This window comes from Paenarthrobacter sp. TRD_SC_7 (assembly GCF_056156245.1).
This window is the reverse complement of the sequence record NZ_CM149587.1, coordinates 3,981,969-4,037,325: the sequence shown is the minus strand read 5'-3', so window position 1 is coordinate 4,037,325 and position 55,357 is coordinate 3,981,969. Positions and strand designations below refer to the sequence as shown.

56 protein-coding genes and 1 pseudogene (2 of these 57 only partly in view) are annotated in these 55,357 nt (G+C 61.0%); 27 read left to right on the top strand and 30 right to left on the bottom strand.

Annotated elements, in window-relative coordinates; all coding sequences use genetic code 11:
• Positions 1-394, top strand: partial view of a hypothetical protein gene (locus tag AC0J5Z_RS19245; RefSeq protein ID WP_475035587.1) — the 3' portion only. 299 nt of this gene lie to the left of the window's left edge; 394 of the gene's 693 nt are visible here — the last part of the coding sequence; its start codon lies beyond the left edge, outside the window; it ends in the stop codon at positions 392-394.
• Here AC0J5Z_RS19245 and AC0J5Z_RS19240 read toward each other — a convergent pair.
• The 3 genes from AC0J5Z_RS19240 to AC0J5Z_RS19230 form a co-directional block, all read right to left on the bottom strand.
• Complete coding sequence (locus AC0J5Z_RS19240) at positions 391-843, bottom strand: DUF488 domain-containing protein (RefSeq protein WP_475035585.1); 453 nt, start codon at positions 841-843, stop codon at positions 391-393. The genes AC0J5Z_RS19245 and AC0J5Z_RS19240 overlap by 4 nt on opposite strands.
• A 96-nt stretch (positions 844-939) precedes the next feature.
• Complete coding sequence (locus tag AC0J5Z_RS19235) at positions 940-1,683, bottom strand: hypothetical protein (RefSeq protein ID WP_475035583.1); 744 nt, start codon at positions 1,681-1,683, stop codon at positions 940-942.
• Between the two features lie 838 nt (positions 1,684-2,521).
• Positions 2,522-2,824, bottom strand: coding sequence for a hypothetical protein (locus tag AC0J5Z_RS19230; protein ID WP_475035581.1), 303 nt, complete (start codon positions 2,822-2,824; stop codon positions 2,522-2,524).
• A gap of 521 nt (positions 2,825-3,345) precedes the next feature.
• Here AC0J5Z_RS19230 and AC0J5Z_RS19225 point away from each other — a divergent pair.
• The 4 genes from AC0J5Z_RS19225 (at position 3,346) to AC0J5Z_RS19210 (ending at position 7,795) form a co-directional block, all read left to right on the top strand.
• A complete protein-coding gene (locus tag AC0J5Z_RS19225; RefSeq protein WP_475035579.1) occupies positions 3,346-3,630 on the top strand; it encodes a DUF1905 domain-containing protein in 285 nt (94 codons plus the stop codon).
• Between the two features lie 576 nt (positions 3,631-4,206).
• On the top strand, positions 4,207-5,577 hold the full coding sequence (locus AC0J5Z_RS19220; RefSeq protein ID WP_475035577.1) for a uracil-xanthine permease family protein: 1,371 nt from the start codon (positions 4,207-4,209) through the stop codon (positions 5,575-5,577).
• Positions 5,574-7,004 carry an amidohydrolase family protein gene (locus AC0J5Z_RS19215; protein WP_475035574.1) on the top strand — a complete coding sequence of 477 codons (1,431 nt, stop codon included), beginning with the start codon at positions 5,574-5,576 and terminating at the stop codon, positions 7,002-7,004. Before AC0J5Z_RS19220 ends, AC0J5Z_RS19215 begins: the two co-directional genes overlap by 4 nt.
• Positions 7,005-7,084: 80 nt before the next feature.
• Entirely contained in the window at positions 7,085-7,795 is a 711-nt protein-coding gene (locus AC0J5Z_RS19210) for a sulfite exporter TauE/SafE family protein (RefSeq protein WP_475035570.1), read from the top strand.
• On the opposite strand, the gene AC0J5Z_RS19205 is transcribed toward AC0J5Z_RS19210, so the two are convergent.
• From AC0J5Z_RS19205 to AC0J5Z_RS19170, 8 genes and pseudogenes are all read right to left on the bottom strand, one after another.
• Complete coding sequence (locus tag AC0J5Z_RS19205) at positions 7,766-8,599, bottom strand: substrate-binding domain-containing protein (RefSeq protein ID WP_475039789.1); 834 nt, start codon at positions 8,597-8,599, stop codon at positions 7,766-7,768. The genes AC0J5Z_RS19210 and AC0J5Z_RS19205 overlap by 30 nt on opposite strands.
• Before the next feature lie 69 nt (positions 8,600-8,668).
• A pseudogene (locus AC0J5Z_RS19200) lies at positions 8,669-8,914 on the bottom strand (LacI family DNA-binding transcriptional regulator); the annotation flags it as partial.
• Positions 8,915-9,020: 106 nt separating this feature from the next.
• A complete protein-coding gene (locus tag AC0J5Z_RS19195; protein WP_475035568.1) occupies positions 9,021-10,382 on the bottom strand; it encodes an MFS transporter in 1,362 nt (453 codons plus the stop codon).
• 69 nt (positions 10,383-10,451) lie between these two features.
• Positions 10,452-10,832, bottom strand: a complete 381-nt coding sequence (locus AC0J5Z_RS19190) for a RidA family protein (RefSeq protein WP_475035566.1) — start codon at positions 10,830-10,832, stop codon at positions 10,452-10,454.
• On the bottom strand, positions 10,829-11,569 hold the full coding sequence (locus AC0J5Z_RS19185; RefSeq protein ID WP_475035562.1) for a hypothetical protein: 741 nt from the start codon (positions 11,567-11,569) through the stop codon (positions 10,829-10,831). Before AC0J5Z_RS19185 ends, AC0J5Z_RS19190 begins: the two co-directional genes overlap by 4 nt.
• Positions 11,562-12,554, bottom strand: coding sequence for a membrane dipeptidase (locus AC0J5Z_RS19180; protein ID WP_475035560.1), 993 nt, complete (start codon positions 12,552-12,554; stop codon positions 11,562-11,564). Before AC0J5Z_RS19180 ends, AC0J5Z_RS19185 begins: the two co-directional genes overlap by 8 nt.
• A complete protein-coding gene (locus AC0J5Z_RS19175) occupies positions 12,551-14,269 on the bottom strand; it encodes a hypothetical protein (protein WP_475035558.1) in 1,719 nt (572 codons plus the stop codon). Before AC0J5Z_RS19175 ends, AC0J5Z_RS19180 begins: the two co-directional genes overlap by 4 nt.
• Positions 14,270-14,271: 2 nt before the next feature.
• A complete protein-coding gene (locus AC0J5Z_RS19170) occupies positions 14,272-15,741 on the bottom strand; it encodes an aldehyde dehydrogenase family protein (RefSeq protein ID WP_475035555.1) in 1,470 nt (489 codons plus the stop codon).
• A gap of 126 nt (positions 15,742-15,867) precedes the next feature.
• On the opposite strand from AC0J5Z_RS19170, the gene AC0J5Z_RS19165 reads away from it, so the two are divergent.
• Complete coding sequence (locus AC0J5Z_RS19165; protein ID WP_475035550.1) at positions 15,868-16,767, top strand: LysR family transcriptional regulator; 900 nt, start codon at positions 15,868-15,870, stop codon at positions 16,765-16,767.
• A 79-nt stretch (positions 16,768-16,846) separates the two neighbouring features.
• Here AC0J5Z_RS19165 and AC0J5Z_RS19160 read toward each other — a convergent pair whose 3' ends face one another.
• Positions 16,847-17,449 (bottom strand): TetR/AcrR family transcriptional regulator, encoded by a 603-nt coding sequence (locus AC0J5Z_RS19160; protein ID WP_475035548.1) that lies wholly within the window; start codon positions 17,447-17,449, stop codon positions 16,847-16,849.
• A 90-nt stretch (positions 17,450-17,539) separates the two neighbouring features.
• Between AC0J5Z_RS19160 and AC0J5Z_RS19155 the strand changes: the two genes are divergently transcribed.
• Both AC0J5Z_RS19155 and AC0J5Z_RS19150 read left to right on the top strand, forming a co-directional pair.
• Positions 17,540-18,994 (top strand): APC family permease, encoded by a 1,455-nt coding sequence (locus tag AC0J5Z_RS19155; RefSeq protein ID WP_475035546.1) that lies wholly within the window; start codon positions 17,540-17,542, stop codon positions 18,992-18,994.
• The gene (locus AC0J5Z_RS19150) at positions 18,987-20,681 is read left to right on the top strand and encodes an amidohydrolase (RefSeq protein ID WP_475035544.1); all 1,695 of its coding nucleotides are present in this window, start codon (positions 18,987-18,989) and stop codon (positions 20,679-20,681) included. Before AC0J5Z_RS19155 ends, AC0J5Z_RS19150 begins: the two co-directional genes overlap by 8 nt.
• 60 nt (positions 20,682-20,741) lie before the next feature.
• Here the strand turns inward: AC0J5Z_RS19150 and AC0J5Z_RS19145 are convergent, their stop codons facing one another.
• The 6 genes from AC0J5Z_RS19145 to AC0J5Z_RS19120 all read right to left on the bottom strand — a co-directional run bounded on the left by AC0J5Z_RS19145 (position 20,742) and on the right by AC0J5Z_RS19120 (position 27,313).
• Positions 20,742-21,356, bottom strand: a complete 615-nt coding sequence (locus tag AC0J5Z_RS19145) for a DedA family protein (protein WP_475035540.1) — start codon at positions 21,354-21,356, stop codon at positions 20,742-20,744.
• A 190-nt stretch (positions 21,357-21,546) separates the two neighbouring features.
• The gene (locus tag AC0J5Z_RS19140; protein ID WP_475035538.1) at positions 21,547-22,626 is read right to left on the bottom strand and encodes a LacI family DNA-binding transcriptional regulator; all 1,080 of its coding nucleotides are present in this window, start codon (positions 22,624-22,626) and stop codon (positions 21,547-21,549) included.
• A gap of 38 nt (positions 22,627-22,664) precedes the next feature.
• The gene (locus AC0J5Z_RS19135) at positions 22,665-23,567 is read right to left on the bottom strand and encodes a carbohydrate ABC transporter permease (RefSeq protein ID WP_475035536.1); all 903 of its coding nucleotides are present in this window, start codon (positions 23,565-23,567) and stop codon (positions 22,665-22,667) included.
• Positions 23,567-24,445, bottom strand: coding sequence for a carbohydrate ABC transporter permease (locus AC0J5Z_RS19130; protein ID WP_475035534.1), 879 nt, complete (start codon positions 24,443-24,445; stop codon positions 23,567-23,569). Before AC0J5Z_RS19130 ends, AC0J5Z_RS19135 begins: the two co-directional genes overlap by 1 nt.
• A 46-nt stretch (positions 24,446-24,491) precedes the next feature.
• On the bottom strand, positions 24,492-25,829 hold the full coding sequence (locus AC0J5Z_RS19125) for an ABC transporter substrate-binding protein (RefSeq protein WP_475035532.1): 1,338 nt from the start codon (positions 25,827-25,829) through the stop codon (positions 24,492-24,494).
• Positions 25,830-25,876: 47 nt separating this feature from the next.
• Positions 25,877-27,313: a glycoside hydrolase gene (locus tag AC0J5Z_RS19120; protein ID WP_475035527.1), complete on the bottom strand. Its 1,437-nt coding sequence runs from the start codon at positions 27,311-27,313 to the stop codon at positions 25,877-25,879.
• 229 nt (positions 27,314-27,542) lie between these two features.
• Here AC0J5Z_RS19120 and AC0J5Z_RS19115 point away from each other — a divergent pair, with 229 nt between their 5' ends.
• The 3 genes from AC0J5Z_RS19115 to AC0J5Z_RS19105 all read left to right on the top strand — a co-directional run bounded on the left by AC0J5Z_RS19115 (position 27,543) and on the right by AC0J5Z_RS19105 (position 31,867).
• The gene (locus AC0J5Z_RS19115; RefSeq protein WP_475035525.1) at positions 27,543-29,102 is read left to right on the top strand and encodes a glycoside hydrolase family 32 protein; all 1,560 of its coding nucleotides are present in this window, start codon (positions 27,543-27,545) and stop codon (positions 29,100-29,102) included.
• Between the two features lie 370 nt (positions 29,103-29,472).
• The gene (locus AC0J5Z_RS19110; RefSeq protein WP_475035523.1) at positions 29,473-30,075 is read left to right on the top strand and encodes a dihydrofolate reductase family protein; all 603 of its coding nucleotides are present in this window, start codon (positions 29,473-29,475) and stop codon (positions 30,073-30,075) included.
• A 127-nt stretch (positions 30,076-30,202) separates the two neighbouring features.
• Entirely contained in the window at positions 30,203-31,867 is a 1,665-nt protein-coding gene (locus AC0J5Z_RS19105; protein ID WP_475035519.1) for a RecQ family ATP-dependent DNA helicase, read from the top strand.
• Between the two features lie 20 nt (positions 31,868-31,887).
• Here the strand turns inward: AC0J5Z_RS19105 and AC0J5Z_RS19100 are convergent, their stop codons facing one another.
• Positions 31,888-32,811 carry an NAD(P)H-hydrate dehydratase gene (locus tag AC0J5Z_RS19100; RefSeq protein ID WP_475039787.1) on the bottom strand — a complete coding sequence of 308 codons (924 nt, stop codon included), beginning with the start codon at positions 32,809-32,811 and terminating at the stop codon, positions 31,888-31,890.
• Positions 32,789-33,574, bottom strand: coding sequence for a histidine phosphatase family protein (locus AC0J5Z_RS19095; RefSeq protein WP_475035517.1), 786 nt, complete (start codon positions 33,572-33,574; stop codon positions 32,789-32,791). Before AC0J5Z_RS19095 ends, AC0J5Z_RS19100 begins: the two co-directional genes overlap by 23 nt.
• Positions 33,575-33,698: 124 nt before the next feature.
• On the opposite strand from AC0J5Z_RS19095, the gene AC0J5Z_RS19090 reads away from it, so the two are divergent.
• A complete protein-coding gene (locus tag AC0J5Z_RS19090; RefSeq protein WP_475035515.1) occupies positions 33,699-35,000 on the top strand; it encodes an NAD(P)/FAD-dependent oxidoreductase in 1,302 nt (433 codons plus the stop codon).
• Here the strand turns inward: AC0J5Z_RS19090 and AC0J5Z_RS19085 are convergent.
• Entirely contained in the window at positions 34,972-35,724 is a 753-nt protein-coding gene (locus AC0J5Z_RS19085) for a 3-keto-5-aminohexanoate cleavage protein (RefSeq protein WP_475039785.1), read from the bottom strand. The genes AC0J5Z_RS19090 and AC0J5Z_RS19085 overlap by 29 nt on opposite strands.
• Positions 35,725-35,826: 102 nt before the next feature.
• On the opposite strand from AC0J5Z_RS19085, the gene AC0J5Z_RS19080 reads away from it, so the two are divergent.
• Positions 35,827-36,288: a GatB/YqeY domain-containing protein gene (locus AC0J5Z_RS19080; protein ID WP_475035513.1), complete on the top strand. Its 462-nt coding sequence runs from the start codon at positions 35,827-35,829 to the stop codon at positions 36,286-36,288.
• A gap of 29 nt (positions 36,289-36,317) precedes the next feature.
• Here the strand turns inward: AC0J5Z_RS19080 and AC0J5Z_RS19075 are convergent, their stop codons facing one another.
• From AC0J5Z_RS19075 to AC0J5Z_RS19065, 3 genes are all read right to left on the bottom strand, one after another.
• Entirely contained in the window at positions 36,318-37,049 is a 732-nt protein-coding gene (locus tag AC0J5Z_RS19075) for a DUF72 domain-containing protein (protein ID WP_475035510.1), read from the bottom strand.
• Between the two features lie 40 nt (positions 37,050-37,089).
• Positions 37,090-37,308: a hypothetical protein gene (locus AC0J5Z_RS19070; RefSeq protein ID WP_475035508.1), complete on the bottom strand. Its 219-nt coding sequence runs from the start codon at positions 37,306-37,308 to the stop codon at positions 37,090-37,092.
• 116 nt (positions 37,309-37,424) lie between these two features.
• Positions 37,425-37,883, bottom strand: a complete 459-nt coding sequence (locus AC0J5Z_RS19065) for a MarR family winged helix-turn-helix transcriptional regulator (protein ID WP_475035505.1) — start codon at positions 37,881-37,883, stop codon at positions 37,425-37,427.
• A gap of 139 nt (positions 37,884-38,022) precedes the next feature.
• Here AC0J5Z_RS19065 and AC0J5Z_RS19060 point away from each other — a divergent pair, with 139 nt between their 5' ends.
• The 7 genes from AC0J5Z_RS19060 (at position 38,023) to AC0J5Z_RS19030 (ending at position 45,184) form a co-directional block, all read left to right on the top strand.
• Positions 38,023-38,991, top strand: a complete 969-nt coding sequence (locus AC0J5Z_RS19060; protein WP_475035502.1) for an SDR family NAD(P)-dependent oxidoreductase — start codon at positions 38,023-38,025, stop codon at positions 38,989-38,991.
• A 2-nt stretch (positions 38,992-38,993) separates the two neighbouring features.
• Positions 38,994-39,884 carry an amidohydrolase family protein gene (locus AC0J5Z_RS19055; RefSeq protein ID WP_475035499.1) on the top strand — a complete coding sequence of 297 codons (891 nt, stop codon included), beginning with the start codon at positions 38,994-38,996 and terminating at the stop codon, positions 39,882-39,884.
• Between the two features lies 1 nt (position 39,885).
• Entirely contained in the window at positions 39,886-41,109 is a 1,224-nt protein-coding gene (locus tag AC0J5Z_RS19050) for an acyl-CoA dehydrogenase family protein (protein ID WP_475035497.1), read from the top strand.
• 38 nt (positions 41,110-41,147) lie between these two features.
• A complete protein-coding gene (locus AC0J5Z_RS19045) occupies positions 41,148-41,603 on the top strand; it encodes a MaoC family dehydratase (RefSeq protein ID WP_475035495.1) in 456 nt (151 codons plus the stop codon).
• Positions 41,604-41,639: 36 nt separating this feature from the next.
• A complete protein-coding gene (locus AC0J5Z_RS19040) occupies positions 41,640-42,965 on the top strand; it encodes an MFS transporter (RefSeq protein WP_475035493.1) in 1,326 nt (441 codons plus the stop codon).
• Positions 42,966-42,977: 12 nt separating this feature from the next.
• On the top strand, positions 42,978-44,567 hold the full coding sequence (gene menE, locus AC0J5Z_RS19035; protein WP_475035491.1) for an o-succinylbenzoate--CoA ligase: 1,590 nt from the start codon (positions 42,978-42,980) through the stop codon (positions 44,565-44,567).
• Between the two features lie 119 nt (positions 44,568-44,686).
• A complete protein-coding gene (locus AC0J5Z_RS19030) occupies positions 44,687-45,184 on the top strand; it encodes a DUF805 domain-containing protein (RefSeq protein ID WP_475035488.1) in 498 nt (165 codons plus the stop codon).
• A gap of 167 nt (positions 45,185-45,351) precedes the next feature.
• On the opposite strand, the gene AC0J5Z_RS19025 is transcribed toward AC0J5Z_RS19030, so the two are convergent.
• Complete coding sequence (locus AC0J5Z_RS19025; RefSeq protein WP_475035484.1) at positions 45,352-46,050, bottom strand: lysostaphin resistance A-like protein; 699 nt, start codon at positions 46,048-46,050, stop codon at positions 45,352-45,354.
• 142 nt (positions 46,051-46,192) lie between these two features.
• Between AC0J5Z_RS19025 and AC0J5Z_RS19020 the strand changes: the two genes are divergently transcribed.
• The 3 genes from AC0J5Z_RS19020 to AC0J5Z_RS19010 all read left to right on the top strand — a co-directional run bounded on the left by AC0J5Z_RS19020 (position 46,193) and on the right by AC0J5Z_RS19010 (position 47,598).
• Positions 46,193-46,408 (top strand): hypothetical protein, encoded by a 216-nt coding sequence (locus AC0J5Z_RS19020; protein WP_475035482.1) that lies wholly within the window; start codon positions 46,193-46,195, stop codon positions 46,406-46,408.
• A gap of 125 nt (positions 46,409-46,533) precedes the next feature.
• Complete coding sequence (locus AC0J5Z_RS19015) at positions 46,534-46,836, top strand: DUF4193 domain-containing protein (RefSeq protein ID WP_475035478.1); 303 nt, start codon at positions 46,534-46,536, stop codon at positions 46,834-46,836.
• Positions 46,837-47,052: 216 nt separating this feature from the next.
• Entirely contained in the window at positions 47,053-47,598 is a 546-nt protein-coding gene (locus tag AC0J5Z_RS19010; protein WP_475035474.1) for an AMIN-like domain-containing (lipo)protein, read from the top strand.
• 119 nt (positions 47,599-47,717) lie between these two features.
• Here AC0J5Z_RS19010 and AC0J5Z_RS19005 read toward each other — a convergent pair whose 3' ends face one another.
• The 3 genes from AC0J5Z_RS19005 to AC0J5Z_RS18995 are packed head-to-tail and all read right to left on the bottom strand — an operon-like array spanning position 47,718 to position 50,434.
• Positions 47,718-49,256 carry an APC family permease gene (locus AC0J5Z_RS19005; protein WP_475035472.1) on the bottom strand — a complete coding sequence of 513 codons (1,539 nt, stop codon included), beginning with the start codon at positions 49,254-49,256 and terminating at the stop codon, positions 47,718-47,720.
• A 12-nt stretch (positions 49,257-49,268) separates the two neighbouring features.
• On the bottom strand, positions 49,269-50,279 hold the full coding sequence (locus AC0J5Z_RS19000; RefSeq protein WP_475035468.1) for an agmatine deiminase family protein: 1,011 nt from the start codon (positions 50,277-50,279) through the stop codon (positions 49,269-49,271).
• 11 nt (positions 50,280-50,290) lie between these two features.
• The gene (locus tag AC0J5Z_RS18995) at positions 50,291-50,434 is read right to left on the bottom strand and encodes a hypothetical protein (RefSeq protein ID WP_475035464.1); all 144 of its coding nucleotides are present in this window, start codon (positions 50,432-50,434) and stop codon (positions 50,291-50,293) included.
• 385 nt (positions 50,435-50,819) lie between these two features.
• Between AC0J5Z_RS18995 and AC0J5Z_RS18990 the strand changes: the two genes are divergently transcribed.
• Positions 50,820-52,082, top strand: a complete 1,263-nt coding sequence (locus AC0J5Z_RS18990) for an HNH endonuclease (protein WP_475039783.1) — start codon at positions 50,820-50,822, stop codon at positions 52,080-52,082.
• Positions 52,083-52,181: 99 nt separating this feature from the next.
• On the opposite strand, the gene map is transcribed toward AC0J5Z_RS18990, so the two are convergent.
• Complete coding sequence (gene map / locus AC0J5Z_RS18985) at positions 52,182-52,961, bottom strand: type I methionyl aminopeptidase (protein WP_475035462.1); 780 nt, start codon at positions 52,959-52,961, stop codon at positions 52,182-52,184.
• 66 nt (positions 52,962-53,027) lie between these two features.
• On the opposite strand from map, the gene AC0J5Z_RS18980 reads away from it, so the two are divergent.
• Positions 53,028-53,330, top strand: coding sequence for a helix-turn-helix domain-containing protein (locus AC0J5Z_RS18980; protein WP_475035459.1), 303 nt, complete (start codon positions 53,028-53,030; stop codon positions 53,328-53,330).
• A 2-nt stretch (positions 53,331-53,332) separates the two neighbouring features.
• Here AC0J5Z_RS18980 and AC0J5Z_RS18975 read toward each other — a convergent pair whose 3' ends face one another.
• Positions 53,333-53,914, bottom strand: coding sequence for a helix-turn-helix domain-containing protein (locus AC0J5Z_RS18975; RefSeq protein ID WP_475035457.1), 582 nt, complete (start codon positions 53,912-53,914; stop codon positions 53,333-53,335).
• A gap of 103 nt (positions 53,915-54,017) precedes the next feature.
• On the opposite strand from AC0J5Z_RS18975, the gene AC0J5Z_RS18970 reads away from it, so the two are divergent.
• Both AC0J5Z_RS18970 and AC0J5Z_RS18965 read left to right on the top strand, forming a co-directional pair.
• Positions 54,018-55,031 (top strand): NAD(P)/FAD-dependent oxidoreductase, encoded by a 1,014-nt coding sequence (locus AC0J5Z_RS18970; protein WP_475035455.1) that lies wholly within the window; start codon positions 54,018-54,020, stop codon positions 55,029-55,031.
• A 158-nt stretch (positions 55,032-55,189) separates the two neighbouring features.
• Positions 55,190-55,357: the 5' portion of a hypothetical protein gene (locus tag AC0J5Z_RS18965; RefSeq protein ID WP_475035453.1), read on the top strand. The gene runs 48 nt beyond the window's last position; 168 of the gene's 216 nt are visible here — the first part of the coding sequence; it begins with the start codon at positions 55,190-55,192; the stop codon falls past the right edge of the window.

Genomic DNA, 55,357 nt, shown 5'->3' with positions numbered 1-55,357 from the left:
CGCCGATGTCGACAAGCTCGAACTAACCCGTTTCGGGGGATGGACCCCGGAACAGCAGGCCAAGATGGAATCCCACTTGAACCAGGACACGCTGTTTGGACCCAAGACTGACAAATCGATCCTGTCCCCGCCACGGTTCGAGGGTCACTATCGGTATCGTTGCGCTGGCAGGGTCTGCAAAGGGCACCGGCAAGGCCTGCTGGATTGGGAGTTCACAGAACTTCAGCGCCGCCACGTGGGGGACACTGATGAGGCTGCAAAAGATGCCATCAGGAAGAGGTTTTTGGATCAGCTGTGTGCACCGGCCCGTGGCCCAGTGTTCTTTCTGGGCAATCAGCTGAAACGGCCCCAGGCTTTTGGGGTCTTGGGAGTCTACGCAGCCAACGCCCGTTAGCTGTTCACCAAGGCTTCCAGGCGTTGCTTCACATGGGACAAGACGAATTTCCGGTGGCAGCTCAACTCGCTGGCTTCAAAGCACAGCACGGCTACGCGCTGCTCCGAGGCAAGCGTAGCTAGTTCCTCAATCTTTTCAAGGGCGATGTCACCCTCGATCAGGGACTCATACCGCTCGCCCGCTATCTTGGCCGCCTCCGTACCGGGTGCCCAGAAACCTTCGCGATTGTCTTTGGGATTCCCCAACGCGGGCATGTGTCGGTAGTCGATTCCAGCTCCGGCCAGCGCCTCGGTTAAAGCCTTCTTCGAGAAGCCCTTCTTGCGTGAGATCGGGTTCAAGCGAACGTCGACGACTGCCCCAATTTTCCAGGCCGTCAGTTCTTCCAGGAAGGACGTAATGTCTTTGCCCTCGTACCCGACACCGATGACGCCGCTTGTTTCAGTCCACATGGTTTCATTCTTGCACGGAGGCAAAATCGGCCCGGCACAGGCACCTGCCCACTCCTGCTCTGCCAGGAGTCCATAGACTGGCCAAGGCCCCAAGGTTCATCGGCTGTCGAGTTTGGCGAGTCGTTCGCCGATGCGGCTTCCGTCCCGGCGGGCCTTCGGGCAGCGGTCCATCCATCTTTGGAGGACAGCGATTTCTTCCTTTCTCTGACCGAGCTTCCGGTGAACGATGGCGGCCTGCTCCGTGTACCAGGGCGCGGGTTCCCGGCCGCCGGCGTCGCCTTCAGCGGCCTGGATAGCCTTGTAGCAAAGGATGAGAGCCTCTTCATTGCGGCCCTCGCGTTTGAGCTGTTTGATCGGTTCAACCAGTTCGAGGTAGTGGACCCCGTCGACCATGCCCCGTTTGAATTGGGCGGCGCGTTCGCCGCCGCCCTCCAACGCTTCCTGGACCATGGCGCTAGCGTCAGCGTGGGCTTGATTCTTCCGGTCATGCGCTGTGAGCGCTGGCGGGTTCTCCGCTGAGTACGCCCACTCCGGCTCACCGTCGCCGAGCCACACGTAGGCCTTCGCTAAAAGCTTCTGATCGCGCTCGATGTGCAGTTGGTACCGGGCGGGGAGGCTGACACCTTCCGCCAGGGGCAGTTCTTGCGCCGCAGAGGACGGGAGGGATCCGACCTTTTCGCCATCCACCAGCACGGAGACCGCCGTCGGGTTGGCCGGGTTTTCGGGTACCCGCTGGAGCTGGGCCGTGGTCTCGTAATAGCCGCGGGTGCCGAGACCTTCACGGTCAGTCAAAGCCGCAACGGCATCACGTGAGAATGTCGTGGTGCCGGCTACTTCCACGCATGGATTGAATGTCAGCGTTATCCGGAGAGCGGGTGGTGCCGGCGTTGCTGGGGTCTTGACCCCAGACGCGGGAGGAGCGGCGCTTCCGTTTGTTAGCTTCCGGATCCATTTGCCAAGCCCCACTGATTCCCCCTGAACGAGTTTTTGTCGGCAACTGTGCCAGCGTCGATGCTACCAACCCTAACGGGAGTCATTTCTGCGGTGCATCGATGGGTTCGCGAAAAGCGAGCTAGTGCTTAAGGCCGTCAGTTTCCGGCAAACATGATTTTCAGCAGTGGTTTTATGAAGCTGATTAAACAGGCTCGAACAGTGTCCCAAACGAGAAATGGCTCCCGATTTGGGAGCCATGTGATAACCGTCGTCTCTGGAGGGGGAGGTTCGTTCCTCAGGTTATCACATGCATTAAAATGCTGGTCTCTCACACTCGACCGCCATAAGCGGCCAATTCGTCCGGGAATCGACCGCCGGTCGAGTAGCCGGCCGGCCCTGCATCCCAGTGCTGGCGCTGTTTTTGGGTCGCAAATGACCCCCACTCGACCAAAACGACCACGGAGGGGACATGCCTCTATAGGGAGATTGCTTTCTTTCTAGAGAGTGCTGATAAGGTGGCAAATGGACTTCTACAAGTGCAATTGCCCCTTTGCAAATCTGCGCTAAACCATAATTCTCTTTTATCGTAATGGGGCTGATCTACGGATGAAGCATGGACGGCTTGATCTTCCCAGTGGACGAGCTGCGAGCCTAGTTCGCTGCCTTTCTTGAGGCCATAGGCGAGGAGGTTGCCTGGCCGGAGGACTAAAGATCCTTCAGTGAGGCGGCTGCCTGACTTAACGGGCTATCGAACCTTGAAGGATGAAGGTCGGCTGATCCTCTGTCGTACCGCCACTATCAGAGGGCGTGCCGCCACGGTCCCTGCCTTCAAATAACCAAGAACCTTTCTGATGCTGCTGCCGAATTGTTCTTTGCTACGCCAGTTTTGCGTCAGTTCCCATGCTGTTCGGGTGAAGTGCACAGCTAGCACGACAATGACAAGCGAGATCACCAGGCCAGCCACTGAGGCGGCCACGATCATCACCCCCGTGATGTGCACCAGAAGGACGGTGGAAATCACCACAGTGGGTGCGTCAAGAAGTTCCATATTCATTTCTCGTTGTGCGGATTGGTGGGCTGGTCTTGCTCAGGTCCTGAAGGCGGAAGCCTTGCGACCAGGCAGGCGGCTGGCGGGCCTGATCGGGGTCGTACCGGAGGCAGCCCGACAGCGCCGCCTGGTCGGTACAGCCGGTTGTGAAGTTCACTCCAGCGATGCCCCGGACGGCCAAGCCAACGACAGCAGGCACGGCAAATGCCCGCCAGTGTTCGGCCCGGTGTCGTTTATGGCACCACTCTTTCCGGGTCGTTCCCCCCACAACACCATGCCTCTCTGGTTTCAGTTTCGTCTAAGCCTAGCGATGGGCCGCGCAGGCGTTCGTTAGCAACGCGTCACGGACTTGCCTCAATCGCGGGGGAGGGATCTTCGGCGATGCACTGCCCCAATAGGCGGCAGCTGTGAGGCGGACGTGTAAGTGGAACGACCCACCTGCAAAGCCAAGACAAAGTGGTCCCGGTTGTGTTTGGCTTTTGTTGCAGACTTCGGCTCAGTGACAAGGACGAGAAGAGAAGATGGCAGAACCACGACCTCTGGACATCACCTTCGTTGCCCGGCTCGGCAAAGTACGACCAGGTGACACTTGGACCTGTGTTCAGCTACCCGATTCAGCGAAGATCTTTGGAACCCGTGGCTTGGTCAAAGTGGCCGGCACCGTTGACGGGCACCCCTTCACCGGGGCCTTCATGGCACTGGGAGACGGTACGCACAAACTCCCGGTGGCCGCTCCGGTCCGCAAAGCCATCGGGAAGGACGACGGTGACGCCGTTGAAGTTCACCTCACTCAGCGCCTGAACTGACAAGGTCATCCCGCCTCAGGCCACTTCAGACGGCTCGAATGTGCCCGACCGGCGTCACCGAACGCTCACGCGCCTTTGTGCATAGAGATTCCTACTTCGGCGGAGTTCGATGCCGCGGGTGCGTCAGTAGCGCGAAGCCGCGAGCTTGCGGTGCGCCGAGGCGCGGCCTGTGGCTTCCGGACCAAATGTGACTCACAGCCTTACGGCGGGACGTAGTGCTGCCGCAGATGCGCGGTGCTGTCAGCTGTTCCAACCGTAAACTCCGAGGTCAGGAGGCCAGTCGGTCCGCATATCGCGTTTGGCCGATCGCACCGGACCGGCTTTTCCACTCCATGAATGCCGTGGCGGTTATCTGGAGCTGAACACTGCCATTGACACGCCGCCGACGCCTCGTAGATACTCATCCCAAATCGATTTGGGGTCTGGTCACAACATCAGTCCCAAGCAGGTAAAGAAGTAGTTTCCATAGGCGCAGCAGACCAACGTCGGTTGTACGGCCCTACCGGGCCGTCGCTGCACCAACCTGACTTTCAGGCCCTTCAGATGACAGACCATCTTCGAGAGAAGTTATGCATCATGGAACGTACAAAGCTTCACCCCGTGGACGAAGTTCCACCCCTTCGACGCCTTATTCCCTTGGGACTGCAACACGTGATGGTCATGGTTGCGACTCCACTTTCAGCAGTCTTCCTCGTCAGCCAGACCCTCCGACTATCCGACTCACTCACTACCAATTTGCTCAGCGCCACGTTCATACTCTCGGGCCTGGGGACGCTCCTGCAGTCGTTCGGCCCGTGGAAGATGGGCGCGAAACTGCCGTTCGTCATGCTCCCGGGCGGCGCTCCAATCATCATGTTCCTCATGATTGCCCAAGAGCACGGCCTACAGATGGCTACCGGCGCGGTGATCCTCACCGGCGTGTTCTACTTCGTGGTTCTTCCGCTGTTTACGAGACTGCTCAGATTCTTCCCAACGGTCGTAATCGGAACAATGATCGTCGTCATTGGGATCAACCTGGTGAAGCACTCCGCTTTGCTCATAACGGGTCAACCCAACACGGCTGGCTTCGGGCGCTTCGACCACCTCACGCTGGGTGTCGCCACGATCCTCCTCATCGTGCTCTTCTATCGTTTCCTTCCGCGGTCTTGGCGGCCGGTAGCTGTTCTGCTGGGCATGGTGGGAGCCACCGCCATTGCCGCGCCGATGGGCCTGGTGAACTTCAGTGGCATCGCCGAGGGCAACGTCATCGCTCTTCCCCAGTTCCTGCCTTTCGGACCTCCCGAGTTCGACCTTCTGGCCTCGCTCCCGCTGCTGATTTTCAGTATCGCCTCAATGGCAGAGGCGACCGGCCAGACAGTCCTCAACGGTGAGGTTGTTGGCAAGGAAATCGTCGCCAAACGCGATGCGCCGAAAACTATCCGCGGTGATGCGATCATGTCGCTCCTGGGAGGCCTGTTCGGGACCTCGCTGATCGTCACCAGCGGCGAGAACATCGGCATCGTCAAAGCAACAGGAGTCCGTACCCGATTCGTCACAGTCACGGCCGGGTTCATCCTTATCCTTATCGGAATCCTCGCGCCCGTTGGACGACTGATGGCGGCAATACCTACGGCTGTCGTTGGCGGCACGGCGGTCATCGTCTTCTCAATCATTCTGGCCATGGGCATCCAGATGCTACGGCGCGTGGACTTCCAAGACCATCGAAACACCATGATCGCCGCGGTCGCCCTCTGCGCCGGCCTCATGCCCACCCTCGTACCAGGCATGTACGACCAACTACCGCCCAATGCCCGCATTCTGCTGGGCAGCGGTGTCGCAATGACAGCTTTCGTCGGCGTCGTGATGAACATTCTCTTCCTGCACCTGGGAAAAAGCTCCGGCCCGGGGGCAAACACGGCAGACGAAGAATCCCCAGCACCTGAAAACCAAGTGAAAGAGTCCCTGTGAACACTCCAATATCCATCAAGCATTTGAACTCCGACGAGATGCTGCTCCTGCCGGAACTGCTTCTGCTCCCCACCGGTCCCGTGCGGGACCATGCGGTGGTTATCGCCGATGGTGTTTTCCGCGAGGTGGGCCCGGCTTCCAAGCTCGTGGCAGAGAATCCGGCACTTTCACCGGTCCGCTTGAATCACCACCTCCTCATGCCAGGCTTCGTAGATACCCATCACCACCTGACCCAAAGCTTCGGCAAATCGATGATCTGCGGCGAGCCGTCCGAGATTTTCCGCCGGCTGTGGGTCCCGTTGGAGCAGCACCTCGACGACGAATCAATCTACGTGGCCTCGAAGCTGGCCGCCTTGGAGTCACTTCGAGGCGGGTTTACCACAGTCTGTGACGCGGGAACACGAGCAAGCGTTGATGTAGGAACGGTCGCAGCTGCAACCCAGGACGTCGGCCTTCGTACCGTGCTGGGTTACATCTGCAACGACGTTGCTCCCGACGGTTCCGCGTTGGATTACGCAACGGTCATGCATGGTGCGGAGCGCCATCTCAGCCGTTGGGACGCTGGGTCCCTTGTCCACCCGTCATTGGCTGTGTCCATCCCTGAAGCAGCAAGCGAATCTGTCCTTCGCGATACTTCACTTCTCGCCCATGAAGCTGGGGCCGTTTACCAGGTTCACTTGAACGAACACCTGGCCTCGGTCGAGCGCTCCATCGAACGCTGGGGGCTCAGACCACTGGAATACATGGATTCGGTCGGCGCTCTCGGCCCGCAAACGCTGGCCGCCCATGCCACTCTCCTGACACCGTATGAACTCCGGCTACTCGAAGAAACAGACTGTGCTGTTAGCTACAACCCGGTCGCAAGCGCATGGAAAGGAAACGCCGTAGCACCAGCCTTGTACTTTGCAGAGAGGGCCATTCGCTTCGGGATCGGCACGGACGGCACCAGAAGCGACGGCTTCCGATTGCTCGACATCGCCGAACTGGCCCAACGCCTGGCATTTGGAATCCAAACCGGCGACTCCTCCTGCGGCGGCGGCTGGACATGGCTGCATCACGCGACCCAAGGAGGAGCTGAAGCCGCGGGTCTTGGGGCGATCACTGGAGAGATCGCGGTGGGTAAATCCGCTGATTTCCTCGTACTGGATTGGTCCGTCCCGGAAATGCAGCCATCGTGGGATCCCAGCTGGGAGCTCGTCCGGTATGCCAACCGCGATCAGATCATGGCGGTCGTCGTGGCCGGCAAGCTAAGGCTCTGGGAAGGATGGCCCGTGGATTGGGACGCCCAAGCCTTCATGGTTGAAGCTCAAGAGGTTGCCTATCGTGTCATGGCAAAAGCACCCGTCCGGCGCCTGCATCCAACTGCCACCGAACATCAACTCTTGCGTCAGCGCTCCAAAACCGGCACCCCCTCTCTAGTGGGCTAATGCCCTCCGTGGCGCCGAGGGGAGTCTCTTCGGCGCCACGACCTTGGCTTTGCCGCAAGAAAACCAACAGAAGGAAACAAGTGAGCACCCAAATATTCATCCTGGTGGCGATAACCGTAGCCGTGGCATCCCTGGTGCAGGGAAGCACGGGGATGGGATTCGCCCTGATCGTGGCCCCTGTCGTCGGGCTTTTTGAACCTCAGCTGTTGCCGGTGCTGTTGCTGGTTCTCATGTTGCCCCTGAACGCCTACGTTGTCTGGCGGGAACGCCACGCACTCGATTTACGTGGAGCAGGCTGGATCACCATCGGCCGGATAGCCGGAACAGCCGGTGGATTCTGGGTACTCGTCGCGGTTCCCCCTTCGGGCTTGAGCCTGCTCATCGGAATCTCGACAATTCTTGCCGCGCTCGTTTCCCTGATCATTCCATCCTTTAAAGCCGGACGAGGGGCTTTGCTGGCGGTAGGAACGGTCACAGGCATCACCGAAACAGCAACTGGTATCGGGGGACCCCCCTTGGTCCTGGCCTACCAGCACCGGCCAGCGGCGGTGCTCCGCTCAACAGTGGCGTTCTGTTTTCTCGTCGGGGAGATTATGTCCCTGGCTTTGCTCGGGGCAACCGGCAACGTCCATTTCGAGCAGTTCCAGATGGCGTTGTTCCTTCTGCCGGCACTGGCCATCGGTGCCGTTGCCAGCGCAGCGATTCATCACCGTCTCGGAGGCAAGCGCATGAGGACCATCGTGCTCACCTTCGCCCTCGTCTCAGGAGTCGCTGTGCTGTTCCAGGGGTGACCGGTCAACCATGACGGACGATGCCCGCGGGATCAGTTCAGGTTCCGGGCCGAGGACGACGTGCCGGGAGTGGTTCCCGGAGCGGTGCTCAAGGAGCAGATCAACGGCGAGGTCAGCGGCATCGGCCAAGTGAAGGTTGACCGCTGTCAGCGGGGGCACACACGTCTGGGCCCGGAGCCCGTTATAGCGGGTGACCACCCTGACATCCGCGGGGATTCTCTTGCCGCTTTCGTGGAGGCCACGGACGACGCCGACGGCGAAGGCATCCACCAATGCACAGATACCGTCAACCTCAGGATGTGACTCCAGGAGGGCGAGGCCAGCGCGATACCCGCCGGCCTCGCCCTCCTCTTCGTCCAATCGAATGACGAGCGGCTCAAGCTGGTGTTCCGAGGTGAAGTCCTCGTAGGCCCGGGAGACATCAATATACGAGTGCCTCTGTTGGGAGCCAATTATCAGGGCAATGCAACGGGAACCCTGCTCAAACAGGTGCTCTAGCAGAAGGTTCCCTGTTCGGTAGGACTGCATGTCGATGTACGGGATCTGAGTCTCCGCCTCCGGCTGTCGGCCCAGGCTCACCACTGGAACACCGAGTGCACGCAGCCGACTGGTCGCCGGGTCATTTTCCTCAGGTTCAACGACCACCGCGCCGTCAATATCGAACTGATCCAATTCCGGCCGTTGTTGCAGCGGCGGTACGAGAATCATGGCGAAACCATTCAACAGGGCCGTTTCCGCCGCAGAGGCTGCCACCTCCATGAAGAAGCCAAGTTTTGAAGGTCCCGCAGCAACCGAAGCGGGCATCGAAGCCACGAGGCCAAGGGTCTGGGCACTACCTGTCCGGAGGCGCTGGGCCCGGACATTGGGCCGATAACCCAATTCCTCGGCCGCCAAGTGCACCCTCGCTTTGGTGCCGGGGTCAACGTATCCCCGATTGTTTAGCGCGTGTGAAACCGTCGTCCTTGATACGGCTGCCACACGTGCGACGTCACTAATCGTGGGACGTTTCTCCGAACCCAATCTCTTTCCTCCCCGCCTGCTGGTGCTCGAAGAGTACCACGCACCCTTTGCCCGTCTTCTGGGCAAAAGATGCGAGCCGAAATGCGTCGTTTGGGTCACCTAAACAGCCATTGCAGCACGGCCCCGGCCCCAAGAACCAGAAAGCAGCCGTCCTCGGTGGACAGCTGCTTCCTGCTGGTTCAGATGTGATTAAGGAAATTTGTTATCAGGACCGAAGGGCTGCCGCTTCTTCGAGGTTCTGCCCTTTGGTTTCCGGTGCCATGAAGAAACTGACGGCCGCTCCTACAAGGGCGATTCCTGCCGCGATCCACATGGTTCCTGAAAGTCCGAGGTGGGTCAGAGCCAAGGGGGTCGCGAACGTGCCGATGGCCGCACCGATTCGACTCGTGCCGGTGCAGAGACCAACAGCCGTTGCCCTGACTTTGGTCGGGAACAGCTCGTTGGGATAAATCCACTCCAGGATCGAAGGGCCGCCGTTGAAGATGGCGTAGAAGGCGAAGGCCAGGGCAATCAGGGCCAAGGGTGCGTCGGGGAAGACGGCGAGGAAAACCAAGCCCACACCGGAAAGGATGAAGCCCCAGATCAGCACAGGACGCCGACCGAGTTTGTCGACCACAAGAAGGGCAACGACGTTGCCTACAAGGAAGAACAAGTTGATCAGTCCGTAGCCGATGTTTGCTTCGTCGCCTGACTGGAGATTGAACAACGCCAGGATCTGGGGCCCGAAGGCGTAGATCGAGAACAATGTGACGATGGTGCAAGTCCAGAAGACAGAGATGAAGATGACACGGTTCAGGTACCCGCCGGTCAAGACCAGTTTGAACGCTTTCGCAGTGCTGAGTTTGGCGGCATTCGGGTCGTGGGCTGTAATGCCCTCCAAGGTGGCGCTCTCGCCAATCGTCTTCTTCAGGATGTCCAGCGCTTCCTGGTGCCGGCCCTTGCCAACCAGCCAGTGAGGAGATTCAGGGATGGTGGCTCGGGCGACGAGGATCAACACTGCTGGTACCGCAGAGGAGAGCAGCATCCAGCGCCAACCGTCCTCAAACGACAGCAACCAGTAACCGACGAAGGCTGCCACTGTGGCACCGACGAACCACATGGCGTTGAGGCCTCCGAGTAACCGGGCCCGCCAGTTCTTGGGAACAAACTCGGCGACCAATGCTGTGGCGATGGGGTAGTCAGCGCCCACAGCGATGCCGATGAGCAGCCTGAGCACGAACAGCTGCCAGGGTTCCTGGACGAAGAATTGGGCAATGGAGAACACGATGATGGCGATGAGGTCGATCGTGTACATGAGCTTTCGCCCGATTTTGTCGGTCAGGTTGCCAAAGATCAGGCCGCCGAGAAAGACCCCGACCAAGGCAGAGGCGCCAATGAGGCCGTTCCACCAGTCGTTCATCTGCCACGCCGGAATGACTTGGACCAAGGCGATGCCAATGATGGCCAGGATGTAGCCGTCCAGGAACGGACCGCCTGAACTGAACAGGGTGAGGCGTTTGTGAAAGGAATTCAGCGGTGCCGAATCAATGGTCATTTGAGACGCGGGGGCTGGTGCTTGGGAGAGCATGGGTGGTTCCGATCTGAGGAGGAGGGAAAACGACGTTGGTAACCCAACAGATCCGTGACCGTGGTCCGGTTAGGCTGTTACGGCTGCGACGGCATCGATCTCGATGCGCTTGTCGCCTCTGAACCGGGCAACTTCAACGGTGGTCCGGGGAGGCAAGGGGTGGCCGCTAAGCCGGGTGAGGTAGGCGGCGTTGTAGTCATCAAATTCGTCCAAGTTGGCGAGGAAGACTGTAAGTTTCAGAAGTTGGGACAGGTCTGATCCCGCCTGTTCGAGCGCGTGCTCGAGGTTGTCGAAGGCTTGAACAACCTGACCGGCGATGTCTTCAGGGACTGTCCCGTCCCCACGGGCCGGTATCTGGCCGCAAAGGTAGACAATTCCGGCAGCGGCGGCGGAGGCGGAATAGGGCCTCGGTTTACCGTCGGTGAACTGGGTGCGGGTGATCTCGCTCATGCGTCCTGCACCAAGAACTTCCGCGACAGCTGATACATGGTTTGCCAGTCCTTCTCTCGCATTCTTAGCGCCCAGGAGCGAACGTGCTCTGTCTGCTGGTCAGTGCATAAAGAGTCGGGGAGGGACACCACCACGGTTTGCTTGCCGGTTGCTGGCTCGGGTATGAGGGCAACTGTGGCTGCGGGGATTGCCTGGGGTGTTCTTGTCACCGTCCCGTCCTGCACACTCAGGTAGTGAGGGCGGGAGCTGTCAGTGGTGTTCATTGCTGGGCCGGTGACTGCGATGACCAGCCGTCGTTGCGTTGTTGCCGTACGACGTATCAGCAGGTCGATCCATAGGAGCTCAGGAATGATCGAGTCATTTGCTCGGACCAGTCTCGTCCCGCTTTCGGCGCCGCAATCGGCGAGATCCAAGAGCTGCAGGGCAGTTCGCAGCGGAGGTTGCCCTGGGCAGTGGAGCGTGAACGCAGTGTCGCCTGTTTGGGCGGAGTCCTTGAATAGAGTCGGCCGTTCCGGCGTTTTCCAGTCTGCCTTCAGCAGTTCGTTGAGTAGTGCGAGTCCTGCATGTGTCTCTGATTCGGCACGGAGAACCGCCAGAGCTCCTTCCTGCGCTTCAGAGGGATCGGCGCCGGCCGAGCACAGGGCGCGGAAAGCCGCTTCAGTGATTTCCCGAGGCTGGACGGAGATCACTGGGGGTGTGTGCTGATCTTCCGGAGCTGCTCTGGTGAGGTCAAGCATGGGCGTGTTCCTTCGTGGTGTTCATGACTTCGCTAAAAAGCCGGCTCCAGTTGCCGCCCATCACGGCGGTGATGGTTTGATCAGTGAGGCCCGCGGTGGCAAGACCGTTGGTGAGCTGGGGGAAATCCAGGGGTCCATTGAACCAGGCGGGCCAAGTCGGCCAGGTGGGTGCATCGTGAGGGTCAGTGGGTTGCCAGCGGCCGTTGCGAAGCCAGCCGACAAACTCTTGGTTCCAGCCGCGGGTGCAGTCGCTGCCGATACCGATACTGCTTGGACCGTACTGGTCAATCATGCGGGCAACCATTGCGCAGAAACTCTCAATCGTGACGTGTTCACCGCCGCTGACAGTTGGGTAGAGACAGCAACCGATGACTCCGCCCCGGTCCACCAAAGGCTGAATGACTTCGTGGGGCTTGTTCCGGGGGGTGTCGTAGAACCAGAGAGGGTTCGAATGCGTGATGGCGACCGGCGCCGTTGAGGCCTCAATGGCGTCCAGACTGGTTCGGTATCCAACATGGGAGAGGTCGATGAGCATGCCGACACGGTTCATCTCTTCGACAATGACCCTCCCGTACCGGGTCAGCCCGGCGTCGTCGGTTTCGAAGCATCCGCTGCCAATGAGGTTCTGGTTGTTGTAGGTCAGCTGAGCTATCCGGATCCCAAGGCGATGGAAAATTTCAACGTACCGGTAGTCGTCTTCGAAGGGGCTGGCATTCTGGAATCCCAAGAATACGGCCACCTTGTTGTGCTGCTTCGCGAGCTCGATGTCGGCACCGACGGTGGCCAGGAAGACCAGATCCGGGTTGCGGTTGACGAGGTCCAGCCATTCGCCGACTGATCGGAGAGTATCCGCAGCATTTTCCCAGACAGCGCACGTGGCGTTGACAGCACTGACACCACCAGTGCGCAGTTCTTCCAGGACGGACCGGCTCCAGTTGCTGATCTGCAATCCGTCCACAACGGTTATCTGGTCGTGAAGGCTCATGACTCTGCCTTGTTCGGCGCGGTGGGGAATAGCCAGTCGTCCTGGTTATGGCCTTGGTTGATGTCGGCGGCACGCGGTGCGCCGCTGAAGAGCGTCACGCGAAGCCAGTCAGTGGACTGAGGGCTGAAGTTGTTCATACCGTAAGTGGCCAATTGAAAGCGTTGGGTACTCAGGGGCAGGAACTCCGCATCTATGAGGTTGTCCTGCAGTTCCCCGTACCGGTAGGGCCGCGTTTCTTGCACACGGGCTGCGGCGAACCGGTGTTCGGGGTGGGCCAGAAGGAATTCGGCGAGCTGTGACCTGGCAGGAAAGCGGTGGAGGTCTTTGGCGAGAGCCTGGATGCGGCGGGCTATGTCGGTGCTGTGCTCGGGCCTATCCGAGGGTTGACCGGCCCGTGGAGCGCGTCGGGGTTCTTCATTGGCCGCCGAGGAGAACCAGAAATAGTGCTCCCTTTCAGGGTTCGTGAAATCGAAGTCTTGGGTCCAGGCGTAGTTTGATTCCAGGATTTCCCGAAGCTCCCAGCAGCGCATGGCGGCATCGAACGGCGCTGCACGATCGACTCGCAGCAGTTCTTCTGCCGTGTCATCAAAGCCGTCCTGGAGTTCGATCACGATGGAGGCAAAAATTCCTCGGATCTCGGGGCTTAGGTCCGCTGCCAACTCATGAAGATCCTGGAGGACCGCAACTGGCTCGGACTCCGACTGCATGTAATGGTGAAGGTGCTCGTCCAAGTGTTTGAGCTGCTGGCGGATGGTTACTGCAGGCAGGAAGGGGGCGGTGTGGAGACCGTCCTTTTCGGCGAGGTGGCGATCGGCGTCAGCGAGAAGACCGGCGACGCGCGCGAGGTGGGGATGATGAGGTGCGTAGAGCAATTCAAGCCCCGTGGCGAGAGGGATTTCCCGCAACCGGCACCATGCGTCCAAGTAACCGGGATGGTTGATCACAAACGGGACCATCCCTAACCCGGTGGCGTTGCCGAGGCCAAGGTAGCGGCCCCACTCGGCGTCCAATCGAACCGGGGTTGTGCCCGACGCTGCGGCTTTAGCTTGGGCAACGTGCTCGACCATGTCCATGCTGAGTTCGCGAAGCAGCCAGGCGGCAAGCATCTGCGATCGGTACGGCACGCCCAGCGGGTGGTCGGCGGGAATGGCGGAGAACTCCTTGAGCCCGAACTTTCCATTGCCATAGAACGCCGTGCTGCGGATCAGGTACGGGCTGGGACCAATGGTCTCTACCTCGGGCTGCGCTCCGCGGGACAAGCAGTTGCTGACGTAGTCGAAGAAGCGGGCGCTGCGGTTCGCCCGCGTCAGGATGATCGTGTTCGGGTCGACGCGGCCTCTCTCCTGAACGGGAACGTTGAGTCGCAACTGCTCTTCGCGTTCCGGGGTGAGTTCTCCTTCAACGAGGGCGGCGGTAACGTCCCACGCGTCGGCGATGACCCGGTCTGTGCGTTCGCTCTCCTGCAGGGTTCGGCAAAACGCAACAAAGCTCAGCTGCCGTCCTTCGGCGTCCACCGTATAGACGGCGGTACCCCTGGCATCTGCATCGAAATCGAGACGGCTGGTGGTCACGGTCCACCTGCGTGATGCTGCGCGGCGGAGCAGGGCTCGGGCGAAACTGTGCCTGGTGGCCCACGCACCGTTCATGTCAGCGCTGGAGAGCACAAGCTCCGGAGGTCGGAGTTCCAGAGATGTTCGTTCGTCTTGCAGTGTCATTGTCATGCCTTCTCGGGTGCGAGGCGAAGGTACGCGGTTTTTTCATGAGTGAAGAACGCAGCTGCCGCGGCACTGTTCTGTTCTCTGGGTCCGGCAAAGGTGGAGTCCTTCATTCCGCCGAAGGGAGCGTGAAGTTCCGAACCTGTTGAAGGTGCATTCACCTTGACCAGCCCGGCGTCCAAGTAAGTGACGCAGCGTCGTACGGCCCGCTCGTCACTGGTGAAGACAGAGGCTGTGAGGCCGAAGGCAGTGTCGTTGGCCAAAGCGATGGCTTCGTCCAGAGAGTCTGCCCGGAGAACGGTAACGACAGGCCCGAAGACTTCTTCGCGACAGATCGTCATGGAGGCGGGCCCCTTCAAGATCGTTGGCTGAACGTAATGCCCTCCGGTGCCGGTGGCGGTGCTGGCACCGGGGGCAGGGGATTGGGCCAGAATTTCTCCGCCTTCGGCCATGGCCTGTTTGATGGCTGAGGTGATTTCGTCCTTGGCAGAAGCGGAGACAACCGGGCCGATCTGCACTGATGGGTCGGTTCCTGGCCCCACAACCAGCGAGGCAACGAGTTGCTGGACTCTTTCGAGGAACGCTTCGTGTCCGTCGCCGACCAGGATGATCCGCCGGGTGGCGGTGCACTTTTGGCCCGAAGAACCCATAGCCGCGGTGACAGCGCTGGTAGCAGCGAGTTCCACGTCCGCATCGGGCAGGACGAGAGTGGCGTTGTGTCCGCCGAGTTCCATCTGGAGCTTCGCTCCCCGTCCGCAGACAATCCCGCGAATATGCCGGCCCACGGGAACGGAACCGGTAAAGGTCACGCCCGCGATGGATGGATGGGAAACGAGTTCGGATCCCAGCGTGCCTGGGCCGAGAAGTAGATTGGCGACGCCGGCCGGCACGCCTGCTGTTGCCAGGATGTCCACGAGGAATGCTGATACTCCGGGGGTATGGCTAGCAGACTTCCACACCACGGTGTTGCCGTGCAGAAGTGCTGGTGCGATCTTCCATGCCGGGATCTGGAGCGGAAAGTTCCATGGAGTAATGACTCCCACGATGCCCAGCGGACGGCGTACAGTGAGGATCCGCTCGTCAGGATGACTGGACGGATACTCTGTGCCGACCGGGTTCCGGGCCGAACTCCCGTGGTAATCGAAAGTATCTGCGGAGGCCTCAACTTCCATCCTCGACTCGGCAAGGGTCTTGCCATGTTCGGCCGTCATGAGGCGGGCTATTTCATCTGATCGTTCACGGATCAAAGTTGCGGCGGCGGACAGTATCCGGCCTCGCGCGAGGATTCCAAGTCCGTCCCAAGCCAGCGCGGCCGAAGAGGCGGCGTCAACGGCACGTGCCAGGTCTTCGGAGCCTGCCTGGTGGTAGGTGGTGACGGTCTCATGGGGAGCCGCTGGATTGTGACGAGATGTGGTTTCACCGTTTCCCTCGATCCAGTTTCCGTTGATGAAGCTGGTGGCTGGCTTTGTCATGACGGGCATTCTCTAACCTCTGTGTTCGGTGTTCTGTGACTGTCCTCACGATCAACGGTAGACCTGACAAGCGGGACACTGAAGTATCTATTCAGTGCCAATCGATATTCGTTTAGTCTTGTTCTCATGAACCTTCGCCGCCTTGAGCTGTTTGTCGCAGTAGCCGAAGAGCTGCACTTCAACCGTGCAGCTGAGAGGCTGCATATGGCGCAGCCGCCTCTGAGCCAGCAGATCCGCAAGCTGGAGGAGGAGTGCAAGACCACACTGTTCGAGCGGAATTCCCGCAATGTCCAACTCACTGCTGACGGCCGGCTTCTCCTGAAGCATGCCAGGAAGCTCTTAGGTCAATACGCCGTGATGACCGCTGCCCTACAGCAGTCGAGGGAAGGTGAGATTGGCCGGCTGCGCCTCGGGTTTGTTTCGTCCGCGGCCATTGCTGCCCTGCCACCTGTTGTTCGGGAACTTCGGTCAAAATGGCCGGGTATCGAGCTTGAACTCCGCGAGGAAACCACCGACGCCCAGATCGATCTCATAGGCGCTGGTTCGCTGGATGCTGGAATTGCCAGGGAAGTCCGAGCCGTGCCGGGGCTAAGCTCAGCACTCCTTCAGAATGAGCGGCTCATCGTGGCAGTGTCGGCTGATCATCCATTGGCAGCGCGGCCGTCTGTCCGGCTCGGAGAACTGCAGGGACAGAAATTCATTGCATTCCCCCGCACCCGCATTTCGCGTCTGTTCGACCATATCTCCTCTCTTCTCCGGGCCGCGGACGTGGACTTCGACCTCGCCCAGGAAGCGGTGCAGTTCCCCACCATTCTTGGCCTCGTCGCTGCCCATCTGGGGATTGCGGTGGTTCCGGAATCGCTGCGGGCCTTTGCAATACCCGGGTTGTCTTACCTGGACATTGAAGACGCCAATGCCATTTCCCGGGTCAGTCTCATCTACGGCAATGAGATGGCCGAGTCACCGCTTGTCAGCAAAGTGAGGGAGGCCTGCGTGAAGACAATGGGGGAGCCCAAAAAGGGCTGACGCGAAACCATGGCTCAAGGCCCAAGAAAGCGCATCCTCGGTTATAGCTGTTCTATCCAACCCGGCGACGTTGGCACTTTCAGGGCGTTGTCGGGCAACCTATCTGCTCGGCAAAAGCGAGCATGGCCTCGCGGGCCAAGTCGACGGTGACGAGCCTGTTGCCTGCCACAATGTGCAGGCTGTAGGCGTCCTCGAGGGCCACCATGTTCATAGTCGCCTGATCGAGATCGGTGGAAATACTGAAGACGCCGGACGCATTGCCTTCCTCAAAGATCGCACGATAGGTGGCAGTCTGTCGCAAGTACATCTGCTGGACCAAGGTGTCGTGAAGGTCCGACTGTCCGGCCATGAAATCGAACTCGTAGAGCAGTCGCATGAGTGCGTCGTCGGGTCCGCTGGGCAGGCCGGCGGCAATCGCTGCCCGCAGTTTGTCAGCGGGTGATTCGAGTTCTGCCACCACGCTGTCGCGGTGGTCGCAGAACCGCTCCGTTCCCGCGCGATGCGCCTCCACCAGGAGGGCGTCAAGGTCGTCGAAGTAGTAGAGCAACGCCCCTCTGGTCAGCCCGGCCCTTTTTGCCACATCGGTCAGGGACAGCGAGCGCAGGCCTTGTGTGGAGGCCTCCTTGAGTGCCGCTTCGACAAGTTCGGAGCGGCGCTGTTCCTGAGTGTTGGGTCTTGCCATGCTCTTGACACTATCCGATGTGAGCTGCCACACTCCAATAGTTATTTGACGCTGACGTCAAAAAACTAATTCCAACCTGAATGGACTCCCATGGAACAGCCCATTACTTCCGTTCCGGCGCAATCCCCAAGCTCCCCAAGCGCCGGGACCGGACGAAACTATGACGCCTCCTTGTCCCGTAGCCTGGGCCTTGGAGGAAACATCCTCATCACTCTGTCTTCGATCTCCCCGGCTTCCAGCGTCTTCATCCTCGGCGGCGCCGCACTAACGGCGTTCGGTACGGGGGTGGTGTGGGGATTTCTGATTGCCGGTGTTGTCAGTATTCTCGTGGCCTTTTGCTATGCGGAACTCGCGTCCGCCTACCCTGTGGCAGGTGGCGACTACTCCTTGGTTTCCAGGGCATTGGGGCCGGCGTTTGGTGTCGTCACCTTTTTCATCAGCTTGGTCTCCCTCCCCTTGATTGTGGCGGTCTTCGCGCTGGGTGTTGCCGATTATCTGGGAGTGGCGATTGCAGGGCTGTCACCACAGCAGACTGCGCTGGCGGTGGTAGTTCTCACCACCGTCACCGCCTGCTTCAATATCAGGGCGAACGCCTGGCTGACCGGTGTCTTCCTGTTCATCGAGATGGCCGCACTTGTCCTCCTTGCAGTCTTGGGCCTGATCCACATCGAGCGACCAGTGGAGTCTCTCTTCACTGCCCAAGCCTTGGACCCGGCCACCGGTTCATTGGCCCCGCTGGCGATCTCCGGGCTCATGATCGCCGTGACACAGGGCATCTTCTCCTTCAACGGTTACGGGGGAGCGGTCTACTTTGCCGAGGAAACGAAGAATCCCACCAAAACGTTGGCCCGTGCAGTGATTTGGAGTGCGGCTGTGACTATCGCCGCAGAAATCATCCCGCTGGGAGCAATCCTTCTGGGGGCTTCATCGCAAGAGGAGCTGTTTGGCTCGGCGCTGCCTGTCGAGGCCTTCTTGAGCGAGCGTGCAGGGGAAGCGCTGACCATGCTGGTGCTGTTGTCCGTGGCGTTTGCGATCGTCAACGCGATCATCGCCATCACCCTCCAAGCGGGGCGCCTGCTGTACGCAGCGGCACGTGATCAGGCGCTGCCCGGTAGCCTCTCCCGCGGCCTGCGTCGGGTCAGCAGCAAAGGCCATGTGCCCGTTGCCGCCACGGCCGTCATGGGCCTGTTCGCATTTCTGGCGTGCTTCTTCCCGATCGATATCCTCCTCACTGCCACGGGTTCCACACTCACTTTTAGCTATCTCTTCATTGCGCTGGCCGCCATCAACCACCGCCGGACCAACCCCAACCGGGCCGGCTACAGGATGCCATGGTGGCCGTTGCCTCCCGCCTTGTGCATCGCTGCCCTTTGCTTGGTCTTCATTGTGGCCATTCTGGATCCGGCGCAATGGCTGAGCCTGGGCATCTCGTTGCTGTTCGTGGCCGCCGGTTTCGCTTACTACTTCCTGTACCTCCGGCCGCGGAGCGGCACCCACCTGCTGTTGCTTGACGCTGTTGTTGACGAGGAGAACCACATTGCTTGACTTGCTGCTCCACAACGGAACTGTCCGCACTTTTGACGGCGCCGGCTGGGCCCAGGCCGTCGGTATTACCGGCGGATTCATCACCTATGTCGGAACAGACAGCGACGCGCCGGCGGCCCGCCGTCGGATCGACCTGGGCGGAAGGTTGCTGACGCCCGGCATCATCGACAGTCATAACCACCTGCTTCTTGGATTCGATCCGGACGCCGTCAGCCTCGAGGGGGCCCACTCCTTGGGGGAAGTCCGCCAGCGCATCGCCGATCATGCCAGGGAGCGGCCGGACTTGGACTGGGTGTGCGCCGAAAACGCCGTGTATTCCGTGGTGGAAGGTCGGAGGCCCAACGCTACGGACCTGCAGGGCCTGACTGACCGCCCGGTGTTCATCACCACGTACGACCAACACTCAGTGTGGCTCAACGACGCCGCCCTGCGAGTGCTCGGAATCGATGGTGGCACATCCATCCCATGGGGCCGTCCGGAAACCGGTGCCGATGGCAAGCCGACTGGCTGGGTCACGGACTTCTATACGAGCGCCATGACAACTGCGGGACTGCGAGGACTCCAACGCGACGTCCCCATGTATTCTTCGGACCGCCGCTACCGGCGCATCACCTCAAGTTTGGCGATGGCTGCGGCGAGTGGCATCACCACAGTGATCGAGCCCCAAGTGCCTTTGGCGGAACTTGACCTGATGTACCGGGCGCGACGGGAGGGGAAGATGCACTCTCGGGTGATCACAGCCCTCTTCCATCCCGTTGGTTCCGATTCGGGTTTCCGTAAGGATCTTCGCGAGGCAGTTCATAGTGCGCCAGTGGACGACATGCTCCGGCTTGGGCCGGTCAAGCTGTACGCCGATGATGTGATCGAACCACACACAGCTGCCATGCTTGCCGACTATGCCAACAGGCCGGGCCACCGGGGGTCACCGAGCATACCGCCCAATGAGTTCACGGCGATGCTCGGCGAGTTGGACCGGATGGGCTTCCAGACGCATACGCATGCTACCGGCGACATGGGTGTGCGAATGGCACTTGACGCGATTGAGCACGCCCAGCGCCATAACCGCACCACCGATCGCAGGCACGGGATTGTGCACGTGGAGTGTTTGGACGACGCCGACCTGCCCAGGTTCGCCCAGCTGGGCGTTGTTCCGGCTATGCAGCCGCGGCACTGCTCACCCGACCTGGTTTCGGGAACGTGGATGGACAACGTAGGCGAGGAACGCTGGAACCGGGCCTGGCGGTTCAAATCCCTTGCCGATTCGGGTGCCCGGTTGGCCTTCTCCAGCGACTGGCAAGTGGGCGAGATGGATCCCCTTGTGGGCTTCTACTCGGCCCTGACGAGGGCGGGGCTCGACGGCGGCTCGGCTTGGACACCTGATGAGCGGCTTGACCTGGATACAACCCTCCGGGCCTATACGCAAGGTGGCGCGTGGGCTTGGCATGCAGAAGAGGAGCTGGGGGTCATCCGCTTAGGCGCGAGGGCCGACGTCGTGGTCTGGTCGGCCAACCTGTATGCGCTGGAAGCCTCGGAACTTCTCGGTGAGCGGGCTGACTTGACGATTGTCAATGGTGGAGTGGTCCACGACGCCCGCCGAGAGTACGGCGAGGAACCTCCAGTGCCGGCCGCTGCGGCGTATGCGAACCATGGCATCCCTTCCTCGGCGCACTCAACGTGCTCCCATTGAGGGGCAGGGCGCTTGCCGCATCATGCAGGATACGGGTGTTGGGGCGACCGTGGGATCAGGTCAGCGAGTACTTTCCTTACGCTTTTTGACCCTTCGGATGATGAGCCACACTATGAGGGCGGCAATCCCTGCGTACACGGCGTAATTGAGGAATCGTGAGTACTGGTCCACCAAGTGATATTGCTTTCCGAGCAGTGCGCCCGCTCCAATGAGCAGGGCGTTCCATACGCCGGTCCCGGCCACGGTAAAGACGCTGAACGTCATCAGGTTCATGCGTTCGGCACCAGCCGGGAGGGAGATAAGGCTGCGCACGCCGGGTAGCAGCCTGCCAAAGAATATTGCTGATTTACCGTGGCGCTCGAACCAATCAGCGGCCTTCTCGAAGTCTTCCCGATCAACCAAAGGCAGTTTCGAAAGTAGCTTGATGGACCGTTCCAACCCCACCTTGTACCCCAGCCAATAGAGGAGCATTGCGCCGGCATATGCCCCGAGGGTGCTGGTGACGAACACCAGGATCAGGTTCATGCTTCCCTGCTGGGTAAGGAATCCAGCCAGTGGGAGGATCACCTCGCTGGGTATGGGCGGGAATACAGTCTCCAGAAGCGTCAGCAAGCCCACGCCCCATTCACCGAGGGCTTCGATTACCTGCGCGGCGATACCGACAATCCCGCTCAATTCATCGGCTGCAGCAGTCGCCTTAAGAAAACTGATCAGGTCGATCTCCTTTCTTAAGCGACTCTCCTATTGAGGCCTGAAGCGCATGCTGCCGGTTCCAAAGGGAAGCCCAGTGATGGGGGACCACTGGGCTTCCACCTCAACGCTATTCCTATCCATGCCCTCGGGCAACAAGCAATGTCAAGAGGTTTTAGGCAGGTGAGTGAACGGCCACGGAGTCGCGCTCAACTGCCGGACAAGCGATCTTCACAGCGGACTCGAGAGGCGCGGCATCAATGCCCAACAACATCCGAACACCCGCAGCGCCTAGTTCATAGTGGGGCAGTGACACCGTGGAAAGTGGCGGCCGGAGGTGGGCGGCGATGACTTCCTGGTTGTCGAAACCCACCACGGCAATGTCCTCCGGAATGGAGAGGCCGTTTTCCCGCAGGCCATCGTAAAGTCCCATGGCCATACGGTCGTTGTAGCAGTACACCGCACTGACTCCAAGCTTGAGCAGATCCTCAGTGGCACCGTAGCCGCCTTCCTGATCCGGGTACGCTTCGAGCACCAGATCGGGATCAAAGGAAATTCCGACGGCTTCAAGTGCCTCCTTGTAGCCCTGGAGTCGGCCATCTTTGGCGGGTGCAGGGGTGGTGGTGTTGATAAACGCGATTCGCCGGTGGCCGCAGCGGAGCAGGATCTCAGTGGCCGACTGTCCACCTTGCGCCTCATCCGGTACTACGGCCCGCGCGGTCCCGGCGTCGGGGGAAAAACAGTTGACCAGGACAAAATCCGCCTCGCGAAGGGTATTCGGGATGTCGGTGGGGCGGTGGAACCACGTTGAGTAGAGGATGCCGCGGACTTTGTATTCCAGCATCATGGCGATGGCATCTCTTTCGAGGTCCTGGTTGCCTTCGGTGTTGGCTATCAGCAGTGCGTAACCATGTTTCCAGGCTTCATCCTGGGCACCATGGATGATCTGGCCCGCGAAGGGCGTGGTGGCTACGCCGTCGGCCACCAACCCGATGAACTTCGAGGTTCCGCTGACCAGTGTTTTGGCCATGGCATTCGGTCGGTATCCCAGTTGAGCGATCGCCTCAGTTACCCGTTGACGCGTCTCATCCGCAATGCGCGCGTTCTTCTTTTTGTTAATGACCAGGGAAACAGTGGCAGTGGAGACACCCGCTAGTTCAGCGACTTCGCGGAGGGTCACCGGATGCGCGCGGCCCGCTCTGGCATGAACGATGGGGGCGGCCGCGTTGCCTGAATTTTTCTCCTGCGAAATCATCTGTCCTCCTTCTGGAGTATATCCGTCTGCCATGGCGGTCATCCCTTCGTCGCCCCGCTTTCAAGGCCTTGGATCATGGCCTTGTTCAGGACCAGGAAGACCAAGAGCAGGGGAGTAATGGTCACGCAGACCGCCGCAAAGGTAGCCGTCCAATCCACCTTGCCCATGGCCCCGATGTAGTTCTGCAGGCCCAGCGGAATCGTCTTCAAGTCCTCGGAGAGGACAAAAGTGTTGGCGAAGATGAAGTCGTTCCAAATGAAGATGCTGTTCACCAGTACAACAGTGACCACGGTGTTCAGTGACAGAGGCAGGGTGATCAAACCGAAAATCCTGTACGGGCCGGCACCATCCAGGGACGCGGCCTCGTAAGTTTCCCGCGGAATGTACTCGAAGAAGGAGGAGAACAGGTAAATGGACATGGGCAAGGCAAAGCCGGCCAAGGGGATGATCATCGACTGATAGGTGTCCAACAGGTTCACTGCGGAGTAGTCAATGAACAGTGGGACCAAAGCGATTTGAACGGGAACAATGATCCCCACCAGGAACAAACCGCGGACGAACCGGCTCAGGCGGAAGCCGAGAACCTGAATGGCGTAGGCAGCCATCATGCCGAACAACACAATGAGGATGTTGGCGCCCATGGTGACAATGAAACTGTTCAGGATGTTCCGGCCGAGGTCGCCGGTTTCGAAGGCCCTCGCATAGTTTTCCCACGTCAAAGAGCTGGGAAGAGCGAAGGGATCGCCGGTTGCGAAGTCGTGTTCCGTCCGCAGGCTGGTGACGAACAGCCAGGCGAGCGGGTACACCTGAACGATCACGATGAGCATAATGAGGACCCGCGAGAGTGTCCGGTACAGGCTCGGCTTACGCCGCCGTCGTTTAGGAACCGGCGACGACGGAACTGTCGCACGCGGGGTAGAAGGGGCTGTCTGGGTGATCATTAGTCTGCCTTCCGCTTAAGCATGAACAAGATGAGGCCGACGGCGACGAGGCACTCGATCACGATGAAGACGGAGATTGTGCTTGCGTAGCCGAAGTCCGTGCTGGTGAAGGCCGTCTTGTACATGTAGGTGGTGAGCAGCTCGGAGGACTGCCCGGGGCCACCGTTGGTCATGAGGTACGGGATATCGAAACCGCGCAGGCCGTAGGTGGTGGCCATGATGGTGGTGGTAATCCACACAGGACGTATGAACGGAAACCGGATCTTGGTGAAGAGGGTCCACTTCGAGGCCCCGTCCAAGACCGCTGCTTCTTCCAGTTCCTTGGGCACGGCGATCAGGGCAGCGTAAATGATGAGCATGTAAAGTCCGGTGAACCGCCAGCCCTCGGGGGCTGATACGGCTGCCAGTACGGTGTTTACATCGGAGAGCCAAGCCCGCTCAAAGGAACCCAAACCTACCCAATGCAGCAGTTGGTTCAACAAGCCAACGGGGTCAATGGAGTAGATGCGGATGAAGAGGAATGCGATCGCTACGGTGGAGATCACAGCTGGCAGCAAGTAAAGGGTTTTGATGAGTTCCCGGCCCCGGCGAAGTGACGTGAGCAGGCTGGCTACGACCAGTGCTCCGCCGAGCTGCAGCACCAGGCAGATGGCCAGGTAGAGGAGTGCATTGAAGAAGGACCTCCAGAAAATGTCGTCCGCGGTGAGCATCCGGACGTAATTGGCGAGCCCTACGAACTCCATCTCGCTGATGCCGTTCCAGGAGAAGAAGCTCAGGAACAACGACTGAAGAATCGGGAAGAGTACGGCCGCGCAGTAGAGGAGCAGCGGTGGAAGCAGGAAAACCAGGACCGAGGTCCTTGACCTGTTGGGTAGCATGGTGGGCCTTTCGGGCGGGGGCCGGGGGAGCCCCCGCCGCTTCGGTTTACTTGAAGAACTTGGGGGCGTTCTGCTTGATGGCGTCGTCCATGGTCTTGGTGAACTGTTCAGGCGTGATGTTGCCCTGGACCAGGAGGACGAGTTCCTGTTGCAGCCGGCCGTTGGTGGTGGGGTCCAGCTGGGTATCCCACGGCATTGCTTGCTTGTCCCCAAGGGTGTTGGCCGTTTCGAGCGCCTTCTTGTACAGCGGAGTCGCGTTCGCCGGGATGGCCGTTTGTACGTTGGTGGTGGGGGAGAGGGCCCCGGTGGCAGCATATTCAGCCGGGTACTTCTCCAGGGCGAACTTCAGGAAGTCGCTCACCAACGGGTCATAGGTCTTCGAGTTCACTGCCATGCCAATACCGGAGGGTGATACGAACTCGTTTGCAGCGGTCACCGAACTTTCAGTGGTGGGCAAGGTGATGAAATCGATGTCGTCGCGGACCTCAGGGTTGAGCTTGTCCGTGGCGAGGCTCGGAAGTTCCCAGGTGCCGATGTTGTACATGGCGGCCTGTCCAGAGGTGAATTGATTCTGCGCATCCGAATATCCCTGGGCGGAGAAGCCCTCTTGGAAGCACTTGGCCTTGCCAAGGTCAGCCATCCACTTCACGGTCTTCTGGCCGGCGGCATCCGAGAAGGACGCCTCGCCCTTCTTCAGCTTCTGGACGAAATCGGGTCCCGCTTCACGGAACGGCTGGTACGCGACGTAGCGTTCCAGCGGCCACTGGTCCTGCCCGTCGATTGCGATCGGTGTGATCCCGGCATTCCGCAGGGCAGTGCACATGGCGGGAATGTCATCGAGGGACTTCGGCACGGAAACGCCGGCCTTCTCCATCAAGGCCTTGTTGTACCAGATGAATTCGAGTTCGAACTGGAACGGAATCATGTACAGGGAGCCGTCGTCGAAGCGTTGGTAGTCCAGTGCACCGGGCCGGTAGTCGTCGTAGACGTCCAGTGATTTCAGGAGCTTCTCTGCGTCAACCATTTTGCCTTGCTTGGCCAGTTCCTGGGCGAAGGGGGTGGCATCGGTATCGAACAATTCCGGTAGCTTGTTGGCCGCGGCCAGGGTTTCAAGCTTTTGAATGTACGAGGGCCGGTCCGGGGTGGTGATGAGGTTCAGTGCGAAGCCTGGGTGTTCCTTGGCGTAGTCGTCCGCGAGCTTCTTCATGATGTTGATGACAGCTCCGTCGGCGGGCCTGGAGAGCAACCAGGATATTTCGCGGGGCTTGATCTCGCCGGTGGGGCTGACGTTGGAGGGGTCACTGGCGGCTCCTCCGCCGCCGCAGGCTGTCAAAGCCAGGGCAGCGGCGGCTGCGACGGCAGCGGCACGGAATAGTTTCTTCATGGCGGCAATCTCCCTTGATTGAACAGAGGTTGGGGATGGGGCGGTATTCAGTTGTCGGTGCGCTGACGTATCTCAAGTTCGGTGACGGTGGCGGTTCCTTCGCCGGCGAAGACTCCGATCCTCCCTGCCGTCAGGTCGTAGATCCTGGTGCTGAGCGCAACCTGACGGTCGACGACGGCGACGCAAATGTCGCCGTCGACGATGACCTCAAGGGTGTGCTCGCCAGGGGTGAGGTCGCAGGGCCGCTCGAGCTCGATGTCGAAGGGGACGTCGCCCGAGACATGCCACTGTGCGTCCCCGGTGATGGTGCGCGGCCAGCGGTCGAAGACAAGTCGCCCGCGTTTGGGTTCCAATCGCAGAACGTAGGACTGGTCGCCGTCGTCGCTTGAACGCAGCAGCAGCCCGCACTCGGTGGTGTTGGCGGCGATGTCAATGACAGCTTTGGCGTAAAACTGTCGGGGCATTTCCTCGTCGGAGACCATAGCGGTGTAACCGTCCGGTACGTGGAGCAGAGCCGGTAAGGAACCCGCAAGGGACAGGGGGACGTCGTCCCAGAAGCTCTCCACGAGTTCATCTGCGAACGAAAAACCCAGTGTCCCGTCGGGGTTTTGGAGGGCTTCCAGCACGGACATTGTTCCGGCCCACTGCCATGGACCCTGATCTGCGTTGCCTTCCTTACTGGCAATCCATCCGAAGAAAAAGCGCCGTCCTTCCCGCTCTGCGGTTTTTGACGCGTAGAAGGCACGGCCGTCGATGCTGTCCAGCGCGGGCACGGTCCAAGGCCCGTCGGGGCTTTTGGATATGCGGTACCGGGTGGTGAACGATTCCGAGAATTCGGAGTACACCATGTACCACCAGTCTCCCCAAGAGAAGACGTCCGGGCATTCGTGCGTGATGTACCGGCGCGGATCCCAGAACGGTTCAGTGTGCTGCCAGGTCATCAGGTCCGTGGACACACACTGCGCGATGACGCCGCGGCGCCGTTCCGGCCCTGTTGAGTGCCTTGCCGCGAGAAGCATCCGCCACTGGTTCTTGCTGTCATCCCAAAACACAAAGGGATCACGCCAATCACCGGACTCGTAGCCGTCCGGAGCGCCGAAGGTGAGCTCGGGGTGTTTTTGCCAGGTTTCCATACCGTCAGTGCTCGTGGCGTGCATGACCAATTGAAGGGGCGCGCCGTCCGGGCCGAGATTGCGGGGGTTCTGGCCGGTGTAGAACAGGTGGTGGACGCCGGACCCGTCCGTGATGATGCTGCCCGTGTAGGCGTTGAAGTCCAGGTCGGTTTCGCTGCCGTGGTGCAACGAAACGCCATGGTCCTCAAACTGGGTGAGGTCTTTTGTGGTGACCAGATTCCATGAGGTGCCTGGTTTCGGGTCTGAACGGTCTTCGTGAAGGTAGAAGAGCCAGAACTCCCCGTCCTTCTCGAAGGGGATGAGGTCCCCAACCCATCCATCGGTGGGCTGGAAAAAAACTGAGCGTTTCATCGGCGCTGATGTCCATTCTGCTAAAGCGTTTGATCACTCGAAAAGCTAGCGTGTATTTCCAAGCTGTTCAAGCGTTTTAGCAAAATTCATCTCCAATAATTTTGATACGGCTAAAACGCTTGACCACCATCGCTCGATGCCGCTAGGGTCCTGCATAGCTTCGGCTTCCCCCACCGCATGAATGACCCTTTGGCGCGCTGTCGCGCCGAACCTTGAGAGGAACGAATCAATGACGTACGACATCTCTCGCCGCATTGCACTGCAGGGCGCAGGCGCTGGCGCCATCGCGCTGTTCTTGAGCAACGCCGCCCCCGCGGCCGCAGACGCCCCGGCGTCACTTCGAGCCGTTTACCACATGACTCCACTTTCGGGCTGGCTGTGTGATCCGCAGCGTCCTGTCCACACCAACGGCGCATATCAGCTCTACTACCTGCACTCCGGCCAGAACAACGGCCCGGGTGGATGGGACCACGCAACTACAGGTGACGGCGTGACCTTCACCCACCACGGCGTGGTGATGCCCTTGCGGCCCGACTTCCCGGTGTGGTCGGGGGCGGCAGTGGTGGACACTGCCAATACCGCTGGTTTCGGCGCCGGCGCGGTAGTCGCACTCGCCACGCAACCAACTGGAGGCATCCGAAAGTTCCAGGAGCAGTACCTCTACTGGTCAACCGACGGAGGAAATACGTTCACCGCGCTGCCGGACCCGGTGATCGTGAACACTGACGGGCGAACTGCCACCACCCAAGCCGAGATTGAGAACGCAGAGTGGTTCCGCGACCCGAAGATCCACTGGGACGCAATACGCAATGAGTGGGTGTGCGTGATCGGACGGGCGCGGTACGCGGCGTTCTACACCTCAGCAAACCTGCGGGACTGGACCTGGAAATCCAACTTCGACTACCCGAACCACGCCCTGGGCGGTATCGAATGTCCGGATCTGTTTGAGATGACCGCCGACGACGGCACTCGGCATTGGGTGTTCGGCGCCAGCATGGATGCCTACAGCGTCGATCTGCCGATGACCTTTGCCTATTGGACGGGCTCCTGGAACGGCACTGCGTTCATTGCCAATAACCTCACGCCGCAGTGGCTCGATTGGGGATGGGATTGGTACGCCGCCGTCACGTGGCCCTCCGTCGAGGATCCCGAAAAGAAGCGCCTGGCCATCGCTTGGATGAACAACTGGAAGTACGCCGCCCGTGACGTACCCACAGATGCCTCCGACGGCTACAACGGGCAGAACTCAATCACGCGGGAACTGCGCCTGGAACGCCAATCGGGCGGCTGGTACAGCTTGCTCAGTGCCCCGGTCGCCGCTCTCCAGGGCTATGCCACCGCCATCACGGCACTTCCTGACCGCACGGTCAACGGCAGCGTCCTACTGCCATGGAGTGGTCGTGCGTATGAGCTTGAGCTCGACATTTCATGGAGCCTGGCCACGAACGTTGGCGTGTCAGTAGGCCGCTCCACGGACGGCTCCCGTCATACGAATATCGGCAAGTACGGCGACGAGTTGTACGTCGACCGCGCGCCGTCAGACCAAGGTGGGTACTCGCTTGTGCCATACACTCGAGCTGCGGCGCCTATCGACGCCAACGCGCGGTCAGTCCACCTGCGCATCTTCGTGGACACGCAGAGCGTTGAGGTGTTCGTGAACTCAGGGCACACGGTGCTGTCGCAGCAGGTTCACTTCGCGGACGGCGACACCGGGCTCTCGCTCTACGCCGACGGCGGCCCCGCGAACTTCACCGGAATCACCATCCGGGAGTTTGGCAGTCCTCTTTAGCCGGCGGGCCTGGGCTAGGCGCCATTTGGCCGTGCATGGGCGTGGTGTCCCGAACGGACCTTCAGTGAGGATGGCCGAAACCGATGGACGGCGCGTGGCTCACGTCTAGGGTGGCGGGGATGGCGTGCTCTGGGCTTGTGCTCCTCTTCGGCGCGCGACGAGGGGAGCAGGGCCAAGGGCAGGATGGTGGCTCCGAGCCAGACAACCACGCCGATAAGCACTAAGAGGATGGCTGAAGTGGGCTCCATGGAACAAGCATAGGCACAACTGCCACCATTTATAAGTAGCCTGATTACCCTCCCGGTTGGGCAGCATCCTTGACAAGCCGGGCGTTGCCGCGACACTGAATTCCATGTACAGGAACAGCCGCGTGTCAGCCCAGTTTTCCATGTCCCTCGATGGATTTATCGCCCGTGAGGATGACGGGATCGGCCCTTTGTTCGACTGGTATGAGGCCGGATCCGTTGAAACCTGGATGCCCGGCCACCCTGTGCCGTTTCATCTCAGTGAAGCTGATGCCGCCTATTGGAAGTCGCTTCCGCGGGAGGGCGCGTTCATCTCCGGGCGGCGTATCTTCGACATGACAAAGGGGTGGGGTGGTCACCCGCCCAATGAGTCACCAACCGTTGTTCTGACGCATCGCGAGCCCCCGGCGGACTGGCCACCGGTCCGGCGGGATGGCAAGCCCGCGCCATTCGAATTCTTAGGGGACTTGGAAACGGCCCTGGAGCGTGCCGCGGACCTCGCGGCGGGTAAGGAAATCGGAATTGGCGGCGCGGACGTGGTGCAGCAGTGCTTGCGCCGCGGTGTCGTCGACGAACTCCGTGTTGACCTGGTGCCTGTACTGCTCGGAAGTGGTATTCGCTGGTTCGGACACCTTGACGCGGACATCAGGCTCGGCGATCCCGCGATTGTTCCGGGAACCCGCGTCACCCACCTTATCTATCAGGTACGTTCCCCGGCTTCGCGCTGACGTCACGAATGCGAGGTTATCCACAACCGGGCGAACAGCGTACGACGGCGGGCCCCCGCCCGCGCTAGGCTGGTCACCTCGGCTGATGCAAGTGGCCGCAGGAACCACAACGCGGAGCCACTCCTTAATGTCCGATGACCTTGCTTTGACCGCCCTGGCGGCCTCTTCCTTTTCCTTGCCCGAGCTGCGCGACGGCCAACTCGCCGGCATGACCGCGCCGGTAGAGGGGCGTGATGTCCTGGCTGTCATGCCCACTGGCTACGGAAAGTCTGCTATCTATCAAGTCGCAGCGCTGCACCTTTACAACCAAACGGGCCGGCCCGCCGTCGTCGTTTCTCCCCTCATTGCCTTACAGGAAGACCAGCTGGACGGGCTGACTGAGGACTTGGGTGACGGAGCCGCCGTCGGCATCAATTCTTCCCGCAGCGACTCAGAGGTGGAGGCGGCCTGGCAGGCGGCCGAGTCCGGCAAGGCGGTCTTCCTGTTCCTTGCCCCCGAGCAATTGGCCAAGCAGGAGACCATGGAGCGGATCGCCAAGCTGGACATCACCATGTTCGTCGTGGACGAGGCACATTGCGTGTCCTCCTGGGGCCATGACTTCCGCCCGGATTACCTCGAACTGGGCAACGTCCGCGAACGCTTGGGTAAGCCGCCGGTCATAGCCCTCACCGCAACGGCCTCCCCACCAGTGCGTGACGAAATCGTGAGGCGGTTGGGCATGACGGAACCACTGGTCCTGGTCCGTGGCTTCGACCGCCCCAACATCAGCCTCGACGTTGTCCGGCACCAAGAGGAGAAAGGCAAGCGGCAAGCCGTAGCGGAACAAGTCGTAGCGCTTGCCAATGCGGAGGGCCTGGGGCTGCTGTATGCCGCTACCCGCAAGGACACCGAGAAATACGCGGCCAAGCTGACGGATCACGGCCTCCGTGCCGAGGCGTATCACGCAGGCCGGGCGGATGCCGACCGGGAGAGTATCCATGAGCAATTCCTGGATGACCAACTGGACGTTGTAGTTGCCACAACAGCCTTTGGCATGGGAATCGACAAACCCAATGTCCGGTTCGTGGTGCACGCGGATATTCCGGAGTCCTTGGACTCTTACTACCAGGAAATCGGCCGCGCTGGCCGCGATGGTGAACAGGCTTCCGCGATACTCCACTACCGTGCCGAGGACCTTGGGTTGCGTAAGTTCTTCGCAACCCACTCCCCGGACGCGGAGGCGCTCATGGCCGTATTGAAAGTCATCAAGAACGCCGGCGCACCGGCTCCGAAGACCGCTTTGGTGGAGCTCACCGGCTTCCCTGCCCGCCGTGTCACGGCACTGGTGAACCAGTTGGAGGAAGCCGGCGCGGTGACAACAGGTAAGCGCGGCACACGGGTCAGCTCCAAAGCCAAGCTGACCGCATTGGTGGACCGCGCCGTCGAACTGGCTGAGGCGCGGCAACGCGTTGACCAGTCCCGGCTCACCATGATGCGCGGCTACGCGGAGACGGATGCTTGCCGTCGCCGGTTCCTGCTGGGCTACTTTGGCGAGGACCTGCCGCAGCCCTGCGGCAACTGCGATGCGTGCGCTGACAATCACGACGACGCCGGGCCGGGTTCCGCCGTCGATCCCACCTCAACTGCCGAAAAGCAGTTCCCGTTGCAGTCCACCGTGATCCACAAAGAGTGGGGTCCGGGCCTGGTGATGCGGCACGAGGACGACGTCATGACCGTTCTGTTTGAACAGGAGGGCTACAAGACGCTGTCCCGTACCGCCGTCGTCGAGCATGAATTGCTGAAGCCGGCTTAGGTTCGTTGGGAACCGGGCGATCAGGTATTGAGCTCCACCATGAGGGCGGGCAGTTCGTCCGCAAGCTCCCGGGCCAGGAACCCCAGGGGCCCGAGCTTGCTGGCCAGACGGTCGGCGGCGGCCGCGTGAAGATGGGTGCCCCAGCACGCGGCTTGGGCATCGCTGGTACCGCGCGCACGGAGCCCGGCGATGGCCCCTGCCAAAACATCGCCGCTGCCTGACGTCCCCAGGCCGCCGTAGCCGGTGGTGATTTTCCACAGCACCGAGTCCTCCGTGGGCTCCGGAGCGGCGATGTATCCCTGGCAACTCACCACCGCATCAAACCGCCGGGCGATCTCAGCAACATCAGCCCCCAGGTCCTCCACGTCCCTGCCCAGGAGAATGCCGGCCTCTGTCGGGTTCGGCGTGAGGACCATCCTGCCACGCCACGGTCCCAACTCATCCTCGACCTTCACCAGCCCACCCAAGGCGTACGCGTCAAGAACGACGGCGGGAGCTCCGGCGTCGTCCTTGGCCCCGTGGGACTCTTCCCGCTCCAGCAGCGCTCGCAACAGCGCTTCCGCCAATTCGAGATCGTCCAAACCTGGGCCGATCAGCACGGCGTCGGCCCGTTCCAGGTAGGACGAGATCCGGTCCAATCCCTCACCGGTCACGGAGCCGTCGGCGTTCTCGGGCAGGGCGATTGAGCCGCACTCCGGCAGCGCAACTCCCACGTGCACGGCTACGGATTCGGCAACGGCCAAAGTAATTTTGCCCGCACCTGCACGAAGGGCTGCGGTACCGGCGAGCAAAGCCGCGCCAGGGGTCGCCCGTGCTCCACCGATGACCAACACGGCACCGCGTGAGTACTTGTCTTCCCCGGGCGCCGGCAGCGGCCAATCACGCAGAAGCGACGGTGTCACCAGCGTGGGTGCGCTGGAATCACTGTGGGTGGACACTGGCATCTCCGGCATGCTCGGTGACCGTAACGCCCTGCTCGGTGAGGTGGTCAGCTACATTGAAGCTTTCCAGTTTCCAGGGCCCCGCGCCCGACGGCCGCACGTACCGGGTGATCGACGCGTTCAGCACCGACGTCGTGGCTGCAAGGTCAAGAATCTCCTGCTCGGACATGCCCTCCAAGACGTAACGGACCAGCAGGATGACGGCGTCGTGGCAGACCAGCATCACCCGGTGCCCTGTTCCCAGGGTGTTGAGCTCATCCAGAATTGAACGAAGGCGGAGTGCGACGTCGGCCCACGATTCACCACCCGGCGGCCGGTAGTAGAGCTTCCCCAGCCATAGCCGCCGCTCGGCTTCGTCCGGATATCGAGTCTCCACGCCCAAACGTGTCAGCCGGTCCAAGATGCCCAGCTCCCGGTCGCGGAGACGTTCATCGGTGAGCACCTTCACGGGCCAGCCGGCGGTCTCAACAGCGATTTCCGCGGTCTGCCTGGCCCGTGCATAGGGGGAGGAGACAACCGCATCCGGGCGGAGTTCATCGGCGATCCTGGCCAGCGCCGTTCCCAGTGCTTTGGCCTGGTCCCGTCCGGTGCCCGATAGGTTCACATCAGCATCCCTGGCCGGAACATCAATCACTTCGGCTCCAGCCAAGCGAGCCTCCGTTGCGGCCACGTTGCCTTCGCTCTCGCCATGCCGGACCAGGAGCAACTCCACAGCGCCGGCCTCCTGCACTGCGTCCGTCAGCCCGTCCTCATTCACAAAGATCACCCTTTCGCGTGCGTCGCCGAATGCAGAACACTACCCACTGCGTACCCACAGGACCAGAAGATAAACGCTCGACGGCGGTCGCGAACCCCTGTTGTCCGGAGGTGGAGTGAAGTAAGTTGCTCGCATGGAGGACTCATACCCAGTCATCATTGTCGGTGCCGGATTCGCGGGCGTAGCGGCAGCCAAGGAGCTCGGACGCAAGGGCGTCCGCGTCTTGCTGATCGACTCCAATAACTACCACCAGTTCCAGCCGCTCCTCTACCAAGTAGCAACTTCCCAAATCGGAGTGTCGGCCATTGCCCGGCCACTGCGCTCCGTCTTCCGCCGCTACAAAACTGTCAAGGTACTCACGGCGAAGGTGGACTCCGTGAACGCCGCCGAGCGAACGGTCAGGACTGCCGAAGGCCGAACCATGCGGGCGGATATCCTGGTCATCGCGGTTGGAGCGGTCCCGAACTTCTTCAACACGCCCGGCGCGGAAGAGCGTGCGTTCCCGCTGTATTCGGTCACCGATGCCACGAGGCTTGGGACCGAACTTACCCGTTTGTTGGACCGAGCCGACAGAAACCCCGACGAATCTGTGGATGTGGTTGTGGTGGGAGGCGGCCCCACCGGTGTTGAAACGGCTGGAGCAATGGCCGAAAACGTCAAGTACGTGGTGCGCAAATACTTCTCGCCAGAGCTTGCAGCACGTTGTCGTGTGCATCTGGTGGATATGGTTCCCAGCGTCCTGAACATGTTTTCTACTAAGTCCCAGAGCTATGCCACGGACCACTTGAAGAAGGTGGGCGTCCAACTTCACATGGGAGTGGGTGTGACTGAGGTCCGGCAGGACGGGGTGACTTTGGCGGACGGGAGTGCTGTACCTGGACAGATCGTGGTGTGGGCCGGCGGGCTGAAGGCGGGCGACATCATTGCCGGATCGGGTCTTGCCCAGGGGAGAGGCGGACGTATCGATGTCCGCCCGGACCTGACTGCCCCGGATGCGGACGGCGTCTACGTCATTGGAGATGCAGCCAACATCACGGATTCAACGGGGGCAAAACTGCCGCAGCTGGGTTCGGTGGCTCAACAGGCTGGAAAATGGGCGGCCAAAAACATCCTTGAAGACCTCAGCGGGGGCAGCCGGGCGCCCTTCCGCTATGTGGACAAAGGCTATATGGCGATGGTGGGGCGTGGCGCCGCAGTGGCAGAACTGGGCCGCAAGCGAATCCAATTGCAGGGCATCCTTGCCTTCCTGTCTTGGCTGTTGGTCCACCTCGCCCTGTTGTCCGGCCTCCAACAAAAGATCCGGGCCTTGTTCTCCTGGCTCAACGGCTACCTCCTTCACAGCCCTGCCCAAGTAGTGGTCAGCGGGCCCTTGGAGAAAGAACCCCCGGAAGCGACGGAAACAACGCCTAGCGAAGTGCCTGACCCTCGCCTATGACCTTGGCGGCGGCAGCAATCAGTTCGAAATTGCCGTCAGCCTGAATTCCGTTCGGGAGCAGGAGCGTGTCTTCGAGGCCGATTCTGGTGTCCAAACCCCACTGCGCAGAAAGCTTGAGCGCAGCCCACGTTGAGCGTTCCTCACCGTGGAGCAGGATGGCTCCCGGGACTGCTTTCTCGTTGTCCTGTTCCATTTGTTCCCTAACCAGTTCCAAGAGGCGTTTGGCTTCCCTTTCTACGGCCTCGGCTGGAATGTCCTGTATTTCGATCAAAACCCTCAAGCATTTGGTCCGGAGCGAGGAGGAAGCCCACTGGCGTGCAGCGTCGACCTGCCAAATGCCGGCTTCGATGCCGACACCCAGGGCGTGAAGGGCTTCGGCCACTTCTTCGGCACCTTCCTCGTGCCAATTAACGGATGCAAAATCCGGTAGTTCATGCCAGGACTCGATCATCTTCAAGCGGGATGGTACGTCGGGGGAGCTCCATGCACCTGTTGTCACACCAAGAGGAACGTTAGGGCAGGCATCTCGAACAGCGCTGAGACATGAGGCCACGTACTGCGGTTCCAGCGTGTCTTCACCCCGCGGATTCTTTGGATGGACATGCAGGCTGTGGGCACCGGCAGCCACTGCGGCCGCTGCTTCTTGGGCAAGGGCGGCCGGATCCGCCGTTAATCGATGGTGTTCCGAGACCGCTCGAGCCCCGTTGAGACAAGCCTGTAGCATCACACCGCCCATGCTAAGGGTTGGTCCACGTGCGGCGGGATACATGCTTGAGTACCCAAGCTGGGAAGATGGCAGGAGGAATCCCGAACAAGGAGCAACATCATGACACTCAAAGAACGCTTGAAAGCTGACGTAGTTGACCACATGAAAGCCGGCAACAAGGTTGCCCTCATCACTGTCCGCAACGTGCTGGGCGAGATTTCTACCCGCGAGAAGTCCGGGAAGACTCCGGTGGAGCTGGACGACGCTCAGGTGACGTCACTGCTTCAAAAGGAAGCGGCCAAGCGCAGGGATACGGCCCGGATCTACACTGAGGCCGGCGAAACAGACCGTGCAGCGGCCGAAGTCGCAGAGGCAGAAATCATCGAGGCCTACCTGCCAATGGCCCTCACCCGGGAAGAAGTGGAGGCAATCGTGGACGAGGCTATTGCGGACCTGAAGGCTGATGGCCAGGAACTTTCCATACGCTCCATCGGAGCCGTCATGAAGCCCGTGACGGCCAAGGTTGCCGGACGCTTCGACGGTAAGACCGTCAGCGAGATTGTGCGCGGACGCCTGGCGTAGCTTTCGAGGATGCAGCTCCGGTCAGCGATTCAAATGACCCCAAGCAGCCACCGCAAAGTGTCAGCGTTCCGCACGGCGTTACCACCGCCGTCGTTGTTGAAGTAGACGTAGACATCCTTGCCGGAGCCGCTCCACTCGCGAATCCTGTCCGCCCACCACCGCAAGTCGTCGTCCGAGTAGGAGCCGCCGTACAGGTGCTGGTGATCCGGGCCGTGCAGCCTGATGTAGACGAACGGTGCTGTCGCACGGAGAATGCACGGCAGGTTGGCGCCACTCATGATGCAATAGGCGGCCTCGTGGCGTTCAAGCAGTGCGTACACATCGGGGTGATCCCAGCTGTCATGCCGGAACTCGACGGCGACGCGGATCCACTGGGGCAGGGCGGCCAGGAAGTAGTCCAACCGCGCGTCGTCGCGGGCAAAACCGGGTGGGAGCTGGACCAGCAGGACGGCCCGTTTGTCGCCGAGTTCGTGCCAGCAGCGAATAATCCGTTCCACCCACGCCTCCGGGCCGTACAGTTTCTTGGCGTGCGTGAGTCCCCGTGGCGCTTTGACAGACATGGCAAAGCCCGCAGGCAGGCGGTTTCGCCAACCCGCGAACGAGGTGTCCCGGGGCCAACGATAAAAGCTCGCGTTGAGCTCTACCGTGTTGAACCTGGCCACGTACTGGGCCAGACGTTTGGACGCAGGAAGGCCCGGCGGATAGAGCACGTTCTCCCAATGGTCGTAGCTCCAGCCCGAGGTGCCGATGTGGATGCCCATGGAGTGGATGGTAGTCGGTCACGGGGATCGTGCCAGTAGATCAGTGCTTGGATGCCGTTCGTGCCATGAGGGCTTGGAGGTCTTCGGCGACTTTGGCTACCTCGCGCAGGCGGGCCTTCCGGTTCCGCGTGGCTCCGTGCGTTGCCTGTCGTTCCGGGCGGTTGGTGGTGTGGGCTTGGCGGTGGATTTGAGGATCACGCACGGGTGCGTCTACGGTGACGGCGCCCTGCAGGGGATCGTGGAAGAGTGGGAAGTCCATAGTTTCCGATCCTGACAGAAGCGCCCCGAAGCCGGTATGGACAGGTGCATACGGGAGCCAAGCGCTGCTGTGCAGATGTCCATCGCTGGGGCTAATTCCGGGACAGTGGCGCGAACCTAACCCCACAACGCTTTCTTGAGCAGCGCCCTCAGTTGCATGTTTTCTTCCTCACTGAGTCCCGCGAGCTGGGTCTGCTCGCATACTTCCAGTGCCGCCCGCGCCTTGTTGTGGATCCGCCGGCCCTCAGCTGTGGAGACGATGATCTTCGCCCGCCTGTCCTGCTTGCCCTGTGCTCGTTTGACCAAGCCGCGGTGTTCGAGGTCATCCACCAGGCTGACCACCTGGCTGGGATCGAGGCTGAGGAAATCGGCGAGCTCACGTTGGGTGGGTTCCAGGCCGCTGCACGCGAGCGTCAGCACGGAAAAGGACCGTTCCCTGAGTCCGTAGTCCGCCAGTGCCTTGTTGTTCAGGAGCGAGCCTGTGGCATGCAGTTTGGCCAGCAACAGGCCTACATCGCTGCCGATTTTTGCTGCGGCCAGGCGCGGGGTTTCCACTTCGGTGCTTTGCGGGCCCATGACAACTCCAATAGTAATGAAAAACAATCGTTGACTTTTTCAATGATCCGTATTCTCATTGATCATGACAAGGATCTCACGACGCAGTGGGATCGGCCCTACCGGTTCCAGCCGGTTACTGCATGCGAAGGAGCACGCCATGAGCTTGAACGGCAAGGTTGCAATCGTCACGGGAAGTGGACAGGGTCTTGGACTCGCTTACGCGAGGGAGCTCGCCCGCCAGGGTGCCGCCGTCGTGATCAACGACGTGAACGCTGAGACCGCTGCCCAGGCTGTTGCACTGATTGAGGCCGACGGCGGCCGGGCCACCGCCGTGGTGGTTCCGGTGGGGAGTGCGGATGCTGCGAAGGCTTTGGTGGCGGGTGCCGTCGAGGCATTCGGCCGGTTGGACATTCTGGTGACGAACGCCGGGATCCTGCGGGACAAGAGCCTGCTGAAGATGACGGATGAGGATTTTGACCTGGTCATCAATGTGCACTTGAAGGGCACGTTCACTTGCGTCCGTGAGGCATTCGCATACTTCAAGGAAAACAACATCGCCGGCCGGATCATCACCATCGGTTCGCCGACCGGCCAGCGCGGCAACTTCGGGCAGACCAACTACGCTGCGGCAAAGGCCGGGATAGTTGGCATGGTTCGGACCTGGGCGCTGGAGATGAAGAAAGCCGGCGTGACGGTTAATTCCGTGATACCGGTGGCTGCTACGGCCATGACCAAGACCGTTCCTTACTTCCAGAAGGCTGTTGAGGCGGAGGAACGGGGTGAAGCGATGCCGTCCTTCTTCCGCCACGACCTCGGTTTTGGAACGGCCGACGACGTCGCCGGGCTGATTGCGTTCCTTGCCTCAGACGCGGCTGGTGGGATCACCGGCCAGGCGATCGGTGCCGGCGGTGACCGGCTGCAGGTTTGGACGCACCCGACGGCGGCGAGCACAGAATACCGTGAGGGCGGCTGGAGCTACGAGGCATTGAAGGAAAGCGCCGGATCACTGTTCGGTGCGGATGCTTTGCAAAGCTTCGGTGAGGAATTCCTGCCGCTTCCCGAGGACCTGCAGCCCGAACCGGCTAGGCCTGAAGCGGCTAAGCCTGAAGCGGCCCAGGCACGCTGATCATGGCCGACCGCTACGAACTGGGCATCGACGCCTCGGCGCTTGATGCGATCGATATGCACGTCCACCTGGAAGTGGACAGCTGCGGGCATGGTTCACTCCCGGAGGCACTGACGGAGGCTTCGGCGAAGTACTTCAAGGCCGAAGATCGCACGCCGTCACTGGACAGGATCGCCGAGGTATATCGCGAACTGAACATGGCCGCCGTCGTCTTCACTGTTGACGCCCGGACCCAGCTCAAGCATGAACCGAACAGCATCCCGGAACTGATTGCCGGAGCAGCGCGGAACAATGATGTGCTGATCCCGTTCGGCAGTGTGGACCCCAGGACCGGCGAGGATGCGATCGCCGGGGCGAAGCACCAGGCCGTGGAGCTCGGTGCCAGGGGATTCAAGTTCCACCCGTCGCTGCAGGGCTTTGATCCGTCCAAGGAGCAGTTCTACCCGCTGTGGGAAACGCTCCAGGAGTTGGGCTTGCCGTGTATTTTCCACACAGGCCAGAACGGTATGGGTGCCGGTCTTCCCGGAGGGTACGGTATCAAGCTCGCGTTCTCGAACCCATTGTTGCTGGATGCGGTGGCCGCCGATTTCCCGGGGTTGCAGATCATCATGGCCCATCCCTCGGTGCCTTGGCAGGACGAGGCAAACTCGATCGCGACGCACAAGTCCAACGTGTTCATTGACCTGTCCGGGTGGTCGCCCAAGTACTTCCCGGAGTCGCTGGTTCGTTTATCCAATTCGGTGCTGCAGGACAAGGTGCTGTTCGGCACGGACTTCCCGCTGATCACGCCGCAGAAGTGGCTGGGTGCGTTCGCTGACCTGCCCCTGAAAGATGACGTCCGGCCGAAGATCCTCAAGGACAACGCCGTCCGGCTCCTGGGACTGGGTGGCTGAGATGAGTACGACGACGACGGGAGCAACAGCGACGGATCAGCGACTGTACTCCGCAGCGGACTGGTACGACGCCGAAGCGCTCCTGACCACCGAAGAACGCCAGGTTCTTGGCCGGCTCCGGACCTTCCTTGACACCCAGGCGAAGCCCTTGCTGGCCGAGTACTGGGAGCGTGGCGAGTTCCCGGAACAACTCGCTCAACCATTGATCCACCTTGACCTGATGGAACCGGCCCACCCTACTGTCGGGGCACCCGCAAGGGGGATTTACCACGGCTTCCGGATCTTCGAACTCGCCCGTACGGACGCGTCGTTGGCCACGTGGTACACAGCACAGGCGGGTCTGTTCCGGACCGCGATCCGGGTGGGGGCTTCCGAGGAGCAGCAAAAGGAGTGGATGCCCAAGGTCATCGATTTCTCCCTCAAGGGCGTCTTCTCGCTAACCGAACCGGAGCATGGTTCGGACATCGCCGGCGGACTGTCCACCACCGCCCGCTTTGAAAAAGAATCCGACGGCGGCATTTGGGTTTTGGACGGTGCTAAGCGGTGGATCGGAGGCGCCTCCACAGCCGATGTGTTGTGTGTGTTCGCCCGGGAGGTCGCCGATGGCCAGGTCAAGGCGTTCCTTGTCGACCGAACTGCTGCCGGCGTCTCTTTGGAGAAAATCCAGGGGAAGACCTCGCTGCGGATGATGCAGAACGCCCATATCACCCTCAACAGCGTCCGGGTTCCCGATGCCATGCGCTTGCATAACGTGAACTCGTTCAAGGACGTCGCCGCGATGCTGCGTGCTATGCGCTCGGACGTTGCATGGATCGCCACCGGCATCCAAGCAGGCGCGTTCGAGGCTGCATTGGCGTACGTCAAAGAACGCCGGCAGTTCGGCCGGTCGCTGGGTTCCTTCCAACTGGTGCAGGAAAAGCTGGCACGGATGCTGGGAAACATCACCGCGTCACTCTCACTGGTGGTTCGGCTCACCGAACAGCAGGGCTGGGGGATCTATAGGGACCAAGATTCGGCCCTGGCCAAGATGCAGACCAGTCTGATGATGCGCGAAACCGTCGCGTTGGCCCGCGAAGTGGCGGGCGGTAACGGCATCACTCTCGCCGCCGACGTCGCACGTTTCCATGCCGATGCGGAAGCCGTCTATTCCTACGAAGGCACCCACGAGATCAACGCCCTCATCATCGGCCGCGCCCTCACCGGGGAGAGCGCCTTCGCCCGCTAAACACCTGCTTTTCAGTCAACAACTACCAGGAGGCAAAGATGCCCAATCTCGTCGTCGATTTCGACACCCTGCTCACCATGTCCGGCAAGGACCTTGGCACCACCGATTACCGTGAGATCACCCAGCAGCAGATCAATCTGTTCGCCGATGCCACGGATGACCAGCAGTGGATCCACACCGATCCCGAACGCGCCAAGGTCGGCCCCTTTGGAGCCCCGATCGCACATGGCTTCCTCACCCTGTCCCTCATCATCCCGTTCTGGGGAGAGCTATTCGACGTGGACGGGGTGACTACCAAGGTCAACTACGGCCTGGACAAGGTCCGCTTCACCTCCCCTGTGAAAGTCGGCTCCAAGGTCCGCATGCTGGGCTCCATCGCTGAAGTCACCGAAGTCAAGGGCGGCGCCCAGATCAAGGTCAACGCCACCATCGAGATCGAAGGCCAGGAACGGCCCGCCGTCGTCGCCGAATTCCTGGCACGTTTCCACAAGTAAAAATCATTCCCTTCCCTCCTCTCCCAAGGAACAGCCATGTCAGGACACACTGCGCTCGCGCCGTCGAGCACGGCCGCGAAGCGCAAAGAGGCGCGCACGGTCATCATGTCCAGCTATCTGGGCAGCACTATCGAGTTCTACGACTTCCTGCTGTACGCAACAGCGGCTGCAGTTGCCTTCCCCAAGGTGTTTTTCGCCGGTACTGACGAGTGGGTGGGCGTCGTAGCCGCGTATGCCACGTTCGCCGCCGGCTACGTTGCCCGGCCCTTGGGCGGCATCATCTTCGGACACTTCGGTGACCGGATCGGCCGCAAGGGCATGCTCATTATTTCCATGGCGATGATGGGCATCGCCTCCACGTTGATCGGCCTGATCCCTGGAGCCAGTGTCATCGGCCCCTGGGGAGCCGTGATCCTGGTGATCCTGCGCGTCTGCCAGGGAATCGCCGTCGGCGGTGAATGGGGTGGGGCCGCACTCATGGCTTTGGAGCATTCGGATCCCAAGCGGCGCGGTTTTGCGGCGTCGTTCGTGAACGCCGGTGCCCCGACAGGCGCAGTTCTCGGCACCCTGGTCATGGGTATCTTCTCGGCCCTTCCTCAGGACGCGTTCTTGGCCTGGGGCTGGCGTGTGCCGTTCCTGTTGTCCTTCGTGCTCTTGATCGTGGGCATGTTCGTCAGGCTGCGGGTTTCGGAGAGCCCCATCTTCGCCGAAGCCGTTGCCAAGGAAAGCGCACAAGGTACCAAGCGCAAGATCCCGCTGCTGGAAGTGCTTAAGCGTCCCAAGGCGCTCATCATGATCATGTTTGCCGGTGCCGCCGGATTCGGCCTGCAGGTAGTGCTGCCCACGTTCTCGGTGACCTATGCAGTATCAAAGGGCGCACCCCAGCAAGGCGTGCTCTATGCCTTTGCAGGCGCCTCGGCCATCTCCATCCTGTTCGTCTTGCTGGGTGGCAGGCTCTCTGATCGCTTCGGACGCCGTCCCGTCATGGTCACCGGCCTTGCACTGTTCATCCTTTACCTGTTCCCGATGTTCGGGATGCTTAGCTCCGGCAGCATCGCCTTGGTCTTCCTGGCCTTCACGGTGGCGCTGATCCTGCATTCGTCCCTCTACGGACCGCTGGCAGCGTTCGTTTCCGAGCAGTTCGGCACCACGAACCGCTATACAGGCGCGGCTGTTGGCTACCAATTGGCGACGCTGATCGGTGCCGGTTTCACCCCGGGAATCGTCGCTGGGCTCTACAAGGACGCCGGCCAGAGCATCGTCCCAGTGGTGGTGTTCCTGTCCGTCATGTCGCTGGTATCGATTGTCTTCATCCTGCTGACGCGGGAGTCTAAGAACAACGACCTCTCTACGGTCAGTTAGGAGTACGGCACCATGGACAACAACGGAGTTGGATCCTGGCTTCACCGGCGCCGGATCAAGTCCGGGACCAAAACGGCTGTCATTTCCGGTGGGACGACTTTGAGCTACGCGGACCTCGCCGACAGGACCGACCGTTTGGCCAACGCCCTCAAGGACAGGGGAGTGGCCAAGGGGGACAGAGTGGCTTACCTCGGCGAGAATCACCCATCTTTTGTGGAGACGTTCTTCGCCTGCGGACTGCTGGGCGCGATCTTCGTCCCGCTTAACACCCGCCTCGCGGCCCCGGAGCTACAGTTCCAGCTGCAGGACTCAGGCTCGCGGCTCATGGTCAGTTCAGCATCTTTGGAGGTCATCGCCGCCGCATCCTCCCTCGACACAGAGATAACCCACCGTCTTGTGGTGGTGCCCGACGACGTTACTGAGGCGTCCGCTCTCAAGCTGCCATCCGGCGTCGAGCACTATGGCGAGGTGCTTGATGCCGCAGCTGCGGCGCCGCTCGATGAAGACGTCACGCTCGACGAGGCCGCCATGATCCTCTACACGTCGGGTACCACCGGCAAGCCCAAAGGTGCCCTGCTGACGCACGGCAACATCACTTGGAACTGCATCAACACGGTGGTGGACATGGACCTGAACCGCAACGATGTGGCGCTCATGATTTCGCCGCTGTTCCACGTAGCGTCCCTGGATATGGGCCTGCTACCGATGCTGCTCAAGGGCGCCACGGTGGTGCTTGAATCCAAGTTCGACGCCGGCAGGGTCCTGGAGCTGGTGGAACAGCACAAAGTCACCACGCTCAACGGTGTCCCCACTACGTTCCAGATGCTCTGTGACCATCCCGGATGGTCGACGGCGGATCTCAGCTCACTGGACAAGCTCACCTGCGGCGGTTCTGCCGTTCCGGAGAGGGTGCTGGACGCGTATGAGCAGCGCGGCATCGGGTTCACCAGTTGCTATGGCATGACCGAAACTGCGCCCGGGGCCACCATGTTGCCGGTAGAGAGGTCCAAGGAGAAGGCTGGCTCTGCAGGGCTGCCACACTTCTTTGCGGACGTGCGGATCGCCGATCCTCTGGGCGGCGTTGCTGCCCTTGGAGAGGTGGGGGAAATCCAAATCTCCGGCCCCAACGTGATCAAGGAGTACTGGAACCGGCCGGAAGCCACCGCCGAAAGCTATTCTGATTCCTCGTGGTTCCGCTCCGGCGACATGGGCTACCAAGACGGCGAAGGGTTCCTCTTTGTCTCGGACCGCATCAAGGACATGATCATTTCCGGGGGCGAAAACATTTACCCGGCCGAGGTGGAAGCTGCCATCGCGGAGCTGCCCGCAGTGGGGAGTGTGGCCGTGATCGGTGCTGATGACGAGAAATGGGGCGAAGTGCCCCGGGCGATCGTCACCTTGCGTGAGGGAGCCACCCTGACAGCGGAGCAACTGCGCTCCCATCTGGAGGGCAGGCTGGCTCGGTACAAAATCCCGAAGTCCGTGGTGTTCGTCGAGGAAATGCCGCGAACGGCCAGCGGGAAAATCCGGAAGGTGGACCTCCGAAAACAATACGCCCGGAATACGCCGTTCCGCGAAGGAAATATTCCGTTACCAAGCTAAATCCGGGTTAATTTCCTCCATCGAACTGCCTAATTCGCTTCTGGTCCATTACGATGGGCACGAATCACTCTGAGCAAGACGCTTCATCACGACTCACACCTAACCCGGGGGATATACCAATGAGCACTTACCCGCAACAACCGCAACAGACCGAACAGTACGGTGCACAGACCGGCGAGCCGCCGCTGTGGGCTCCGTACTACGGCGCCCCGATTGGCGCCGCCGTAAAGCGTTTCTTCAAGAAGTACACAGCATTTAGTGGCCGTGCCAGCCGCAGCGAATACTGGTGGGTCGCCCTTGCATTGGGCGTCATCGGGATCGTCCTGCAGATCCTCACCGGTATTCTTGGTGCCGCAGGAGCAACTGTCAGCGCCGATGGAACCAGCACGGTTCCAGGTCCCGGGGCTGTCGTCGGCCTCATCCTGATTTTCGCCTTCTACCTGGCGGTCCTTATCCCGTCCATCGCACTGCTGGTTCGTCGTCTGCACGATGGCAACTTCAGTGGCTGGCTGGCCCTTCTCGGACTGATCCCGTTTGTGGGTGGACTTGCTGTCCTGGTCTTCGCGCTCCTGCCGTCCAACCCGGCCGGTCAGCGTTTTGATCAGCCGACTGCCTAGTCAACTACGCACCAAGTAAAGGGGCGGCACTTCGCGTGCCGCCCTTTTTCGTGCCCTTTGCCGCCCTTTTTCGTGCCGCGCAAGCTGTACCCATGAAGAAAAGTTCATCCGCGAGGCCATGCGCTTTGTACCCTCACTGGAGGGTGCCAGCAGGCTTTGCAGCGTGGCTAATTTTGCGTAGCCGACAAGATGACAAGCAGCACCAAAGCGTTGTTGACGGAGTGCAGAAGTACCGGCGCCCAGAGGTTCTGATGGAATCTCTTCAGCAGCGCCAGGGCGACGCCGAGCACAAAGAGATAAACGAAGGTCAGCAGGACGAGATGGACAGCGGCAAAGATTGCCGCTGATATTGCCACGGCTGCAAACGGTCTGCAACGTTTCGACAACCCGCTGAGGAAGGCTCCTCGGAAGAGGACTTCTTCCCAAAGGGGAGTCAACACAGCAACGATCAGGACGGTCAGGCCTATCAGCGGCGCCGGAAGTGCGGCAACCCGGCCCAACGCACCGTTTGAGGAATTTTCCGCAGCGCCATCCACTCCCAAGAGGCTAAGACCTGCAAGGAAGAGACCTTGTGCGCAGGCGGAAACCAGTATGGCAGCCGGGATCTGCCAGAGTAAGTGCAGCATGCGCGCGTCAAGGCGTCGGAATCCGAGCATGCTTGGATTGAGCTGGTTTCTGCGAATCAAATGTACGTATGTTGCCAACATTGCGGCTGCTGTTGCCCCTCCGAGGATGACCGGGACAGCGGCCTCGGCGGTGAAATGAATCAGGCCAGTCAACCCCGCTGCAACCACTGCCAAGCCAACTGCGGCAACGTACACAACAACCCACATCAGAGCCCACAATGCCTGTTTCAGTGATACCACTGGGGGTGGTTGGGAAGTTGCTCCGGGTTGGATAACAGAATCAGTTGGCAACAGCATCCCCCGAGTGTTCATCATGCGAGCCTAGCCGAGTAGTTAACAAGCTCGTGACCAACCGGAAACTGAGCGTGGATACAGTTGCCGCATGATCGTTTCACTGGCCACGCTGGCCACCCGCATCGGTTCCATTCTGGGGGCCTGGATCGAGGCCGCCTACGTTCTCGACTGCACGCTCGACGAGGAAGATGCGGGGCATGTAACCAGGGCCGATTTGAGCTGGCTCCCTGCCCTGAGCGGTGTCACGGTGGCCAGCGCACGAGCCATTCAATCGCATGCTCTAAGGGTGCGCGCAGAGCCCTGAGAGTCGCTTGGAATGCTGCAGGATGTCGCGTTGGGCACACTATTCGTTTATCACGTGTGATATGCCCTAAACTGCTTCACTGAGGTGCCGGAATAGGCACTATGCAGCAACGAAAGCGAACCTCAATGGCTACTGATTACGATGCCCCGCGCAAGACAGAAGAAGAGTCTCCCGCCGAATCGCTTGAAGCCCTTCAGGCATCCCGTGGGAACACTGCACAGACTGCGGTCATCGACGTAGAGGAAAACGATACCGCCGAAGGAATCGACCTTCCAGGTGCCGATCTTTCCGGTGAAGAACTAACCGTCATTGTGGTCCCGGAGCAGTTGGACGAATTCACGTGTGGCTCCTGCTTCCTGGTCCGCCATAGGTCCCAGATTGCGCTGGAAAAGAACGGTCTTAAGTACTGCAAGGACTGTGAAGGCTAAGTAACGCCCCGGTCTCGTTATCTTGGGTTACGAAAATGTGTGCGAAGACCCTCAAAACACCCGGAAAAGGCGGCTGAAAGCGGCTATCGATGACCCTCCTGTGACCACCCGGCAGACCATTTAACGGTTACGCTCCGAAGCGGCCACAACCCGCCCAAACCCTCGCATGCGCTCCTACTGTTGAAGTATCAACTTCGCCTGAAGGGGGCACAAAAAATGAGGAAATTTGGAGCGGGTTTGGCAGCGGTCCTAGCAGCCGCTGGACTCGGTCTGGTGGCACCGGGGCCAGCCTCGGCAGCAACGTATTGCGGTATCTCATGGGGTTCGATGGCCAAGGCCGACCTCGACTGGAGCTCCGCCAACGTCACCAACGTTCGCACGGGTCAGCAGCCCTGCTACGACCGCCTGGTGATTGACATGACCGGCAAGGTGGCCGGCTACGTGGTTCAGTATGTTCCGGTGGTGACCCAGGATGCCACCGGATACCCCATCCCGGTGCTCGGGGACGCTGATCTGCAAGTGATGGTAACGGCGCCGTCCTACAACCAGTACAGCCAACCGACCTATGAGCCGGCAGCCAAGGCGGAACTGTCCAACGTCTCCGGGTACCAGACGTTCCGACAGGTCGTTTACGCGGGCAGTTTTGAGGGCACCACGAGCATCGGGCTGGGCGTCCGGGCCCGGCTTCCGTTCCGGGTCTTCACCTTGGACGGGCCCGACGGCGGTTCTCGCCTGGTGGTGGATGTGGCCCACCGCTGGTAGGGCTTCCCGGAAGCGCGGGAGATCCGCCAAAACCTACGAAAGCTGCCAGTTCGCCCGGATCATCGTCATTCCGGCGAACTGGCAGCTTTTCTGCGTTTTCGGCGCTTTGCTCCGGCGCTTTATTCCGGAACCACCAGGGCCGGCGTATCCTTCCGGATGGTCTCGCCACGGAAGAACCCGGGCCGAACGCGGGACATGATCAGCATGACCACCGCACCCAAGGCCAGGATCCCAATGCCCAGGACGAACACGAGCCCCACCCCGAAGATCTCCGAGCCACTGCCAAACTCAGGAGCCCAGCTGTCCACGGCGGTCTGCAGGAACACCACGAACAGGCCTACGCCACCGAACAGCGGGCAGACGAGCCGCAGGAAGAAGTTCCTGGCGCTGGAGAATACGCTGTTGCGGAAGTACCAGACGCACGCGATTGCTGTGAGTCCGTAGTAGAAGCAGATCATCAGGCCCAGGGCCAGGATGGTGTCGTTCAGGACGTTCTCGCTGATCACGTGCATCACGGCGTAGAAGCCCGCGGACAGGACGCCGGCCGCAATGGTGGCGAAGCCCGGCGTCGAGAACTTCTTGCTCATGTGGCTGAAGCGCTCCGGCAGGGCGCCGTAGTGCGCCATGGCCAACAGGCTGCGTGAAGGCGAAGTGAAGGTGGACTGCAGGGACGCCGCAGAGCTGGAGAGCACGGCGAGGGACATGAGGATTGCGAACGGACCCATCACCGGTGATGCGAGTGTGGTGAAGACGTTGGCGTGGTTTTCTTCGTTGTTCAGGCCGATCCCGGTGTCTCCGACGCCTGCGAACATCAACGTCGCGATTGTGATCAGGAGGTAGATGCCCAGGACGATCACGGCCGTCAGGGTTCCGGCCAGGCCGGCGGTTTTCTTGCCGTTGGCGGTTTCCTCGTTAACCGTGAGGCAAACGTCCCAGCCCCAGTAGACGAAGATCGACAACGAGATGCCGGCAGCGATCTGGCCGAAAGTTTCGATCTTGGTGACGTCGAACCAGTCCCAGCTGAACGGAACAGCGGTTTCCGACGTCGACCAGTTGGCGAACGCCATGGCCACGAACAGGCCAAGTACCAGCAACTGGAAGCCCACCAGGCCGTACTGGACGATCTTGGTGGTGTGCAGGCCGCGGTAGCTCACCCAGACGGCCAGCGCCACGAAGACGAAGCACGTCGCAACGTTGAGCAGCTTGTTCGAGGCGAGGTCGGCGAGCTCGGGTGAGCCCGTGGCCTGTGCAAGGAATAGGTAGAAGAAGTCCACGGCGACGCCGGCAAGGTTGGACAGGACAATGATGTTGGCCGCGAGCAAGCCCCAGCCACCCATCCAACCCACCCACGGACCGAAGGCCTTGGTGACCCACGTGAAGGTGGTGCCGCTGTCCGGGGAGTCTGCGTTGAGTTCCCGGTAGGCCAGCGATACGAGGATCATCGGGATGAACCCGATCAGGAAAATGACGGGCAACTGGAGCCCGACTTCGTTGACGGTTGGACCGAGCGCGCCGGTGAGCGTGTACGCCGGGGCGATTGTTGAAATGCCAAGAACGACGACGGCGAGGAGCCCCAACTGCCCCGTCTTCAGTCCCTTGCCGCTGATGTCGTGCGACTCTGCAGCTTCATTGCCGCTGCGGCGGATTGTCTGGCTCATGTGAGGCCCTTTCTAGATGGCCGAAGGCTGCTGCTGGGTAATGCAGTGGATACCGCCGCCCCTTGCGAAGAGTTCGCGAGCGTCAACACCGATCACGCGGCGTCCGGGGTAGGCGTCGGCGAGAATGCGGAGTGCTTTCTCGTCCATGGGGTCGTTGAAACTGCAGGCGATAACCCCACCGTTGACCACGAGGTGGTTGATGTAGCTGTAGTCCACATATCCCTCATCGTCGGTAAGAGTTTCCGGGGCGGGAACTTCGATGATGTTCCAGTCCCGGCCAGCTGCGTCATGGGTGGTGCGCAGGAAGTCGATGATCTCGCGGGAGACCTTGTAGTCGGGGTGCTCGGGGTTCTGCTGGGAGTGGACCAGCAGGGTGCCCGGGCTGGGAATCGCGGCAACGATGTCCACGTGTCCGCGGGTGCCGAACTTTTCGGAGTCGCGAGTGAGGCCTCGAGGAAGCCACACCACGTGGGTGGCGCCGATGGTGCGGGCAAGTTCCTGCTCGATGTCAGCCTTGGTCAGGCCAGGATTGCGGCCCATATCGAGCTGAACGGTCTCGGTGACCAGGACGGTGCCTTCACCATCAACCTGGATGCCACCGCCCTCGTTGACGATCCCCGACGGGAGGTGCCTGGCGTTGGCGCGGCCGCTGATGTTCTCGGCGATGAGCGAGTCCTTGTCCCATGCGGCCCAGTCCTGAGCGCCCCAGCCGTTGAAGATCCAGTCCACGGCGCCCAGTTGCTTGCTGGAATCCAGCACGAACGACGGTCCGATGTCCCGCATCCAGGCATCGTTGAGGTCAGCGGTTATGACCTCAACGCGAGGGTCCAGATAGCGCGCGGCTGTCTCGACGTCGTCGGGCGTTACCACCATGGTGACCGGCTCGAAATCCAGGATGGTGTTAGCGACAGCGGCCCATGTGGAACGCGCTGCGTGCGCCTCTTCTTCGGTGTCACCCAGGGTATAGCCACCCGTGGGGAACGCCATCCACACGCGGTCCTGCGGAGCCGTTTCCGAAGGCATGCGCCAAGCGCTCACGCGGACACTGCCTGGGGTTGCGCTGGGGCTTGGTTTGCGCCGAGCGGGGCCTTAAGGGCCACCGGTTCGGCCAAGCGGACATGGATTGCCGGCTGGGTGGCCAAGGAAGTGGGGGCTTCCAGGTGTTTGATTTCAATCATGGGGGCTTTACTCCGTGAGACGACTGTCACTAAATGAATAGCGTTCATTTAGTATGATGCCAGTCACCCTCTCGCGCAAGGTGTGAAGTGAATGCCGATCGTTTATGACCGGTTAGCTGCGCGTGGGGCGGACGACGGCGTGTGCGGTTTTCCATGGCGGTTTTCCACATACGACAACCCGGGCCTGATGATCGTCGCTCGTGGCTGGAAGGGTGGGGGTATGGATGAAATTCGGGCGAGGCAGGCGAGCGACGTGGTCGCAACGTGGCCGTCCCCGATCGGGGGAGCCGGCGAGGAACCTTTGCCCGGTCTGGGCACGGAGCCCTCTGCGAGGCGGGCGGTGTCTGGCGCTTCGGTGAAGGATCTCATTACCGCCGTGAACTCCATGCTGCCGAGTGGGGACGCCAGTGAGCTGATTGATCGATTGAGTGATCTGGAGGACTTGAAGTCGGCCATTACCGCTTTGCAGGCGCGGGTTGCTGTGGCGTTTGATCTTGCCCAGCGCGCCGAGCAGGCCGAGGCCGGCATCCCTGCCTCGGAACGTGGAAGTGGCGTGGGTGCTCAGGTGGCGTTGGCGCGGCGGGAGTCACCGAACCGCGGGTCACGCCTCCTTGGTTTGGCGAAAGCCCTTGTGACGGAGATGCCGCGGACGTTGGCGGCCTTGGAATCGGGCCGGCTGAACGAGTGGCGGGCGACGCTGCTGGTGAAGGAAACAGCCTGCCTGAGCGTTGAGGACCGTTCCGCAGTGGATGAGGAACTCGCAGCCGACACCGGGACCTTCGATGGGGCAGGGGACAAAGCGATCATTGCCGCGGCGAAAGCGGCCGCCTACCGCCGGGATCCGCGGTCGGTGGCCGGGCGTGCCAGCCGCGCCGCCGCCGAGCGGACGGTGAGCCTGCGTCCGGCGCCGGATACCATGACTTACCTGACCGCTTTGTTGCCGGTCGCGCAAGGCGTGGCTGTCTACGCGGCCCTGACCCGGGCTGCTGATTCGGTTCGTTCCGGCGGGGTTGTCCGGTCCCGCAGCCAGGTCATGGCCGATACCTTGGTCGAACGCGTCACCGGCACTCCCGGCGGGATCAGTGGTGTGGACCTTCAGCTCGTCATGACCGACCGGACCCTCTTCCAATGCGACAGCGAACCGGCACGGCTTCAGGGTTACGGAATTGTCCCGGCCGAATGGGCAAGAGAGCTTGTTGGTGAGGTCAAATCTCCTGAGCATGAGGACTTCAGGGTGATGCTCCGCCGGCTCTACACAGCCCCGGCCACGGGAGAACTCCTGACTACCGACTCCAAGGCCAGGCTCTTCCCGACAAGACTCCGGCGCTTCATCGAAACCCGCGATGACACCTGCCGGACGCCGTACTGCGATGCACCCATCAGGCACATCGACCACGTGCTTCCGTGGCGCTCGGGAGGAAAGACAAGCCTCGAGAACGGCGCCGGTCTGTGCGAAGCCTGCAACCACACAAAAGAGAACCCTGGTTGGCAGAGCAAAGCGGTTACCGAAGGCGTTCACACCCTGGAAGTCCGCACGCCCACAGGACATGCCTACCGTTCCAAGGCACCGGCGCTGCCAGGATACGTCCGCGCCGCAGCGAGGCCATCGAATCTGCCCGAAGCTGCGCCGGTTGGGTCTGCCCCCTGAGTTGCCCGGCCCATCGGCAAAAAACAACAGCACATGGTCGGAGCTTAGGTGAGGCCTTCGGCTTCGGCTTCCGGGGCGATGTCGGCAAGCTGGCCGGGGCTAGCCAGCCAGCGTCGGCAGAGTGAGGATTTCGGCTCCGTCATTGGTGATGGCAATGGTGTGCTCGCTGTGGGCCGTCCTGCATCCTGTCACGCTACGGAGCGTCCAGCCGTCGGCGTCGGTGACAAGCTGGGCGGTATCGGCCATGACCCACGGCTCCAGGGCAAGCAGCAATCCAGGGCGCAGCTTGTAGCCCCGGCCGGGGCGTCCCATGTTCGGCACGTGCGGATCCTGATGCATGGTGGTGCCAATGCCGTGGCCTCCGAACTCGGTGTTGACGGGGTAGCCAGCCTCGCTGAGGACCGAACCGATGGCATAGGAGAGGTCGCCGATCCGTGCGCCGGGCCGGGCGGCCTCTATGCCTGCGCGCAATGCTCGTTCGGTTGCTTCGATCATCGCGACACTCTCCGCCGGCTTCGACTCGCCAACAATGAAGCTGATGGCAGAGTCTGCTGCGATTCCGTCTTTCAAGACGGCCAGGTCCAGCGTCAGCAGGTCGCCGTCGGCCAAGTCATAGTCCGTGGGCAATCCGTGCAGGACAGCGTCATTGACGCCGGTGCAGATGTAGTGGCCAAACGGCCCGCGTCCGAAGGAAGGGGCGTAATCGACGTAACAGGACACTGCTCCGGCTTCAAGGATCATGGTCTTTGCCCACCGGTCTATGTCCAGGAGGTTTGTGCCCACAGTTGCGCGGCCCTTCAGCGTGTGCAAAATGTTGGCGACCAGGGCGCCGGCTTCCTTGGCGCGGCTTAATTCTGTGCGGCTCAGGATCTCAATCATGCGGGGCCTTTCATGTGTAACCAATAACTATCCCGGCCATATTATCCCGGTATTACAATTGGAGCCATGGTCAGGTTGCCGCTTACACCCGCAGAGGCCGAGCGTGGACAGCGCCTCGGCGCTCTTTTGCGTCGCGCCCGGGGCGAGCGCTCCATGCTGGAGACGGCTCTCGACGCCCGCGTCTCACCCGAAACGCTCCGAAAGATCGAGTCAGGCCGAGTGGCGACGCCGGCTTTCCCCACTGTTGCTGCAATCGCCGATGTCCTCGGACTCTCCCTCGATGAGGTGTGGGCCGAGATCAACCGGCCTGACCATGGTGTTGAGTCGAGCAGTACCCGTCGGAACGCGCGCGAATGGTTGGCTTCGTAGCCTCAGCGCTTGGGCCGTGCCCGCACGTGGAGCCTTTCGCCCTGCTGCCCGAAGAGGGTAAGGAGCTCCACCGGCTCTGTGGTGGCGCTGGCAAACCAATGTGGTGTGCGGGTATCAAATTCCGCGACCTCGCCTGGTTTCAAGACAAAGTCGTTCTCGCCCAGGACCAGCCGCAGCTTGCCGTTGAGGACATACACCCAGTCGTAGCCCTCATGTGACTGCGGCGTGGGAGTCTCCTTGCCTGTGCCGCCCTTGAGGACCATTTTGAAGGCCTGGATGCCACCGGGGCGTCGGGTCAGAGGAACGGCAGTTCCCCACTCGTGGAGGTGCGGCTTGAGGTGAATGCGCGGATCACCCGTTTCCGGAGCGTCGATTAGTTCTTCCAGCGGGACCTGATGCAGCCGCGCGATGGGGAGGAGGAGCTCAAGGGTCGGTTTCCGCTGACCTGATTCCAACCTTGAGAGTGTGCTGACAGAAATACCTGTAACTTCCGAAGCTTCCGCGAGGGTCACGTTGCGTTGGGTTCTCATGGCACGCAGCCGAGGGCCGACGGCGTCGAGCATTGTGCTGAAATCGGTGGTCATGCCCTCCATTTTGCCATATTGGCAAACTTCCTTGCTGATTCTGATGATGCTGACCAACCATGGAATAAGCGGCGCACGGCCGCCGGATACGCGTGGAGGCATCGTGAGTACGGAAATAGTGAACAACCGAGTGGTTGGGGAGTACGACGTCGTTGTGGTGGGAGGTGGCGCAGCTGGGTTAAGTGCTGCTGTCACCCTGGGCAGGGCCTTGAGGTCCGTCCTGGTCATCGACGCCGGCGAGCCGCGGAACGCCCCCGCGGCCGGGGTGCACGGATTTCTGTCCCGTGACGGGATCAATCCCAAAGAACTGCTGGAACTGGGACGAGCGGAGGCGCTCCAATATGGGGCAAACATTGTGGCCGGCACTGCAGTTGGGGCACGTTCGACGGCGGACCCAACGGATGGTTCCGAACTCGTCTTTGAGGTGGACCTGGCAGATGGACAAACGGTGAGAGCCCGCCGTTTGCTGGTCGCCACTGGACTGGTGGACTTGCTTCCGGACGTGCACGGCGTTCGTGAACGGTGGGGCAAGGACGTTTTGCATTGTCCTTATTGCCACGGCTGGGAAGTGCGCGGGAAGCAGATCGGCATCATCGGGTCGGGGCCAATGGCGTTGCACCAAGCTCTGCTGTTCCGCCAGTGGAGCCCCGACATCACGTTGTTCGTCAATGACACTGTGGAGCCGACGGACGAACAGTGGGAACAGTTGGCTGCCCGTTCCATTACCGTGGTAGACGGCCGCGTCCAGGCATTGAAAGTCAGCAATGACGCCGTGACCGGTGTTGTCCTGGCCTCGGGAACGGTAATTCCGGTGGAAGCTGTTGTCACCGGCCCACGGCTGGAGGCCCGGAGCATCGTGCTGGAATCCCTGGGCGTGCCCACCGTGGAGCACCCCATGGGGGTTGGAAGCCACGTTGAAGTCAATCCCATGGGCGGGGCCACTTTAGTGCCGGGTGTCTATGCCGCAGGAAACGTCACGGACCTCATGGGCCAGGTCATGGCCTCCGCAGCCTCAGGTGTCATGGCCGGGGCAGCCATCAATGCCGACCTCATCACGGAGGAGACGAGGTTGGCCGTGGAAGCAGCGCGGTCTCCAGCGCTTCGGAACGGGAGCTGATGCGCGAACGCGGAGTCCAGGGTGGTTCGACCACCGCGACCACTCCATCGTGAGCTGGTTGGGTGGGCGTCGGTACAACTGAGCCCTTGCGAAAAAACAGTCGACTTGTCGCGTTGACGAGAGGACGATTAAAGGACAGCCGTTGAAGGAGGTTGGGTATGTGCTACGCGTACTACGACGACTTCGAGCGGCGCACGAAGAAGGACTCCGCGCGCAAGCCCGAAATGCACACGTCTGAGCCGGTTAAAGAGCCTGAAGCCCCTGCAGAGAGCCGTCCGCGGACGGAAGGAACGCTGTGGACTTTCCTGGCCCGCCGTCGCAGGGAA

Excerpts from the sequence above, each read along its gene's own strand:
- AC0J5Z_RS19240 (WP_475035585.1), bottom strand. The coding sequence starts at position 843 with ATGTGGACTGAAACAAGCGGCGTCATCGGTGTCGGGTACGAGGGCAAA.
- AC0J5Z_RS19230 (WP_475035581.1), bottom strand. The coding sequence starts at position 2,824 with ATGGAACTTCTTGACGCACCCACTGTGGTGATTTCCACCGTCCTTCTG.
- AC0J5Z_RS19225 (WP_475035579.1), top strand. The coding sequence starts at position 3,346 with ATGGCAGAACCACGACCTCTGGACATCACCTTCGTTGCCCGGCTCGGC.
- AC0J5Z_RS19220 (WP_475035577.1), top strand. The coding sequence starts at position 4,207 with ATGGAACGTACAAAGCTTCACCCCGTGGACGAAGTTCCACCCCTTCGA.
- AC0J5Z_RS19205 (WP_475039789.1), bottom strand. The coding sequence starts at position 8,599 with ATGCCCGCTTCGGTTGCTGCGGGACCTTCAAAACTTGGCTTCTTCATG.
- AC0J5Z_RS19195 (WP_475035568.1), bottom strand. The coding sequence starts at position 10,382 with ATGCTCTCCCAAGCACCAGCCCCCGCGTCTCAAATGACCATTGATTCG.
- AC0J5Z_RS19190 (WP_475035566.1), bottom strand. The coding sequence starts at position 10,832 with ATGAGCGAGATCACCCGCACCCAGTTCACCGACGGTAAACCGAGGCCC.
- AC0J5Z_RS19185 (WP_475035562.1), bottom strand. The coding sequence starts at position 11,569 with ATGCTTGACCTCACCAGAGCAGCTCCGGAAGATCAGCACACACCCCCA.
- AC0J5Z_RS19180 (WP_475035560.1), bottom strand. The coding sequence starts at position 12,554 with ATGAGCCTTCACGACCAGATAACCGTTGTGGACGGATTGCAGATCAGC.
- AC0J5Z_RS19175 (WP_475035558.1), bottom strand. The coding sequence starts at position 14,269 with ATGACACTGCAAGACGAACGAACATCTCTGGAACTCCGACCTCCGGAG.
- AC0J5Z_RS19170 (WP_475035555.1), bottom strand. The coding sequence starts at position 15,741 with ATGACAAAGCCAGCCACCAGCTTCATCAACGGAAACTGGATCGAGGGA.
- AC0J5Z_RS19165 (WP_475035550.1), top strand. The coding sequence starts at position 15,868 with ATGAACCTTCGCCGCCTTGAGCTGTTTGTCGCAGTAGCCGAAGAGCTG.
- AC0J5Z_RS19160 (WP_475035548.1), bottom strand. The coding sequence starts at position 17,449 with ATGGCAAGACCCAACACTCAGGAACAGCGCCGCTCCGAACTTGTCGAA.
- AC0J5Z_RS19155 (WP_475035546.1), top strand. The coding sequence starts at position 17,540 with ATGGAACAGCCCATTACTTCCGTTCCGGCGCAATCCCCAAGCTCCCCA.
- AC0J5Z_RS19140 (WP_475035538.1), bottom strand. The coding sequence starts at position 22,626 with ATGATTTCGCAGGAGAAAAATTCAGGCAACGCGGCCGCCCCCATCGTT.
- AC0J5Z_RS19135 (WP_475035536.1), bottom strand. The coding sequence starts at position 23,567 with ATGATCACCCAGACAGCCCCTTCTACCCCGCGTGCGACAGTTCCGTCG.
- AC0J5Z_RS19130 (WP_475035534.1), bottom strand. The coding sequence starts at position 24,445 with ATGCTACCCAACAGGTCAAGGACCTCGGTCCTGGTTTTCCTGCTTCCA.
- AC0J5Z_RS19125 (WP_475035532.1), bottom strand. The coding sequence starts at position 25,829 with ATGAAGAAACTATTCCGTGCCGCTGCCGTCGCAGCCGCCGCTGCCCTG.
- AC0J5Z_RS19120 (WP_475035527.1), bottom strand. The coding sequence starts at position 27,313 with ATGAAACGCTCAGTTTTTTTCCAGCCCACCGATGGATGGGTTGGGGAC.
- AC0J5Z_RS19115 (WP_475035525.1), top strand. The coding sequence starts at position 27,543 with ATGACGTACGACATCTCTCGCCGCATTGCACTGCAGGGCGCAGGCGCT.
- AC0J5Z_RS19105 (WP_475035519.1), top strand. The coding sequence starts at position 30,203 with ATGTCCGATGACCTTGCTTTGACCGCCCTGGCGGCCTCTTCCTTTTCC.
- AC0J5Z_RS19100 (WP_475039787.1), bottom strand. The coding sequence starts at position 32,811 with ATGCCAGTGTCCACCCACAGTGATTCCAGCGCACCCACGCTGGTGACA.
- AC0J5Z_RS19090 (WP_475035515.1), top strand. The coding sequence starts at position 33,699 with ATGGAGGACTCATACCCAGTCATCATTGTCGGTGCCGGATTCGCGGGC.
- AC0J5Z_RS19085 (WP_475039785.1), bottom strand. The coding sequence starts at position 35,724 with ATGCTACAGGCTTGTCTCAACGGGGCTCGAGCGGTCTCGGAACACCAT.
- AC0J5Z_RS19080 (WP_475035513.1), top strand. The coding sequence starts at position 35,827 with ATGACACTCAAAGAACGCTTGAAAGCTGACGTAGTTGACCACATGAAA.
- AC0J5Z_RS19075 (WP_475035510.1), bottom strand. The coding sequence starts at position 37,049 with ATGGGCATCCACATCGGCACCTCGGGCTGGAGCTACGACCATTGGGAG.
- AC0J5Z_RS19070 (WP_475035508.1), bottom strand. The coding sequence starts at position 37,308 with ATGGACTTCCCACTCTTCCACGATCCCCTGCAGGGCGCCGTCACCGTA.
- AC0J5Z_RS19065 (WP_475035505.1), bottom strand. The coding sequence starts at position 37,883 with ATGGGCCCGCAAAGCACCGAAGTGGAAACCCCGCGCCTGGCCGCAGCA.
- AC0J5Z_RS19060 (WP_475035502.1), top strand. The coding sequence starts at position 38,023 with ATGAGCTTGAACGGCAAGGTTGCAATCGTCACGGGAAGTGGACAGGGT.
- AC0J5Z_RS19055 (WP_475035499.1), top strand. The coding sequence starts at position 38,994 with ATGGCCGACCGCTACGAACTGGGCATCGACGCCTCGGCGCTTGATGCG.
- AC0J5Z_RS19050 (WP_475035497.1), top strand. The coding sequence starts at position 39,886 with ATGAGTACGACGACGACGGGAGCAACAGCGACGGATCAGCGACTGTAC.
- AC0J5Z_RS19045 (WP_475035495.1), top strand. The coding sequence starts at position 41,148 with ATGCCCAATCTCGTCGTCGATTTCGACACCCTGCTCACCATGTCCGGC.
- AC0J5Z_RS19040 (WP_475035493.1), top strand. The coding sequence starts at position 41,640 with ATGTCAGGACACACTGCGCTCGCGCCGTCGAGCACGGCCGCGAAGCGC.
- menE (WP_475035491.1), top strand. The coding sequence starts at position 42,978 with ATGGACAACAACGGAGTTGGATCCTGGCTTCACCGGCGCCGGATCAAG.
- AC0J5Z_RS19030 (WP_475035488.1), top strand. The coding sequence starts at position 44,687 with ATGAGCACTTACCCGCAACAACCGCAACAGACCGAACAGTACGGTGCA.
- AC0J5Z_RS19020 (WP_475035482.1), top strand. The coding sequence starts at position 46,193 with ATGATCGTTTCACTGGCCACGCTGGCCACCCGCATCGGTTCCATTCTG.
- AC0J5Z_RS19015 (WP_475035478.1), top strand. The coding sequence starts at position 46,534 with ATGGCTACTGATTACGATGCCCCGCGCAAGACAGAAGAAGAGTCTCCC.
- AC0J5Z_RS19010 (WP_475035474.1), top strand. The coding sequence starts at position 47,053 with ATGAGGAAATTTGGAGCGGGTTTGGCAGCGGTCCTAGCAGCCGCTGGA.
- AC0J5Z_RS19005 (WP_475035472.1), bottom strand. The coding sequence starts at position 49,256 with ATGAGCCAGACAATCCGCCGCAGCGGCAATGAAGCTGCAGAGTCGCAC.
- AC0J5Z_RS19000 (WP_475035468.1), bottom strand. The coding sequence starts at position 50,279 with ATGCCTTCGGAAACGGCTCCGCAGGACCGCGTGTGGATGGCGTTCCCC.
- AC0J5Z_RS18995 (WP_475035464.1), bottom strand. The coding sequence starts at position 50,434 with ATGATTGAAATCAAACACCTGGAAGCCCCCACTTCCTTGGCCACCCAG.
- AC0J5Z_RS18990 (WP_475039783.1), top strand. The coding sequence starts at position 50,820 with ATGCTGCCGAGTGGGGACGCCAGTGAGCTGATTGATCGATTGAGTGAT.
- map (WP_475035462.1), bottom strand. The coding sequence starts at position 52,961 with ATGATTGAGATCCTGAGCCGCACAGAATTAAGCCGCGCCAAGGAAGCC.
- AC0J5Z_RS18980 (WP_475035459.1), top strand. The coding sequence starts at position 53,028 with ATGGTCAGGTTGCCGCTTACACCCGCAGAGGCCGAGCGTGGACAGCGC.
- AC0J5Z_RS18975 (WP_475035457.1), bottom strand. The coding sequence starts at position 53,914 with ATGACCACCGATTTCAGCACAATGCTCGACGCCGTCGGCCCTCGGCTG.